This window comes from Paenibacillus camerounensis (genome assembly GCF_000723885.1).
Taxonomy (GTDB): Bacteria; Bacillota; Bacilli; order Paenibacillales; family Paenibacillaceae; genus Paenibacillus_AQ; species Paenibacillus_AQ camerounensis.
This window is the reverse complement of the sequence record NZ_CCDG010000068.1, coordinates 1-46,838: the sequence shown is the minus strand read 5'-3', so window position 1 is coordinate 46,838 and position 46,838 is coordinate 1. Positions and strand designations below refer to the sequence as shown.

At 53.5% G+C, this 46,838-nt stretch carries 44 protein-coding genes; 36 read left to right on the top strand and 8 right to left on the bottom strand.

All coding sequences use genetic code 11. The annotated features are described in order from the left end of the window. The first annotated feature begins 137 nt into the window (after positions 1–137). Positions 138–332: a hypothetical protein gene (locus BN3772_RS23835; protein WP_042202791.1), complete on the top strand. Its 195-nt coding sequence runs from the start codon at positions 138–140 to the stop codon at positions 330–332. 58 nt (positions 333–390) lie between these two features. Here the strand turns inward: BN3772_RS23835 and BN3772_RS23830 are convergent, their stop codons facing one another. Then, a complete protein-coding gene (locus BN3772_RS23830) occupies positions 391–693 on the bottom strand; it encodes a DUF2627 domain-containing protein (RefSeq protein ID WP_042202789.1) in 303 nt (100 codons plus the stop codon). Between the two features lie 168 nt (positions 694–861). Here BN3772_RS23830 and lpdA point away from each other — a divergent pair, with 168 nt between their 5' ends. The 4 genes from lpdA to BN3772_RS23810 all read left to right on the top strand — a co-directional run bounded on the left by lpdA (position 862) and on the right by BN3772_RS23810 (position 7,105). Then, positions 862–2,283, top strand: a complete 1,422-nt coding sequence (gene lpdA / locus BN3772_RS23825; protein WP_042202787.1) for a dihydrolipoyl dehydrogenase — start codon at positions 862–864, stop codon at positions 2,281–2,283. A 217-nt stretch (positions 2,284–2,500) separates the two neighbouring features. After that, the gene (locus tag BN3772_RS23820) at positions 2,501–3,535 is read left to right on the top strand and encodes a thiamine pyrophosphate-dependent dehydrogenase E1 component subunit alpha (RefSeq protein WP_042178516.1); all 1,035 of its coding nucleotides are present in this window, start codon (positions 2,501–2,503) and stop codon (positions 3,533–3,535) included. A gap of 3 nt (positions 3,536–3,538) precedes the next feature. Next, the gene (locus tag BN3772_RS23815) at positions 3,539–4,525 is read left to right on the top strand and encodes an alpha-ketoacid dehydrogenase subunit beta (RefSeq protein ID WP_042202786.1); all 987 of its coding nucleotides are present in this window, start codon (positions 3,539–3,541) and stop codon (positions 4,523–4,525) included. Positions 4,526–5,668: 1,143 nt separating this feature from the next. Then, a complete protein-coding gene (locus BN3772_RS23810; RefSeq protein ID WP_042202784.1) occupies positions 5,669–7,105 on the top strand; it encodes a dihydrolipoamide acetyltransferase family protein in 1,437 nt (478 codons plus the stop codon). Between the two features lie 73 nt (positions 7,106–7,178). Here the strand turns inward: BN3772_RS23810 and prli42 are convergent, their stop codons facing one another. Next, a complete protein-coding gene (prli42, locus tag BN3772_RS23805; RefSeq protein ID WP_086074730.1) occupies positions 7,179–7,280 on the bottom strand; it encodes a stressosome-associated protein Prli42 in 102 nt (33 codons plus the stop codon). Between the two features lie 78 nt (positions 7,281–7,358). Here prli42 and BN3772_RS23800 point away from each other — a divergent pair, with 78 nt between their 5' ends. Continuing rightward, entirely contained in the window at positions 7,359–8,486 is a 1,128-nt protein-coding gene (locus tag BN3772_RS23800) for a M20/M25/M40 family metallo-hydrolase (RefSeq protein WP_042202782.1), read from the top strand. Positions 8,487–8,587: 101 nt separating this feature from the next. On the opposite strand, the gene BN3772_RS30735 is transcribed toward BN3772_RS23800, so the two are convergent. Next, on the bottom strand, positions 8,588–8,761 hold the full coding sequence (locus tag BN3772_RS30735) for a hypothetical protein (protein ID WP_156131165.1): 174 nt from the start codon (positions 8,759–8,761) through the stop codon (positions 8,588–8,590). A gap of 77 nt (positions 8,762–8,838) precedes the next feature. On the opposite strand from BN3772_RS30735, the gene BN3772_RS23795 reads away from it, so the two are divergent. The 10 genes from BN3772_RS23795 (at position 8,839) to BN3772_RS23750 (ending at position 18,146) form a co-directional block, all read left to right on the top strand. After that, complete coding sequence (locus tag BN3772_RS23795; RefSeq protein ID WP_042202781.1) at positions 8,839–9,411, top strand: NUDIX hydrolase; 573 nt, start codon at positions 8,839–8,841, stop codon at positions 9,409–9,411. Next, entirely contained in the window at positions 9,375–10,592 is a 1,218-nt protein-coding gene (locus BN3772_RS23790; protein ID WP_042202778.1) for an endonuclease Q family protein, read from the top strand. Before BN3772_RS23795 ends, BN3772_RS23790 begins: the two co-directional genes overlap by 37 nt. Before the next feature lie 101 nt (positions 10,593–10,693). Beyond that, positions 10,694–11,323: a stage II sporulation protein M gene (spoIIM, locus tag BN3772_RS23785; RefSeq protein ID WP_039875164.1), complete on the top strand. Its 630-nt coding sequence runs from the start codon at positions 10,694–10,696 to the stop codon at positions 11,321–11,323. A gap of 615 nt (positions 11,324–11,938) precedes the next feature. Further along, positions 11,939–12,406, top strand: coding sequence for a ferric iron uptake transcriptional regulator (fur, locus tag BN3772_RS23780; protein WP_039875161.1), 468 nt, complete (start codon positions 11,939–11,941; stop codon positions 12,404–12,406). 221 nt (positions 12,407–12,627) lie between these two features. Continuing rightward, on the top strand, positions 12,628–12,861 hold the full coding sequence (locus BN3772_RS23775) for a DUF4227 family protein (protein ID WP_042178499.1): 234 nt from the start codon (positions 12,628–12,630) through the stop codon (positions 12,859–12,861). 129 nt (positions 12,862–12,990) lie between these two features. Further along, positions 12,991–13,881: a site-specific tyrosine recombinase XerD gene (gene xerD, locus BN3772_RS23770; protein ID WP_042202776.1), complete on the top strand. Its 891-nt coding sequence runs from the start codon at positions 12,991–12,993 to the stop codon at positions 13,879–13,881. A gap of 230 nt (positions 13,882–14,111) precedes the next feature. Continuing rightward, positions 14,112–15,290 (top strand): phosphopentomutase, encoded by a 1,179-nt coding sequence (gene deoB, locus BN3772_RS23765; protein ID WP_042202775.1) that lies wholly within the window; start codon positions 14,112–14,114, stop codon positions 15,288–15,290. Between the two features lie 48 nt (positions 15,291–15,338). Continuing rightward, positions 15,339–16,160, top strand: a complete 822-nt coding sequence (locus tag BN3772_RS23760; protein ID WP_039875153.1) for a purine-nucleoside phosphorylase — start codon at positions 15,339–15,341, stop codon at positions 16,158–16,160. Positions 16,161–16,247: 87 nt separating this feature from the next. After that, positions 16,248–17,579, top strand: coding sequence for a pyrimidine-nucleoside phosphorylase (locus BN3772_RS23755; RefSeq protein WP_042202774.1), 1,332 nt, complete (start codon positions 16,248–16,250; stop codon positions 17,577–17,579). 177 nt (positions 17,580–17,756) lie between these two features. Next, on the top strand, positions 17,757–18,146 hold the full coding sequence (locus BN3772_RS23750; RefSeq protein ID WP_052380668.1) for a DUF948 domain-containing protein: 390 nt from the start codon (positions 17,757–17,759) through the stop codon (positions 18,144–18,146). An 81-nt stretch (positions 18,147–18,227) separates the two neighbouring features. Here BN3772_RS23750 and BN3772_RS23745 read toward each other — a convergent pair whose 3' ends face one another. Beyond that, the gene (locus tag BN3772_RS23745; protein ID WP_042202773.1) at positions 18,228–18,899 is read right to left on the bottom strand and encodes a hypothetical protein; all 672 of its coding nucleotides are present in this window, start codon (positions 18,897–18,899) and stop codon (positions 18,228–18,230) included. A 12-nt stretch (positions 18,900–18,911) separates the two neighbouring features. Then, complete coding sequence (locus tag BN3772_RS23740) at positions 18,912–19,949, bottom strand: serine hydrolase domain-containing protein (protein WP_042202772.1); 1,038 nt, start codon at positions 19,947–19,949, stop codon at positions 18,912–18,914. Between the two features lie 286 nt (positions 19,950–20,235). Here BN3772_RS23740 and BN3772_RS23735 point away from each other — a divergent pair, with 286 nt between their 5' ends. The 11 genes from BN3772_RS23735 to BN3772_RS23685 all read left to right on the top strand — a co-directional run bounded on the left by BN3772_RS23735 (position 20,236) and on the right by BN3772_RS23685 (position 33,712). Beyond that, positions 20,236–21,186: a DUF1177 domain-containing protein gene (locus tag BN3772_RS23735; RefSeq protein WP_042178481.1), complete on the top strand. Its 951-nt coding sequence runs from the start codon at positions 20,236–20,238 to the stop codon at positions 21,184–21,186. A gap of 107 nt (positions 21,187–21,293) precedes the next feature. Further along, the gene (locus tag BN3772_RS23730) at positions 21,294–21,962 is read left to right on the top strand and encodes an AroM family protein (RefSeq protein WP_042202770.1); all 669 of its coding nucleotides are present in this window, start codon (positions 21,294–21,296) and stop codon (positions 21,960–21,962) included. A gap of 16 nt (positions 21,963–21,978) precedes the next feature. Continuing rightward, positions 21,979–22,923: an aminopeptidase gene (locus tag BN3772_RS23725; RefSeq protein ID WP_042202768.1), complete on the top strand. Its 945-nt coding sequence runs from the start codon at positions 21,979–21,981 to the stop codon at positions 22,921–22,923. A gap of 106 nt (positions 22,924–23,029) precedes the next feature. After that, a complete protein-coding gene (locus tag BN3772_RS23720; protein ID WP_042202767.1) occupies positions 23,030–23,683 on the top strand; it encodes an aspartate/glutamate racemase family protein in 654 nt (217 codons plus the stop codon). A gap of 1,117 nt (positions 23,684–24,800) precedes the next feature. Further along, complete coding sequence (locus BN3772_RS23715) at positions 24,801–26,327, top strand: PucR family transcriptional regulator (protein ID WP_052380667.1); 1,527 nt, start codon at positions 24,801–24,803, stop codon at positions 26,325–26,327. A 255-nt stretch (positions 26,328–26,582) separates the two neighbouring features. Further along, a complete protein-coding gene (locus BN3772_RS23710) occupies positions 26,583–27,593 on the top strand; it encodes an ABC transporter permease (protein WP_197071353.1) in 1,011 nt (336 codons plus the stop codon). Between the two features lie 108 nt (positions 27,594–27,701). Then, complete coding sequence (locus BN3772_RS23705; RefSeq protein WP_425280457.1) at positions 27,702–28,532, top strand: ABC transporter permease; 831 nt, start codon at positions 27,702–27,704, stop codon at positions 28,530–28,532. A 160-nt stretch (positions 28,533–28,692) separates the two neighbouring features. Then, on the top strand, positions 28,693–30,294 hold the full coding sequence (locus tag BN3772_RS23700; protein WP_209443698.1) for an ABC transporter substrate-binding protein: 1,602 nt from the start codon (positions 28,693–28,695) through the stop codon (positions 30,292–30,294). A gap of 96 nt (positions 30,295–30,390) precedes the next feature. After that, positions 30,391–31,671 carry a M20 family metallopeptidase gene (locus tag BN3772_RS23695; RefSeq protein ID WP_042202762.1) on the top strand — a complete coding sequence of 427 codons (1,281 nt, stop codon included), beginning with the start codon at positions 30,391–30,393 and terminating at the stop codon, positions 31,669–31,671. Positions 31,672–31,775: 104 nt separating this feature from the next. After that, entirely contained in the window at positions 31,776–32,753 is a 978-nt protein-coding gene (locus tag BN3772_RS23690; RefSeq protein WP_042202760.1) for an ABC transporter ATP-binding protein, read from the top strand. Further along, positions 32,750–33,712, top strand: a complete 963-nt coding sequence (locus tag BN3772_RS23685) for an ABC transporter ATP-binding protein (RefSeq protein ID WP_042202759.1) — start codon at positions 32,750–32,752, stop codon at positions 33,710–33,712. Before BN3772_RS23690 ends, BN3772_RS23685 begins: the two co-directional genes overlap by 4 nt. Positions 33,713–33,808: 96 nt before the next feature. On the opposite strand, the gene BN3772_RS23680 is transcribed toward BN3772_RS23685, so the two are convergent. Beyond that, positions 33,809–34,621, bottom strand: a complete 813-nt coding sequence (locus BN3772_RS23680) for a helix-turn-helix transcriptional regulator (protein ID WP_042202758.1) — start codon at positions 34,619–34,621, stop codon at positions 33,809–33,811. Positions 34,622–34,772: 151 nt separating this feature from the next. On the opposite strand from BN3772_RS23680, the gene BN3772_RS23675 reads away from it, so the two are divergent. Then, a complete protein-coding gene (locus BN3772_RS23675; RefSeq protein WP_042202757.1) occupies positions 34,773–38,423 on the top strand; it encodes a glycosyl hydrolase 115 family protein in 3,651 nt (1,216 codons plus the stop codon). Between the two features lie 113 nt (positions 38,424–38,536). On the opposite strand, the gene BN3772_RS23670 is transcribed toward BN3772_RS23675, so the two are convergent. Both BN3772_RS23670 and BN3772_RS23665 read right to left on the bottom strand, forming a co-directional pair. Next, positions 38,537–39,739, bottom strand: coding sequence for a DUF4179 domain-containing protein (locus tag BN3772_RS23670; protein ID WP_042202754.1), 1,203 nt, complete (start codon positions 39,737–39,739; stop codon positions 38,537–38,539). Beyond that, positions 39,705–40,298: an RNA polymerase sigma factor gene (locus BN3772_RS23665; protein ID WP_042202752.1), complete on the bottom strand. Its 594-nt coding sequence runs from the start codon at positions 40,296–40,298 to the stop codon at positions 39,705–39,707. Before BN3772_RS23665 ends, BN3772_RS23670 begins: the two co-directional genes overlap by 35 nt. 322 nt (positions 40,299–40,620) lie before the next feature. On the opposite strand from BN3772_RS23665, the gene BN3772_RS23660 reads away from it, so the two are divergent. From BN3772_RS23660 to BN3772_RS23625, 8 genes are all read left to right on the top strand, one after another. Continuing rightward, the gene (locus tag BN3772_RS23660) at positions 40,621–41,631 is read left to right on the top strand and encodes an acyltransferase family protein (RefSeq protein WP_042202750.1); all 1,011 of its coding nucleotides are present in this window, start codon (positions 40,621–40,623) and stop codon (positions 41,629–41,631) included. After that, positions 41,615–42,091, top strand: a complete 477-nt coding sequence (locus tag BN3772_RS23655) for a hypothetical protein (RefSeq protein ID WP_042202748.1) — start codon at positions 41,615–41,617, stop codon at positions 42,089–42,091. Before BN3772_RS23660 ends, BN3772_RS23655 begins: the two co-directional genes overlap by 17 nt. Before the next feature lie 191 nt (positions 42,092–42,282). After that, complete coding sequence (locus BN3772_RS23650) at positions 42,283–43,479, top strand: D-alanyl-D-alanine carboxypeptidase family protein (RefSeq protein ID WP_425280456.1); 1,197 nt, start codon at positions 42,283–42,285, stop codon at positions 43,477–43,479. Positions 43,480–43,652: 173 nt separating this feature from the next. Further along, on the top strand, positions 43,653–44,006 hold the full coding sequence (spoIIAA, locus tag BN3772_RS23645; RefSeq protein ID WP_039875119.1) for an anti-sigma F factor antagonist: 354 nt from the start codon (positions 43,653–43,655) through the stop codon (positions 44,004–44,006). Beyond that, positions 44,003–44,458: an anti-sigma F factor gene (gene spoIIAB, locus BN3772_RS23640; protein WP_039875117.1), complete on the top strand. Its 456-nt coding sequence runs from the start codon at positions 44,003–44,005 to the stop codon at positions 44,456–44,458. Before spoIIAA ends, spoIIAB begins: the two co-directional genes overlap by 4 nt. Positions 44,459–44,469: 11 nt before the next feature. Further along, on the top strand, positions 44,470–45,225 hold the full coding sequence (gene sigF / locus BN3772_RS23635) for an RNA polymerase sporulation sigma factor SigF (RefSeq protein ID WP_042202744.1): 756 nt from the start codon (positions 44,470–44,472) through the stop codon (positions 45,223–45,225). 407 nt (positions 45,226–45,632) lie between these two features. Beyond that, complete coding sequence (locus BN3772_RS23630) at positions 45,633–46,433, top strand: RHS repeat domain-containing protein (protein ID WP_042202742.1); 801 nt, start codon at positions 45,633–45,635, stop codon at positions 46,431–46,433. Between the two features lie 88 nt (positions 46,434–46,521). Further along, the coding region (locus BN3772_RS23625) for a hypothetical protein (RefSeq protein ID WP_042202740.1) at positions 46,522–46,838 on the top strand (317 nt) is incomplete at its 3' end.

Here is a 46,838-nt window from a genome sequence, read left to right as displayed (position 1 = left end):
CCGTTGAAGTCGGCGAAATGGGGCAAGTTGGCGGAATGAAGGACAATAATGCCTTTGATTTCGGCGGAATGGGGAAAGTTGGCGGAATGAAAGGTAAAAGTGCCTTTGATTTCGGAAGAATGGGCTAAGTTGGCGGAATGAAGGGCAAAAATGCCTTTGAATTCAGCGGAATGAGGCAAAGCGGCGGAATGAAGGGCAAAAATGCCTTTGATTTCGTCGGAATGGTGCAAGTTGGCGGAATGAAGGGAAAAAATGCCTTTGATTTGGGAAGAATGGGGCAAGTTGGCGGAATGAAGGGCAAAAATGCCTTTGATTTCGGGAGAATGAGCTAAGTTGGCGGAATGAAAGGCAAGAGTGCCCTTATTGTTTATGTGTAAGTAAATAACAAGCTTATAGGGTGTTCTTACCCACCGGCTGTTCAGTCTTCTGCTTCTCCCTGAACCGGGGACCGACGTAATTTTTCTTGCGGTCACGGGTGAGAATCCAGCCGCCGAGAAAACTCATGCCCGCAGCGAACAGCAGCAGACCGCCGCCGAAATGCAGCCAGGCAAAAACCGGAGTTACCCTGTCGTCGCCGTGCATGGAGAGATAATTGAACAGGTCGTCCTTCATCATCAGGAATCCCTTCATCGCCAAAAGTCCCGGAATCACGAGAATGAGGATGGCACAGAAGCGTGAAATGATCAGTTTCATACCGGCAACACTCTCCCTGCAGCCTATTGAATTCACCAATATGATAACGCTTCACATGGCAAAAGTCCATGCCTATATGACGTTTGTACGTTTTGAATTGCACCGAAAAGAGAGTACAATGTAGAGAGTTATGCAGAACTTTTGAGTATTGACTGGAGGATACATACAATGACAATTTCCTGTGACGTAGCTATTCTGGGCGGAGGAACCGGTGGATATGTGGCGGCGATCCGCGCTGCCCAGCTCGGCAAGTCTGTCGTCGTCATCGAAATGGACAAGCTGGGCGGAACCTGTCTGCACCGCGGCTGCATTCCCAGCAAGTCGCTGCTGCGCAGTGCAGAGGTATACGCTGAAATACAAGAGAGCGAAAGCTACGGAATTGAAACATTAGGCGTCAAGCTGGTATTCCCGAAGGTGCAGGCCCGCAAGGACGCTGTGGTGGAGCAGCTGCACCAGGGCGTACAGTATCTGATGCGCAAAAATAAAATCCAGGTGGTTAAAGGCAAAGGCCGTATTATCGGCCCGTCGATTTTCTCACCGCGCAGCGGTGCGGTGGCTGTTGAGCTGGAGGACGGAGAGATGGAGACAGTGGTCTCTACTAATCTCATCGTGGCTACCGGCTCACGCCCGCGTGTGCTTCCGGGACTGAAGCCTGACGGCAAGGTGATTCTGAGCAGCGAAGAAGCGCTGACACTGGAGGAGCTGCCGGCTTCCATACTTATTGTGGGCGGCGGCGTAATCGGAGTGGAGTGGGCTTCGATGCTGGCGGATTTTGGCGTTCAGGTTACCGTTGTCGAAGCTGCAGACCAGCTGCTGCCGTTTGAGGATGCAGAAATTGCCCGTGAGCTGACCAGACTGCTTAAGAAGCGCGGAGTTAAGGTGCTAACCGGCACAACTGTAGATCCGGAGACCAGTGCCATTACAGAGGACGGGATCAGTATCGAAGCCCGCAAGGGAGAGCAGAGCCAGACGCTGTCCGCAGGAAAGCTGCTTGTGTCGGTCGGCAGAGTGGCCAATATCGAGAATATCGGACTGGAAAATACAGATATCCGCTTTGATAAAGGCGTGATTGAGGTCAATGCCAATATGCAGACCGGTGAGCCGCATATCTATGCAATCGGTGACTGTATCGGCGGCCTGCAGCTGGCCCATGCAGCATCACATGAAGGCATCCGTGCCGTCAATCACCTGGCAGGGGAGCAGCTTCATCCGTATCATGCCCATCTTGTGCCGCGTTGTGTCTATACACGGCCGGAGGTGGCGAGTGTCGGTCATACCGAGAAGGAAGCGGAGAGCTTAGGGCATGATGTTGTGACCGGGAAATTCCCGTTCTCGGCGATCGGCAAGGCGATCGTTCACGGGATGAAGGACGGGTTCGTCAAGGTAGTTGCGGACCGCAGCAGCGGCGACATTCTCGGAGTGCAGATGATCGGTCCGCATGTGACTGACCTGATCGGGGAAGCGGCGCTGGCTCAGCTGCTGGACGCTACACCTTGGGAAGTCGGCGAGGCAATCCATGCCCACCCGACCCTGTCCGAAGTAATTGGTGAAGCAATGCTGGCGGTGGATGGCAGAGCCATCGGGTTCTAATATAAGCTCAGGGGAGCAAAAGGAATGCCGGAGAGAGCTGGCGGAGCGTGATGAGCGCACAACCGTTCTTTTCCGGCTTTTCCTCTCTTTTCTTTTTGCGGTGAAAGGGCTTATAATGTATTTAGTCTAGTCTTAGTACCTGGTTATAAGATCAGGTTAAAGACGGTGCTATGGCATATGCCAATAACCCAACTACATTTTTAGGAGGTACCTCTGTATGGAATCTCAAGGTACTACTGCAAACAAGACCAACAGACATAAACAGCTTGGACTGACAGACGGCCAGGTCATTGACATGTACAGATATATGCAGCTGGGACGGAAATACGATGAGCGGAGCCTGCTGCTGCAGCGGGCCGGAAAGATCAATTTCCACGTCTCGGGAATCGGCCAGGAGGCGGCGCAGGTTGCTGCGGCGTTTGCGCTGGACCGGCAGAATGATTATTTTTTACCCTATTACCGGGATTATGCCTTTGTGCTGACGGTAGGGATGACTACACGTGAGCTGATGCTGTCCGTATTCGCCAAGGCGGAGGACCCTAACAGCGGCGGCCGGCAGATGCCGGGCCATTTCGGGAGCAAGCGTCTGCGGATTGTGACCGGCTCAAGTCCGGTGACAACCCAGGTTCCTCATGCGGTCGGCTTTGCGCTGGCGGCAAAAATGCAGAAGAAGAAGTTTGTTTCGTTCGTAACCTTTGGCGAAGGCTCCAGCAATCAGGGGGATTTTCATGAGGCTTGCAACTTTGCGGGTGTGAATAAGCTTCCGGTCATTATTTTTTGCCAAAATAACCAGTATGCGATTTCTGTTCCGGTTCATAAGCAGCTTGGCGGCAAGGTCAGCGATCGTGCGCTGGGCTACGGCTTCCCGGGTGTGCGTGTAGACGGCAATGATCCGCTGGAAGTTTATCGTGTAGTGAAGGAAGCGCGGGAGCGCGCACTGGCCGGTGAAGGGCCGACCCTGATTGAAGCGATGATGTACCGTTTGTCTCCGCACTCCACCTCAGACAATGATCTGGCTTACCGGACCAAGGAAGAGGTAGACGAGAACTGGAAAAAGGACGGCATTGCCGCGTTCCGGACCTATCTCATTGAACAGGGGCTGTGGAGTGATGAGCAGGAGCGTGATCTCGTTGCTGAATACAATCTCGAATTGAAAGAGGCTATTGCGTACGCCGAAAATGCACCATTCCCGAAACCGGAAGATACGCTGCTGCATGTGTACGACGAATCCGGCCTCAAAGGAGGAGCATAAATCATGGCGATGATGGAATATATCGATGCGATCCGGCTGGCGATGAAGGAAGAAATGGAGCGCGATGAGTCCGTATTCGTGCTTGGCGAGGACGTCGGCGTTAAGGGCGGCGTGTTCACCACTACCAAAGGGCTGCAGGAGCAGTTCGGGGAAGAACGTGTCATGGATACGCCGCTGGCCGAGTCGGCAATTGCCGGTGTAGCCATCGGGGCGGCGATGTACGGCATGAAGCCGATTGCCGAAATGCAGTACTCCGATTTCATGCTGCCGGCGACCAACCAGATTATTAGCGAAGCGGCCAAAATCCGTTACCGCTCCAACAACGACTGGAGCTGTCCTGTTGTTATCCGCGCGCCGATCGGCGGCGGGATCTTCGGCGGACTGTATCATTCCCAGTGTCCGGAATCGATCTTTTTCGGTACGCCGGGGCTGAAGATCGTGGCTCCGTATTCGGCAGCCGATGCCAAAGGTCTGCTGAAGGCAGCGGTACGCGACCCTGATCCGGTGCTGTTCTTCGAGAACAAGAAATGCTACAAGCTGATCAAGGAAGACGTGCCTGAGGACGATTATATCGTGCCGATCGGCGAAGCGAACCTGCTGCGTGAGGGCAGCGACATTACGGTGATCGGTTACAGTTTGCCGCTGCATTTTGCGATGCAGGCAGCGGAGGAGCTGGAGCGCGAGCAAGGCATTACCGCGCACATCCTGGATCTGCGCACACTGCAGCCGCTCGACCGTGACGCAATTATCGCCGCAGCCCGCCAGACGGGTAAGGTGCTGATCGTCCACGAGGATAACAAGACCGGCGGCATCGGCGGCGAAGTGGCGGCGATCATCGCCGAGCACTGCCTGTTCGAGCTGGATGCGCCGATCTTCCGGCTGTGCGGCCCTGATGTGCCGGCGATGCCAATCAGCCCGCCGATGGAGAAGTTTTTCATGCTGAGCAAAGATAAGCTGAAGGCTGAGATGCTGCGGCTTGCGCAGTATTAAGAGGAGTACCTTGCTATCGTCGAGTCGCCGAATTAGGTGGATTTTCGCCAGTTAAATTTGACTTTCGGCGCCAATTATAAGAATTAGCTGGAAAATCGCCAACTAATTTCGTCTATACGGGGCTTTAACAGTGGATGTGAGCTTATAGGTGGCGTTTATCCAACTAATCTTCTGCGGCTGGCGTTTGCTGCGGATTTAGGTTGAGGATTTCCGGCTAATATATCATGCATCATCGCGTTTGCCATCCTTAGGTGGGGCGCATCAGGTGGGGGTGTGCCACTAGCTGGGCAAACACTATCCGGTGGGGGGGCGCCATCTGCTGGGTAAATACTATACTGTGGGGAAGTGCACCAGGTGGGGAAACGATATCCGGTGGGAAAGCGCCATCTGCTGGGTAAATAATTTCTGGTGGGGATGTGCTACCGGCTGGGCAAATACTATCCGGTGGGACGCACCAACTGGGCAAATACTGTCCTGGGGGAAATGCACCATCTGGGGAAACACTATTTGGTGGTAAAGTACAGCAGTTGGGTAAACACTATCCCGCGGGAGTACGCCACCTAATCCAACGCTACCGTCTTCGTATTAGGTGGATTTTCGCCAGCTAAATTTTGACTTTCGGCGCCAATTATAAGAATTAGCTGGAAAATCGCCATCTAATTTCGTCCATATGGTGCTTTAACGGTGGGATGTGAGCTTATAAGTGGCGTTTATCCAACTAATCTTCTGCATCGGGCGTTTGCTGCGGATTTAGGTGGAGGATTTCCGGCTAATGTAGGCTAACGTCCAACCAAGGTAAGTTTACGTTCAACTATAACAGGATAACGTTCAACCAAATTAGGTTAACGTTCAACTAAAGTAAGTTAACGTTCAACCAAGGTAAGCTTACGATCAAATATAACAGGATAACGTTCAACCGAAGTAAGATAACGTCCAACCAAGGTGAGTTTACGATCAACTATAACAGGATAACGTCCAACCAAGGTAAGTTTACGTTCAACTATAACAGGATAACGTCCAACCCTAACAATACTTATAGACCTTAAATTTATACTTATCTATCTAAGCCATAGCTTCCGGAGCAAGTTATGTACGAAGTATCATCAGGAAGCCTGTGCTTACCAAACATTAAGGAGTGACAATATGTCTGACAATACAAAGCTGACGGACGTGGTAATGCCGCAGCTGGCGGAATCGCTGGTGTCCGCTACAATCGGCAAATGGCTGAAGCAGCCGGGCGACCGCGTGGAGGAATATGAGCCGATCTGCGAGCTGATTACGGACAAAGTCAATGCCGAGCTGCCTTCCACCGTGGAAGGCACGCTGGTTGAGCTGCTGGCCGAGGAAGGCCAGGTCATTAGTGTGGGCGAGATCATCGCCCGCATCGCCGTGGCAGCGCCGGCGGGCGCTTCTGCCGGAAGCTCCGCACCGGCAGCAGGCACTGCCCCGCAGGCGGCCGCTGCCGCGCCTGCGCCAGGCACGCCAGCCGCGCCGGTCCGGCCGGCAGCGCCGTCTCTCTCAGCAGCGGACGCGCCTATGCGCTCCCGCTACTCACCCGCGGTGCAGACGCTTGCAGCGGAGCACCGCATTGACCTAAGCGCCGTGCCGGGCACCGGGCTCGGCGGGCGCATCACCCGCAAGGATGTGCTGGCGTACCTGGAGAACGGCGGCGCAGCCGCCGGTCAGACGGTACCTGCACATCCGGGCGCAGCCGGCGCGGGGCAAGCCGGCCGGCAGGTGCCTGAAGCGCTGCAGCAGCCTGCGCTTCAGGTCATTCAGGCGGAGGCGCAGGAGCAGCTGGAGCCGGTGCGCAATTCGGGGCTTCACCTGAGTGAATCCCCGCGCATTCCGACCATTGAAGTCGAGGGCGGACTGGGCAGCAGCTCCGAGTACCTGATCAACGTGACGCCGATCCGCAACACCATTGCGACCAGAATGCGCCAGAGCGTCTCGGAGATTCCGCATGCCTGGACGATGATTGAGGTGGATGTGACCAATCTGGTTGTCCTGCGCAACAAGCTGAAGGATGAGTTCAAGCGCAAGGAAGGCATCAACCTGACTTATCTGGCTTTTATGATGAAGGCTGTAGTCAGTGCGATCAAAGATTATCCGATCATGAATTCTGTCTGGGCCGTTGACAAAATCATCGTCAAACGCGACATCAATATCGCGCTGGCGGTCGGCACAGAGGATTCCGTCATGACCCCGGTGATCAAAAAGGCAGACCAGAAGAACATCGCCGGCCTCGCACGCGAGATCGACGAGCTGGCCCAGAAGACCCGTGAAGGCAAGCTGCGCCTCGATGATATGCAGGGCGGTACCTTTACAGTCAACAATACAGGGTCGTTCGGCTCCATCCTGTCCTATCCGATTATCAACTACCCGCAGGCGGCGATCCTGACGTTCGAATCCATTGTCAAAAAGCCGGTCGTCATCAACGACATGATTGCGGTACGCTCCATGGCCAACATCTGCCTGTCGCTGGACCACCGGATTCTGGACGGTGTCATCTGCGGACGCTTCCTGCAGCGCGTGAAGGATAATCTGGAGGGGTATACTCCGGATACCAAGCTCTATTAATCAGCGGCTGCATAAGCACCGTGACACAGCAAACAGCGTCCGGTAAGTACCGGACGCTGTTATTAAGCTTTTTTTAACCGGCCAGGAAAGGCTCGACTACCATCAGCAGGGTTGAGGCGATCATTGCGATCAGCATGATATAGATAACGATGCGGAACCATTTTTGACGATTCATGTGTGACTCCTTTAGGATTAGTGTAAGTTAACAGCATTACCACCATTGTAACGTATCTGTGAAAGAGAGGGAAGTCCAGTGATAGTAAGAGACCGATTGATTGAGGAATTCATGGAGCTTGTCCGGGTGGACAGCGAGACCGGAAATGAGCGGCAGATTGCCGATGTGCTAAAAGCAAAATTCAGCGCGCTGGGACTTACAGCCATCGAGGATGATTCCATGGAGCGTACCGGACACGGGGCAGGTAACCTGTTCGTGACCTGGGCGGCAGACAGCGGCGCTGCGGTACCGAAGCTACTGTTCACCTGCCATATGGATACTGTGGTTCCCGGACAGAATATCAAGCCTGCCCTCGGAGAAGACGGCTGGATCACCAGCGACGGAACGACCATTCTCGGAGCTGACGATAAAGCGGGTCTGGCAGCCCTGTTTGAAGCGATCCGTGTTATTCAGGAGCAGAGAATTCCGCACGGACAGCTCCAGTTTGTAATCACAGCAGGCGAGGAGTCCGGGCTGCTTGGCGCACGTGCGATGGACCCGGGCCATCTGGATGCAGATATGGGCTTTGCCCTCGATTCTAACGGCGAGATCGGCGCAATTGCTGTTGCCGCACCTACGCAAGCAAGAATTACGATGCAGATTTTTGGCAAATCCGCTCATGCCGGTGTGAATCCTGAGGATGGAATTAGCGCGATTCAAGTGGCAGGCAAGGCGATTTCCGCAATGAAGCTGGGCCGGATTGACAAGGAAACGACAGCCAATATCGGCAAATTTGCCGGCGGCGGTCCGACTAACGTCGTCTGTGACCATGTGCAGCTGGATGCTGAGGCGCGCAGTATCGTGCAGGAAAAGGTGGAGCTGCAGATTGCCTCGATGCGCGAAGCGCTGGAAACAACCGTCCGTGAATATGGTGCGGAATGCGAGTTCCGCAGTGAGATTATTTATCCGGCCTTCAGCTTTAATGAAAATGATCCTGTGGTGCAGCTGGCGGACCGGGCGATTACTTCCCTGGGTCTGACAACACGCCTGTTCCCTTCAGGGGGCGGCAGTGACGCCAATGTATTCAACGGCCTCAAGGTACCTACTGTTAACCTGGCCATCGGGTATGAGCATATTCACACCACCAAAGAACGGATCAAAGCCGATGATATCGTGAAAGCGGCTGAGCTCGTTGTAGCTATTATAAAAGAAAGCGCAAAAGCATAAGCCTGTCCGCCTCGGCAGCTGTGCAGATGTAAAAAGGAGCTGTTTCCGCAAAAAGCCGGAGCAGCTCCTTCTTATTACCGGCGGGTGGAGAAGGGATGCAGTCAGCCTGCTTTCGGCGGATTCAGCCGGTTGTCTGCCTGCAGCAGCAGAACGTAGGACAAGGGCATATCGCGCCCGTACCGTTCAATCCATTCTGCAATAACGGCTTTAATCTGCTCAGGCTTGCCAACGGCTGTAACGGCTGATCTGCTAGTACGGATAAGGATGTCATTCATGCTTGCATTCCTTCTTTCCCCTTAAGTTTGCTATAATACACCCTATGCAGAACTCAGCCAAAGGAGACCATGAATCTATGAAAAATGTTGAAAAGCACAGCAATCCTGCACTTGATGAAGAGACTTTGTCCACGCAGCCGATTTTTGAAGGTAAAATCATCAGCCTGCAGGTAGATACCGTGAAGCTGCCGGACGGCAACAGCGCTACCCGTGAGGTTGTAAAGCATCCGGGGGCAGTAGCGGTACTTGCGCTCAATAACAAAAAAATGCTGGTTGTAGAGCAGTACCGCCAGCCGATGCACCGTACAGAGGTGGAGATTCCGGCCGGAAAGCTGGACAAGGGGGAGGATCCGCTGGAAGCCGCAGGCCGTGAACTGCAGGAAGAGACGGGTTTTCATAGCGGTGAGCTGAAGCTGCTGAAATCCTTTTATACCTCGCCGGGCTTTGCGGATGAGATTATTCATCTGTATGTGACGGAGAATGCCCAGCCGGGCGATATGGCGCTGGATGAGGATGAATTCCTGGAGGTGTCCGAGCTGACGCTTGAGGAAGCGTACCAGTATATTGCGGACGGACGGATTGCCGATGCCAAAACGATGATGGCCGTCTACGCATGGCATCTCTATACACTGACAGGGCAATGGCACTAACGCCTGAGCTGCACAGCTTTTACTGCGACCTGCATGTCCACATCGGCAGAACCTCTGCAGGAAATGCTGTGAAAATCAGCGGCAGCCGTGATCTTACCTTTGCCAATATCGCCAGGGAAGCGGCAGAGCGCAAAGGAATGGAACTGATCGGGATTATCGACAGCCACTCGCCCGGCGTAATGCAGGATATCCGAGACTTGCTGATGTCCGGTGAGATGGCTGAAGCAGACGGCGGCGGGGTTACTTACCGGGGAACGACGATTCTGCTCGGCACCGAAATTGAAATCCGCGAGCCGGACCGTAAGGAATGCCATGTGCTGGCCTTTATGCCGGATCTGGCAGCGATGGAGGATTTCAGCGCCTGGATGAGCCGGCATATGCGCAATGTGAATCTCAGCTCCCAGCGGCTGTATGCCCCCTCACGCGTGCTGCAGGAGGAAATATGCGGACGGGGAGGGCTGCTGATTCCGGCGCATATCTTCACTCCGCATAAAGGGCTGTACGGCTGCTCCGCAGAGCGGATGGCCGAGCTGTTTGACCTGGAGCAGATTGCCGCCGTTGAGCTTGGGCTAAGCGCCGATTCAGCTATGGCCGGCTACATCTCCGAGCTGGACCGTTATTCGTTCCTGACCAATTCCGACGCGCATTCCCTCGGCAAAATCGGCCGCGAATACAATGTGCTTGAGCTGGCGGCTCCCTCATTTGGCGAATTCCGGCTGGCGCTTGAGCGCCGTGAAGGCCGGAGGGTGGGGGCTAACTTTGGCCTCAATCCGCGGCTCGGCAAATATCACCGCAGTTACTGTGCAGGCTGCGGCAGCATTATTGATGAAGCTGCCGCCACCTCTGAGCGCTGTCCTTATTGCGGAAGCGCCAAGCTTGTACAGGGAGTGTTTGACCGCATCCTTCATATTGCGGACCGGGAGCAGCCGCTTGTTCCGGATCACCGTCCGCCCTACCATTACCAGGTTCCGCTGGAATTTATCCCAGGGCTGGGCAAGGCGAAGATGAACGCACTGCTGGCGGCATTCGGCACCGAGATGAATATTCTGCACCGGGCCGGCGAGGCTGAACTGGCGGCGGTGACCGGGCCGGAGCTGGCTGCGCAGATTGTGCTGGCCCGCAGCGGGGAGCTTGCTCTAACTTCCGGCGGCGGCGGTACCTATGGTAAGGTGAGCCGTTGAAACAGCTGGGCAGGTAACCTCAAAGTCTCACAAAGGACAAGTCATAGAGCGGGACGTTTCCTCATATGGTGTAACATGTGACCTGAAAGGAGAACGTCCCGATGCGCAGTTTACGGCTGATGATCAAGGAACAGACGCCTCTTTATATTTTTGTAGCGGTATTATTTCTGGTCGGGGTTGTGTTCGGGGCGCTGATTGTCAGCAGCCTGACGCTCGATCAACAGCAGGAGCTGGGGGATTATCTCGGGAATTTTTTTGTGACGGTGGACCAGCAGGGGCTGCCGGCTGCACCGGATTCCTTCTGGAGCATCGCCGCACTGAACCTGAAATGGGTGGGGCTGATCTGGATTCTGGGCTTGTCGGTGATCGGGCTGCCGGGGATTCTCATTCTTGATTTTCTCAAAGGTGTGCTGATCGGCTTCACCGTCGGCTGCATGGTCAGCGAGTATTCCTGGCACGGCATGCTGTTCGCGCTTGTCTCTGTCGCTCCGCACAATCTGGTGCTGATTCCGGTGCTGCTGGTCAGCAGCGCTGCCGCTATCGCCTTCTCTCTGCTGATGATCCGCAGCCGGGTGCTTGGCGGCAGACGGACACCCGTGACCAGACCGTTCGTGACGTATACGCTGCTCTCGCTGGGCATGGCCGTACTGGTTCTCGGGGTTTCCGGGTTTGAGGCCTGGGTCACGCCTGCCATGATGCGCTGGGTGACGCCGATGCTGGTCTCGCTGTAAACTGTAATCGTGAGCATCAGGTCTGCACCTATAACAAACCAGTCTGCCGGGTAATATCCGGACAGGCTGGTTTTATTTTATACGCTGAGCTTCGTTGTCAGACCGTCTAAGAACCGTTCAGCCAGTCCTTCCGAGCCCACGGGACCTGAATAGCTAAGGTGCAGCAGATTAGGTGGAAAAACACCTGCTAATACCACCTTTTCCGCCACAAAGCTACGATTAGCTGGAAAGAATCCGCTTACATCGGACGAAAAGCAGATTTTGCTCGAAAGTGGCAGGATTAGCTGAGCTTTTTCCAACTAAGTTAGCATTCATACTAGGTATGAGTAATGTAAGTGGATACATTCGAACTAAATTCGAACTAAATACCGGGCCGTTTCAGCAAACCTTTATCTCTTATTCATCCTATCTTAAGCTTCGCGGTTTATAGTAATCCCATGACCCCCTTATAATAGAACTTGGCCCTGCCGGACGCCGGCGGGGTCCCTTTTTTTATGTGAATATATCTAATTTAAAATGATTCTAAAAGAGTTTGACTTCTCAAAGGGACTCCCCCTATAATATAGAAGTGGTTTTATGCCCGGTGCGGTAATTTTCCAAGGGGGAGGGAGACAGGTGGAAGCCCGGATAGACAAGATTAAACAACAGCTACAATCCCAAGGATATAAGCTTACGCCCCAACGGGAAGCAACCTTAAGAGTGCTGCTGGAGAACGAAGAGGATCATTTAAGCGCGGAAGATGTGTTTATGCTTGTAAAGGAAAAGGCTCCCGAGATCGGTCTCGCCACCGTATATCGTACCCTGGAATTGCTCAGCGAGCTTCATGTCGTGGAGAAAATCAATTTCGGAGACGGCGTTGCCCGTTATGATCTGCGGACGGATACGGCCAAGCATCACCATCATCATCTGATCTGCGTACAGTGCGGCTCGATGGACGAGATCCGTGAGGACTGGCTGGGACCGCTGGAAGAGCGGCTTGAGAACGAATTTAATTTTACGGTGCTTGATCATAGACTTGATTTTCACGGGATTTGCCACCGTTGTAAGGACAAAAATGCAGCGGACGGCAGCGCTCCCGAATAAAGCTTATAGATGAGGAATTACCGCACAAGCTCTCTCCGGTACGCCGGAGGGGGCTTTTTCAATCTTAAAGTATGGATAAGTATGTGATTCCCGCAAAGTATCTGAGTCAGTATCCCTGCAAGGTCCCATTTCACTGGGAGATTTCACGTCCGGAAATACATAACCCTGTAAGCCGGCGCATAAAGTGTAGGACGAGTCAAGATAAAGCGGGAGGTATGCTGATGATCGTCTCTATTCCTAAAACAGTGCGCCGGTTGTATTTTATGACCCTGCTGGTCGCTTTTAGCTGTCTGCTGTATTATGTGCTGAACTGGGTCGGCGGCTGGATCAGTCCGGTTGATCACTATGACATTCCGGAGGGCTCGGCTGTCCGGGCATTTCAGGAGGCTCCGCATGACAGCGGAAGGCTCAGCGCCGGCGAACGGCTGCGGCTCTATTACTGGTACGGTGAGTGATGCCCGGACAAGCAGGAAAATGCTAGAAGTGTGTCGAATGTAGCCATATAGCTAAAATTTTAAAAGAATCTTATGCCTAAATGCTGCATTGCCGCGAATAGCAGCCTGAGCAGACGGGAGCGTGAGTGAATGAAGTCGCATTTGCAGCCTTTTATGCAGTATCTTACCGAGGATAAGGGCTTGTCCCCCAGCACGCTTGAATCTTACGGACGGGATGTTACGCAGTTCCTTGAATTTGCAGCCGGACGGGGAATTGCTTCGCCGGATGAAATAAGAAGAACACATCTGCTTCAGTACCATGCGCAGCTGCGCGGAGCCGGACGGGCAGCGGCTACGGTTAATCGTAGTACGGTATCGCTGCGCGCCTTTTTTCATTTTTTACTGAAAACGCGGCAGATTAATCAGGACCCGACGCTGGATATGGACAAAATCAAGCCCAGCAAGAAGCCGCCGATGATTCTCAGCATCGGGGAGGTGGAGCGGCTTCTGGCTGCGCCAGGCGGGAACAGTCCGCAGGGGATGCGGGATAAAGCGATGCTGGAGCTGCTGTATGCTACCGGCATCCGGGTCTCCGAGCTGATCTCGCTGGATGTCGGTGATGTGCAGACCGGACTGAAATTTGCCCGCTGCAGCTCAGCCTCCGGCAAGGAGCGGATTATTCCGATTGGTACGATTGCTGCAGACAGTGTAGCAAGGTATACGGACGGAATGCGGGACAAGCTGCTGCGCAGCAGCCTGGATGAGCCGGCACTGTTCCTGAACAGTCTCGGCGGACGGCTGACCCGTCAGGGCTTCTGGAAAATCATAAAAAAATACGCGCGGGAAGCCCAGATTGAGCAGGATATTACCCCGCACACCTTGAGGCATTCGTTTGCCGCACATCTGCTTGAAGGAGGTGCCGATCTCCGATCCGTTCAGCAGATGCTGGGCCATGCCGATATCTCGACTACACAGATATATAGCGGAATTGCCCGCAAAAATATGAAGGAAGTCTATGAGAATCATCATCCGCGTGCTTAAAAAGATGCTTTTTATGAGTAAGATAGTTATGATGGAATCATACTGAATGAATGATCGGATCAAAACAGGTCCGGATGGTTCATTCGGCGAAAAAAACGGGTACCTGACAAGCGGGGCTGTGGAACCGCTGGCTTTCCCTGGGCGCAGCCCTGCGGAAGCAGGTAGAGCCGTTTCTTCCTGTTTTTAATACGACCTCAGGTTACGCATACTGCGAAGGAGTGAATGATGTAATGTCCTCATTTAAACGGATCGGATTTATTGTGCTTGATAGTGTAGGTATCGGTGAAGCGCCGGATGCCGAAAATTTTGGAGATAAAGGGTCCCATACGCTGGGCCATATTCTGGAGAGGGTGCCCGGCCTGAAGCTGCCTAACCTGCAAAAGCTTGGCTTGGCTAATATTGCGGCCCTGCCGCCGCTTGAACCGGTGGCCGAGCCATCTGGTTATTACGGTAAGATGCAGGAGGTATCCGTAGGCAAGGATACGATGACCGGCCACTGGGAGCTTATGGGACTGAAGATCGAGGTTCCTTTTAACGTATACCCGGACGGCTTCCCTGCAGAGCTGATTGAGAAATTTGAAGCAGCAACCGGCCGCAAGGTCATCGGCAACAAGCCGGCTTCCGGTACTGAAATTCTTGTGGAATACGGCGAAGAGCAGATGAAGACCGGGGCCTGGATTGTGTACACTTCGGCAGACAGCGTGTTCCAGCTCGCCGCCCATGAGGATGTTATTCCGCTTGAAGAGCTGTACAGCGCCTGCACAATCGCCCGGGAGCTGACGATGGCTCCGGAATTCTCGGTAGGCCGCGTTATTGCCCGCCCTTATGTCGGCGAGCCGGGAGACTTCAAGCGCACCCCTAACCGTCATGACTATGCCGTTAAGCCCCCGGAGCCGACAGTAATGAACGCCCTCCAGGATATCGGTAAGGATGTTATTGCAGTCGGTAAAATCAATGATATATTCACCGGGGAAGGGGTTACTGCCTCGTATCCGACCAAGAGCAACGAGCATGGCATCCAGATTACGATTGATGAGCTGCGTAAGCCGTTTGACGGCTTCCTGTTCACCAATCTGGTGGACTTTGATTCCCTGTACGGCCACCGCCGTGATCCGGAAGGGTACGGACGTGCGCTGGAGGTCTTTGATGAAGCTATTCCTGAGCTGCTGTCCACGCTGGGCGAAGACGATCTGCTGATTATATCCGCTGACCACGGCAATGACCCGGTCCACAGCGGAACGGATCACACCCGCGAATATGTGCCGCTGCTGGTATACAGCCCGCGGTTCAAGAATCCGGGCAGCCTGGGCATCCGCCAGACCTTCTCGGACGTAGCTGCTACGATTGCCGACAATTTCGGGGCAAAGGCGCCGCAGTACGGGACAAGCTTTTTGCCGGAACTTAAATAGAACCCAGCCCGGAGCAATCCGGGCATACCCTCAAGGAGGCAACCAACCATGGCAGTCACTCAAAACCATATTCAAGAGGCAGTAGCCTATATTAAAGATCAATGTACAGTAGCACCGGAAATCGGCCTGATTCTCGGCTCCGGGCTTGGTGTGCTGGCAGACCTGATTACAGACGAAGTAGTTATTCCATATAACGAAATTCCGCATTTCCCGGTATCGACCGTTGAAGGTCATGAAGGCGAGCTGCTGATCGGCCTGATCGAAGGACGCCGGGTCGTAATGATGAAAGGCCGCTTCCACATGTATGAAGGCTACGGTCCGGAGACAACGGCATTCCCGGTACGGGTTATGAAGGAGCTTGGTGTAACCAGCCTGCTCGTAACCAATGCCGCTGGCGGTGTGAACAAGGATTATACCCCGGGCGACCTGATGCTGATTACCGACCACCTGAACCTGACCGGCCGCAATCCGCTGATCGGACCTAACGATAACGCACTCGGCGTACGTTTCCCGGATATGTCGGCTGCTTACAGTCCGCGTCTGATTGCAGTAGCCAAGGAAGCTGCGGCAGCACAGAATTTTGAGTTCAAGGAAGGTGTCTATGCCGGTCTGCTTGGACCGAACTATGAAACGCCGGCAGAGATCGTAATGCTGCGCGTTCTGGGTGCGGATGCCGTAGGGATGTCTACCGTTTCAGAGACTATTGTAGCCCGTCACGCAGGGCTTGAGGTGCTGGGTATCTCCTGTATCACCAACATGGCTGCCGGCATCCTTGACCAGCCGCTGAACCATGCCGAGGTTATGGAGACAGCTGAGCGTGTGCGCGAGCGCTTTTTGAAGCTGGTGCTGGCCTTTATTCCTAAAATGTAGGCTGAGCTGTTACCGGCGCGTTCTGCTTTAGATGTATACTAAATTTATCGGGCTCGCAAGAGCCATCATCCGTGAGGTGCAAAACTAATGCGTGCAGTTGATCTGATTCAGAAAAAAAGAGACGGCGGCGAATTAAGCCGTGAAGAAATTGCTTTCCTGGTCCAGGGCTACAGCAAAGGTGAGATTCCGGATTACCAGATTTCCGCCTGGGCTATGGCTGTGTACTTCCGGGGAATGAATGCGCGGGAAACCGGCGATCTGACCCTTGAGATGGCAATGTCCGGGGACCAGGTGGATCTTAGCCCGATCGCCGGAATTAAGGTGGACAAGCACTCCACCGGCGGCGTCGGCGACAAGACGACCGTGGTGCTTGCACCGCTGGTGGCAGCAGCCGGAGTGCCGGTTGCCAAAATGTCCGGCCGCGGGCTCGGCCACACTGGCGGTACACTCGACAAGCTGGAGTCGATCTCCGGCTTCTCGGTGGAGATGGGCCGTGAGCAATTCTTTGCCCAGGTCGGGGAGATCGGCGCGGCCGTAATCGGCCAGTCAGGTAACATTACCCCTGCTGACAAGAAGCTGTACGCACTGCGTGACGTGACCGCGACGGTGGAATCCATTCCGCTGATTGCGAGCTCCGTTATGAGCAAAAAAATCGCCGCCGGCGCAGACGCCATCGTGCTTGACGTCAAAACCGGCAGCGGCGCCTTCATGAAAACGCTGGACGATTCCATCGCCCTGGCACAGGCCATGGTTGATATCGGTACGCATCTCGGCCGTAACACAGTGGCCGTAATCAGCGATATGGATCAGCCGCTGGGCTTCGGCATCGGCAATGCGCTGGAGATTAAGGAAGGCATCGAGACGCTGAAGGGCCAGGGGCCGAAGGATCTGCAGGAGGTCTGCCTCATTCTGGGCAGCCAGATGCTGGTGCTGGGCGGTAAGGCGAAGGATGAAGCAGAAGCTCGCTCCATTCTGCTGTCTCATATTGAGGACGGCAGCGCCCTGGAGAAGTTCAAGCAGATGGTAACCGCCCAAGGCGGGGATGCGTCGCAGGTGGAAGCACCGGACACGCTGCCGTCAGCAGGCCGCTTCATCGAGGTGAAGGCTGCTTCTGCGGGTTATGTGGAGAGTATTCAGGCTGAGGAGATTGGCGTTGCTGCCATGCTGCTCGGTGCAGGCCGCGAGACCAAGGAATCGCAGATCGACCTGGCTGTCGGCATCCAGCTGTCCCTGAAGGTCGGCGATGCGGTTGCCGCAGGCGATACGCTGGCTGTACTGCATGTGAACAACGCAGGCGTGAGCAAGGTGCAGGAAGCGGAAGCCAAGGTGCTGGAAGCTTACCGAATCTCCGCCGAGCCGGTTCCGCCGCAGCCGCTGGTATTCGCACTGGTGACCAAGGACGGCGTTACGCGGTACTAGGCTGTAATTTAATACAAATGTACGGAGCACTAACGGTCCCGTACGTCCAGACTGCCGGGCGGCTGCCCGGCAGTTTTTTATTCCAGAATTTTAATTGTGAGTCCCAGCATTTGAACTAATTTTTTTTGTCATGATGCCGACAGTTTGGACATAGAGTGGAGACACAGGAGGTGTTGAATGGTAATTAAGATTAGTATTGCTTTGGCTGCAGCTGCTTTTATCTGTTTGGTTGTTTTTCTGATTCTTACTCTGCGCAAAGGAATGACCACAATGGCAGAAACGAATAAGACGCTTGCTGAAGTAAGAAATGCTATTCATGGACTAACGGGGGAAGCTACACAACTTATTCGCACTGCAAACCAAGTCACCCGTGATGTAAAGGGTAAAATTAAGACGATTGATCCCATCTTTGAATCTGCACACAATGTTGGGGAGGTAATTCAGACAGTAACGGAGACATTTAAGAAGAATGCTTCTGAAATAGGTCATAACTTGACTCAGGAATCCCCAAAACTACCGGTGAAGCCGCAAAGCGGCCAAATACGTGTAAACACGAAATTCCAATAATATTTATAAACCGTTTTATTTGAGTAAATAAGTTATATCTGAATAAGAGATAGATTAAGAGACACTTTGACGAGTGTCTTTTTATTTTATTTTCGCAAAATCGACCTGATAGGTCACGGTCAAATGCTGTCCATCATCTACGTAGATCAGTTCGGCAGGCTGGCTGAAATCGATTCGGCTTGTATCGAAATAGGGGATCAGAACTTTGGAATAGCCAGTGCTGTATGCTCCAGCCCCGTCTTTGTCAGCTTGTTCATCTTTTCCGGTTATGCTGCCAGGCTGCATTGCTGTTGAACCCTGCCTCAGCATGATGCTGATGTGTTCAGTGAAACGGGCATTATCCCCGGAAGCTTTTATGCTAAACCCCAGCTGGCCTAAGTCTGACAATTGCTTATTAAGCTGTCTGGCCTCACTTAAGGTGTATTCACGCCCTGTGCTGAGAGCAGAGTAAGACATCATCGCGATATAGTAAAAGGGTGTATTAACGTTGACAGAAGGCTGCATGCCGGACTGGTTACTTTCGATTACAGCGGCCTGCTGCTCCGTCTGAAATGCCTTGACCGACTGCAGATCACCTTTGCCTACAGCGATAGCCTGCTTCATCTGCCGGTCGGACAGATCAAAGATAGCATTACGGATCTGCCGGTCAGCAGACCCTTGACCCTCTGCAGTCCGATAGTAGGATTGCGCAAAGGTCAATAAAGACGTGACTAGAGAAAGAATCATGATGGCCATTACCACTTTATTTTTCACAATGCAGACACCTCAGCCTTCTCTTCCGCTGTTCAGCCAATTTTCCACAGCCTGCTGCATCCGGTAAGCTCCCCGGCTCTCGTTACAGAGGACTACAGCGGTAGTACCGCTGGCCGGATAGTGGGCGGAGTGGAAGGATACACCGGGATCGTAGCCCATTACATGATATTTATACATACCGCTGTCACGCTTCGTAATCCACACGCCGTAGCCGTAGTAATCATCCTTATCTTCATGAATATGCGGGGTTAACAGCAGAGCGGTCATTTCCGGCCCCAGCAGCCTGTGCTGAAGCAGACCCTCCCACAGCAGCAGCATATCAGGAGCGGTCACGAACGCGCCGCCGTCAGCGCCCCCTTGTACCGGAATGGAATAGATGTTCGTGGTGTGCGTGCCGTCCTCCTTCACGATGTAGCCCTGGGCCGTATTACCGGGGAGTGCGTCCAGTGCAAAATAACCGGAGTCATTCATTCCGCACTTTGCAAAAATCTGCTGCTCTACATAATCGGTAAAGGTTAATCCGCTAAGCTTCTCAACCAGCAGTCCGAGCAGAATGTAACCGGCGTTATTGTAACGGAAGCTGGTGCCCGGCTCGGAAATCATCGGCAGTCCGCTGAACATCGGCACAAAATCCCGGGGCCCCCGCAGCAGATACATCGGCCGGGTTGTCCAGAGCTCGGCAAAATCCTCCATCGTCTCCTCATCAAAATAATCCGGAATTCCTGCGCTGTGGGTCAGCAGCTGATGCACGGTGAAATCTGGACTGAACTGCGGGAAAACGGTCCGGTCCAGCACATCCATGACTTTGTCTACCAGCGAGAGCCTGCCCTGCTCAACCAGCTGGCAGACAGCAATTGCAGTGAATAGCTTGCAGCCTGAGGCAATGCCGAAGCGTGTGTCAGCCCGGTTAGGGGTTAAGTCGGCTTTGTTGGCATATCTGAATGCGCCGGTGACGGCGGGTAGAGCGGTGTTTGTCACGAGAAAAGCTCCCGAGAATGCTGCTGCCTCCGCCTCGGATCTCATTACAGCAGTCAACTGCTGATGCGGCATAATATGACCTCCTGATTCCTGATCCATCCTGGATAAATATCCCTAGTCTTTCTTCATCTTAAGCTACCATATCACGGCTGTTCCTGAAAAGGTATGCCGAGTTCTTGTATAAAACGTCAGCAGCCGGTTAGAGAGCATACGCGTGACGTAAGGTTTATCTGTAAAGGACAAGAAACCGGCAATAGTTTTGGCAGGGCGGTACATTGTGGACATTTCGGCATTTAAGCTAGTATAAATTCTAACATTACTATCATAGAGAATGACATCCGGGGAGGAATTGATTGATATGGCACTTCAGCAAACGATTACGGTAATGAACACAATGGACAGCGCTTATGTGAACGGGGAGCAGGTCAAACAGCTCTTTTCTGCTTATCCGGGGATTGCCGTGGAGGTAAGAAAGGTTGAGGGTGAAAAGGGCAGCACAGAATTCGTCAAAATTACCATACCGGGCAGCAGCGGCAAGCTTGGCGGAGGCACTGCGCCTACTTTCGGCATTGTCGGGCGTCTTGGCGGTATCGGTGCCCGGCCCAGCCGGATCGGAATCGTCTCTGATGCCGACGGGGCGGTTGCGGCAGTTGCTGCGGCGCTCAAGCTGGCGGATATGCAGGCTAAGGGAGATGTTCTAAAAGGGGACGTGCTGATTACGACGCATATTTGCCCGGATGCTCCGACGCTGCCGCATGAGCCGGTGGATTTCATGGATTCTCCGGTGGATATTCTGCAGATGAACGAGCATGAGGTGCTGCCTGAGATGGAAGCGGTCCTGTCAATCGACACAACTAAAGGCAACCGCGTCGTGAACCATAAAGGGATAGCTATCTCACCTACAGTCAAGGAAGGCTACATTCTGCGGGTCAGCGAGGATCTATTGCGCATTAAGGAGATGACGACCGGCCAGTATCCGGTTACTTTTCCGGTGACAACCCAGGATATTACCCCTTACGGCAACGGCCTGTACCATATTAATTCGATCCTGCAGCCTGCAGTTGCTACCTCAGCGCCGGTTGTCGGCCTGGCTATTACAGCCCAATCCATGGTTCCGGGCTGCGGCACGGGGGCAAGCCATGAGGTGGATATTGCCCAGGCGGTGCGGTTTGCGATTGAAACAGCCAAAGAGGTGACGCAGGGTACCTGCTCCTTCTATAACGAGGAAGAGTTTGCACGCATTACGGAGCTCTACGGTCCGATGAACGTGCTGCAGACGCTGGGCAAGCCTGCGGTGGCATCCATTTAACATAACGGAAACGGTGGCGCTGAAGCAGTTCAGCGCCCTTTGCATATCAGCGTAAGAGTGCCGGGACAGAGTTCAGAAATACATAGGAAACGACAGGGGGGAGCAGCTTGAAGCAAATCGGTTTAATCACGATCGGGCAGGCGCCGAGGTCTGATGTGGCCCCGATCATCGAGCAATATTTGAAGGGACAGGCAGAGCTGGTGCAGGCGGGTGTGCTGGACGGCTTTAGCGCTGAGCAGGTAAGGGAGTTTTTTGGCCCACAGCCCGGAGAGTACGTTCTTACAACGCGTATGGCGGACGGATCAGCGGCGGTGATTTCGCGGGAACGGATCGTATCGGTGCTGCAGAGGAAAATGGATGCCATGGAGGCGGCAGGAATCACTACCATTCTGCTTGCCTGTACAGGTGTATTTCCCGGCCTGCACACGGCCCGGGCCCATTTAATAGAGCCGGACCGTATTATTCCGCCTGTAGTGCACGCTATGCTGGGCGGACGCCGGCTTGGGTTAATCGGTCCGCTGCCGGAGCAGGAGGAGAGCATGAGGGATAAATTCGCAGCATCGGCCGGGAGCATTCCCTTTGCCGCGGCTTCCCCGTATACCGGAACAGAAAGCGATTTCCGCGCTGCTGCGGAGCGGCTGCGGGGTGCAGCTGATGTCATAGTACTTGACTGTATGGGCTATGTGGAGCAGCATAGACAGTGGGCAGCCTCCGCAGGAGTGCCTGCTGTACTGTCAAATGCCCTGATGGGCAAGCTGATAGCAGAAATGGTGTAATCAGGAGGAACTTAAGATGAGTGAAGCAAGAATAGGTATAAGCATGAATGTCCTTAAGGAATGCCTGGCCCTGCGCAGCGGCGAGCTGCTGGCCGTTGTAGCCGATGATGACAAGCGGGAGCTTGCCGAATCCGTCTACGAGGCAGGCAAACGCCTTGGAGCTGAATCCATGCTGCTGATTATGCAGCCGCGCAGCAGATCCGGCGAAGAGCCGCCTGCCCCGGTTGCCGAAGCGATGGCAAAGGCGGATGCGGCGGTATGCATCACAACACATTCGATGACACATACGGCGGCCCGCAAGCAGGCGGCGGCTGCAGGAACCCGGGTGGCGACTATGCCGGGGATGACTGATGATATGTTCAGCCACGGGGCGATTACTGCCGACTATGGGCAGGTTAAGGAACTGACCGAGCAGGTAGCTGCGCTGCTGTCCGCAGGCCGGGAGGTCCGGGTGGAGAAGGACGGGCTCAGCCTCAGCTTCTCTATTGACGGCAGAGACGGTGTGCTCAGCACCGGGCTATATTTGAATCCGGGCGAATCCGGTAATCTGCCGTCCGGAGAGGCCTATATTGCGCCGCTGGAAGGCACTGCGGCAGGGCAGATCAAGGTGGACGGCTCGATTGCCGGAATCGGCGCGCTGAACAGTCCGCTGGTGCTGACGGTTGAGCAGGGCCGTCTGACTGCAGCGGAAGGCGAAGGCGGGGACAGGCTGCTGGAGATGCTCGGTGCGGGCGACGGGCGCCTGCTTGGGGAATTCGGAATCGGAACAAATAATAAGGCAAGGATTACCGGTGTGGTGCTGGAGGATGAGAAGGTCTACGGGACGATTCATGTGGCTTTTGGCAGCAATAATACCTTTGGGGGAATTGTTGCGGCGGGGGTACATATCGACGCTGTAGTGATGAAGCCGGATGTCTATATTGATAATAAGCTCATTATGCGTGCCGGGGAGCTTCTGTAGCGGTATTGCTGCCGGGTTAGAATAGCAAAGTATACGGACTGTGTGGATGTGTATATGGAAGCAGCGATTAAGATGGACTGTTGCAGTCTAATCAGGGGGGATAAGAATGCTTGGAATGATACGTGTGATTACACTGCAGGACGAGTCTGCAGTCCGGCTGCACGGGACGCTGGTAGAGCAACGGTTCGGCCTGCCGGTGCTCAGCCGCTGTATTCCGGATCAGCCCCGGGGTGTGTACAATGACGAGACGGAGGCAGAGTCGGTGCCGAAGATTATAGAGCTTGCCCGGCAGCTTGAAGCTGAGGGCTGTACGGCGATCGGCATAAGCTGTGCTGCTGACCCTGCACTGCTGGAAGCAAGGGCAGCCGTCAAGGTTCCGGTATTTGGCGCAGGCTCCTGCGCTGCCCATCTTGCACTGACCTGCAGCAGCAGGATCGGCGTCCTGACGATCCTTACGGAAGTTCCGCCGTTCATCCGCAGCATTCTGGGCGCTGCTTACATTGGCATGGACCGCCCCGACGGCGTAACGACTACGCTGGATCTCGGTACGCCTGCAGGGCGGGCCGGCGCCCTCGCCGGAGCTGCACGGCTCGTTGAGCGCGGAGCCGATGCGCTGGTACTGGCATGTACCGGCTTCGCCACCATCGGGCTTGCAGCAGAGCTGGAGGAGAAGCTCGGTATCCGCGCGTTTGACCCGATCCTGTCGCTTGGCGCAGCCGCGGCCTCAGCCGCCTCCCTGCCGGGCATTGTGCGGCGCTGATTGTGCCGTGTTCATGTTCTGTAAGATAGTGCCTAATGTGTATCTAGTGTGTGCATAGTGAGTGCCGGGGGAGTGCTAGTACGTGCTGAGTGTGTACCAAGTGAGTGCTGGGTGCATACTGGTTGCGTGTTGGGTGCGTGTTGGGTGCGTGCTGGGTGCGTGCTGGGTGCGTGCTGGGTGCGTGCCGTGTGTTTGCCAAGTGTGTGCCGTTTGCGTGCATAGTGAGTACAAAATGTGAATGCGTGCCGAGTGAGTATACTGAGTGTGTGCTGAGTGTATACCGGGTGCATGCGGAGTGAGCAGCAAGCGAGTTCGGGTGCGTGCCGAATACGTGCCAAGCGTTTGCTAATTGCATTCCTAATGCATGTTTAATGCGTACCAAATGCGTACCAAATGCGTACCAAATGCGTTCTGCGCGCATGCTCAACGCGAAGACCAAGAATACACGTTGTGTAACGTATATGAATGGTCTGGTGAAACGCTCGCTATGTAAGCATATTGGCTGCTGATGCTTTAACTGCGCAGCTTGCAGTTAAGCCGTCCCCCGGACTGATTGTCGGGGGACGCTTTTTTTTGTTGTCAGACAAATTTGAGTTTCTGTGTTGAGCAAGCTTGGGGAGCTATTAGAGTAACTTAACTTGCTATGGCGGGTGGAGGGGAAAAGGACGTTGGAGCGGGGGATAGGGTTAGGAGAGATAGCGCTGTGATCGTAATACTTAGCTTCCTGGGATGAGGGGCAGGGCAGAACGGCCGGTTACTGATAAGAATTGGAATATGAGAGCTTCAAGTAACTATTAATTTGGCAATGCTATCCGGGAGTTTCTTGGTAGCTTTAGCGTTAGAGGTGAGCTACCGGTGACTTAATACCGCCGAAATAGCCTAACCGGCTGAAATGAAAGGCAAAAATGCCCTTGAATCCGCCCAATAGCACTTCCCGTGCAGCCGCTACGTCTTCACAGACGGAAAGTGTCTGCAATTTGCTATATTTTCCTGTGGTAAACGGCAGATCTCTGGTACACTAGCGTGACGAATTGCGCAATGAGCGCTGGATGAATAGTGTGGCATATTTCAGGAAAAATCAAGAAATACTGTAGATAGTAGAGGGAGGCAGAGACGCTTGAAGACACGTGGAATTACATTAAGAGAACTAATGCAGCTGTCCGTGCTCGGCAAAGCGAGGGTAGTTAGCGGGGAGCAGGGGCTGGACCGGGTGGTCCGGTTCGTAGATATCATGGAGGTCCCTGACCTGAAGGGCTGGATCAGCGAAGGGGTTATGCTGCTGACTACCGCCTACTCCATCCGTCACGATCCCTCGCTGCTGGCGGAGCTGATCTATACGCTGGATAATCTGGGTGCGGCGGCGCTGGCGATCAAGCCTGCCCGGTTCCTGAAGGAGATTCCGCAAAGCGCGATTGACGCCAGTAATGATTGCGGTCTGCCGATTGTGGAAATTCCGCCGGAGATCCCCTATACGGATATTACCCAGCCCGTGACGGAGCTGCTGCTCGGCCGGCAGGCAATGCTCCTGCGCCGGGCGGAGGAGGTGTACCGTACACTGACGACAATGGTGCTGGAGAACAGCGGCATCCAGGCGGTAACCGACAATGTGGCGGAATTTCTAAAGGCTCCGGTGGCGCTGGTTGATCCGGAGCGGAGGATTATCGTTACGTCACCGGCGGATTATGACTGGCAGCAGGAGACGGTGCCGCTGAATTGGAGCATCCATGTGGATCGGCGTACCGTGGCTAAGCTGCTGGTGGATAAGGAACGGCTGGACGATATGGAGGAAGTCGGAATTGAACAGGCCCGGCTGGTGTTCGCGCTTGAGCTGATGCGCCGGAAGGTTGCCGAGGATACGGAATTCCGGCTGCGCGGCAATTTCATCGACGAGCTGCTGACCCCGCCCCTGCCCTCGCGCCATGAAGTGGAACGCCGGGCGAGACAGCTGGGTATGAACCCTGAGCATAAATGGGAGGTTGCAGTCATTGAGGGGGAGACAGCACCAAGCGAGGAGACGGTGAACAATCTGCTGGACCGGGAAGCGAAGAAACGCGGCGTCACCCCCCATGCCGAGTACCGTTCCAGCAGGGCGGTGCTGTTCCTGCCCACGCCGGAGGGACGTAAGCTTAGCGCCGCCGAAGATATACAGGAATCCTGGTCCAAGACGCTGGAGGGCTGGCTTCTGGATAAAAGCAACGGCCTCTCCAATTACCGTACCGGGGTCGGTACACCGGAATACCTGTGGGACATCTATACCAGCTATAACGAGGCCCGCAAGGCACTGTCTGTCTCCAGACGGCTGGGACAGGGGCCGGGAAGCGTTACCCGCTATGAGGAGATGGAAGTGTATCATCTGCTTGAGGGGCTGGGCGGACCGGGCTTTGAGCACTTGTTCGAGCGCAAGCTGGGCAAGCTGCTGCAGTATGACCAGGAGCATGACAGCAACATGCTGCTGACGTTCTATCACTATCTGGAATGCCGGGGAAGTCTGATTGATACTGCGAACAGTCTGTACATACACCGCAACTCGGTCAAATACCGGCTGGAGCGGATCCGTGACATAACCGGGTTTGATCTGAATGATCCGCGTGAGCAGTTTGTCTGCCATTTATGCCTGATCTACTACTATCTTCAGGAAAAATAGGCGGCACTGGAATTTTTATGGAATATCATGTTAGATAAAGTGACGTCTATACGTTGCAGTAGTGCACAACCGACAAACGGTTGTGCTTTTTTTTAGTCAAACGGGACGTAGAGCAGCCGTTGAATTCTATGTAGAATTAGCACAACCACTAAAGATGCTTTGAAACAGCATAGTACCTGACATGGAACCTCGGTTCCGCCACAAAGAAAAGGCTCAGAGCATCAACGCGACTGATGCCGCAAGGGGGTTGATTCATTGTTTGCTTACACATTAAAAAGACTGGTGCAAATGGTTCCCACCCTGCTCGGAATTATCGTCATCACCTTCATCCTCTCAAGAGTACTGCCTGGTGATCCTGCCATTATGCTGGCCGGAGAACAGGCCCCGGAGGAGATTGTGAACAAGATCCGCATGGATATGGGACTGGACCAGCCGCTCTACATTCAGTTCTTTTCCTACCTCGGGCAACTGCTCAAGGGAGATATCGGCTACGCGTATCATACCGGGCATTCGGTAGCAAGCGACCTGGCTACACGCTTCCCGGCCACAATTGAGCTGACACTGGCAAGCATTCTGATTGCAATTCTGGTGGCTATCCCCGTAGGGATTGTGGCAGCGACAAAAAAGGAATCGATTCTGGATCACATCTCCCGGGTGTTCTCGCTGATCGGGGCCTGTGTACCGATTTTCTGGCTGGGCCTCATGTTCATTTATATCTTTTATTCGATCCTCGGCTGGGCTCCGGCGCCGATGGGCCGCATTAGCGGTGATCTTAATCCGCCGGTGCATCTGACCGGATTGTACGTGCTGGACAGTATCCTGTCCGGAGACATCATTGCTTTAAAAAGCAGCCTGGCTCACCTGCTGCTCCCGGCGATCTGCCTTAGCACCGGCACCATGGCCATCGTGGCCCGCATGACCCGCTCGAGCATGCTGGAGGTGGTGGATCAGGATTTTGTCCGCACCGCACGGGCCAAAGGATTGCGGGAATCAGCTGTCGTATATAAGCATGCACTGGTTAATGCGCTGATCCCTACATTAACTGTACTTGGACTGCAGTTTGGCTTTCTGATGGGCGGAGCGGTTATTACGGAGACTATCTTCTCCTGGCCGGGAATCGGCGGTTATGTCACAGATTCCATTCTGGCTGCGGATTATGCGCCGATCCAAGCTTTTACCCTGGTCAGTGCCGTGCTGTATTGCGTGATTAACCTGGCTGTCGATCTGATCTACGGCTTCATTGATCCGCGGATCCGCTATGAATAGAACCGCTTGGGAGAAAGGAGGAGACTTACGTTGAGCACTGCAGCACATTCAGCGCATTCATCACAGGGCAAGCCGGCGAAGCCGCAAGCTGCTGCCAAGCCCAGAACCCTGTGGTCCCTGCTGCTGCGTAACCGGCTTGCCGCCATCGGGCTGACCTTTATTTTCATCTGGACGGTTATAGCCGTTATAGCCCCATGGATTGCCCCGTATGATCCGTATGTGACCAATATGGCGAACAAGCTTCAGGCGCCTTCGGCCAGCCACTGGTTCGGCACCGATAATTTCGGCCGCGATATTCTCAGCCGGGTGCTCTACGGAGCAAGAATCAGTATCTGGACCGGTCTGATTGCGGTAGGCATCTCCTTCGTCATCGGTGTGCCGCTTGGCGGAATTGCCGCTTACTACGGCGGCCGCACAGGAACCGTTATTATGCGCCTGATGGACATCCTGTTGTCCTTCCCGTCATTGGTGCTGTCCATGGCAATTGCCGCTTCGATCGGAGCAGGCTTAACCAGTGCGATGATCGCCGTCGGGATCGTCGGCATTCCGGAATTTGCCCGGCTGATGTTCGGCCAGACGGTCTCACTCCGCGAGAAGGAATATATCGAAGCAAGCCGGGCAATCGGCGTGAAGAATACAGTCATCCTATACCGCCACATTCTGCCTAATGCCCTTGCACCGCTGATGGTGCAGGCAACCCTCGGGATGGGCTTTGCCATCCTGACGGCTTCCAGTCTCAGCTTCCTCGGGCTTGGCGTAAAGCCGCCGATTGCCGAGTGGGGCGCAATGATCTCCGAAGGCCGGGAATACATTATTTCCGGGCAATGGTGGCTGGTTACTTTTCCGGGACTGTCCATTGCCACTTCAATATTAGGCTTTAATCTGCTAGGTGACGGATTCCGGGATGTGCTTGACCCGCGGTTGCGTTCGGGCAAATAAAGCAGAGCATGGGGAGGTACTCCCGGCTCCGCTGAATCCCGGTAAATATAGATCAGGGAAGCCAATGGCATGGTGCACTACCCGGCCGCCAGCGGCGTATGATCAGAAGCAGCACCAGTGTTATTTTGCAGGCAGGATATAGAAAAGGGAGGAATTACTGATGAAAAGATTCAAACTGATGTCCACGCTCGTTGCTTTTTCCATCATGCTCGCCGGCTGTGCAAGCAGCGCCAATCCGACGAACCCCGCTTCTACAGCGGCTACAGGGAATACAGGAACATCTGCCCCTGCTGTCAAAAGCAACCTGACGGTTGCCTATTCCGAAGGCGGCACTACGCTTGACCCGGCGGAAGCCAATGACCTTACCTCCGATACACTCGTACTTGCCGCTTATGATCAGCTGGTCACCTATGGCATCAAAACCGAAGACGGCGCTGATATCGCCAACACCGAAGATATACAGCCGATGCTGGCTGAGAGCTGGGAAGTGTCGGATGACAATACCGTGTATACCTTCAAGTTGAAGCAAGGCGTGACGTTCCAGAGCGGCAATCCGGTGGATGCCGAAGCGGTTGCGTATTCTTTTGACCGTGTAGCCAACTCCAGCTCCGGCAGCTTCCTCTATGGAATGGCCGCAATTAAGTCAGTGACTGTAGTGGATGCTTCCACAGTTGAAGTGACACTGACTAATGCCAATCATAATTTCCTGCAGATCATTGCGATGTATACCTTCTCCATCGTGGATCAGAAGGTTGTTGAAGCGCAGGGTGCAGACTATCTGAAGACAAATGCAGCAGGCTCCGGACCGTTCACCCTTGAGAAATGGGACCCGGCAACGGAAGCAATCTTTACCGCAAACGAGCAGTACTGGCAGGGTGCGCCAAGCCTCAGCAAGGTTACTATGAAATTCACTAAGGAAGCCTCCAACCGTGTGCTCCTGCTCGATAAGGGCGATGTGGACATGGCGATCGAGATCCCTCCTAAGGATGTAGCTTCCCTTGAGAGCAACACGGACCTGACGGTCGCTTCCAACGCGAGTAACCGGATTCTCTTCTTCGCAATGAATAACAATGTGAAGCCCTTTGACAACGTAAAAGTCCGCCAGGCGATCAACTATGCGATCCCATACAATGAGCTGCTGAGCGGCGTTATGTACGGACAGGCCAAACAGATGAAGAGCTCTGTTGCGAGCAACACACCGGGCTTCACTGATGCAGGCTTCGTCTATGAGCACAACCTTGATAAAGCAAAAGAGCTGCTGGCTGAAGCCGGCTATGCTGACGGATTTGCCTTTGACTTCACGCTGGGCTCCGGGTTCGATGACTGGGAGGATGATGCGGTGCTGATTCAGGCTGAGCTGGCGAAGATCGGCGTAACGATGAACATCAATAAGCTGGCCCGCGCCCAGTTCCTTGAACAGCAGAAAACGAATAATCTGACCTCTTACATCTCGAAATGGACCTCTTTTGTCAATGACCCTGGCTATCACCTTGGATTCCTGCTATACGGCAAAGGTTCTTCCAACTACATCAACTACAGCAATGCTGAAGTAGACAAGCTGTGGGAAGAAGCCAACGTTGAGACAGATGCTGCCAAGCGGACGGCGCTCTACGAGCAGGCACAGGAGATCATTACAACGGAAGCGCCTTGGGCGTACCTGTACGAATATAACCGCATTGTCGGCATGAGCAACAAGATTAGCGGTTATGCGTTCTACCCGGATGAAGTGATCCGCTTCTACCCGCTGTCGTTTGAACAATAAGAAGGCTTGCTGAAACGGTACCGTCCTCTAAAGGGCGGTACAGCCGTTTCTGCCTGCTCTATTTCACAAATTCATATTAAAGGAGCACAACAGGCAATGACAGACTGGAAAAGCAAGATACTGCAGGCGATTGACGATGAGCAGGACCAGCTCCTGGAGCTGTGCTCACAGCTGATCCGTTTTCCTTCGGAGAACCCGCCGGGCGATTCACGCGACATCAGCGCTTTTATTATCAATTATTTAAAAGAAGCCGGCATTGACACGGCCATTCACCCGGCTACCGATACCATGCTGAATCTCGTTTCTACTCTGAGTTCGGGGGCGGAGGAGCCGTCCGGCAAAAATCTGATTTTCTGCGGTCACACTGACGTTGTTCCTGCCGGTGACCTTTCCCGCTGGGACTTTGATCCGTTCTGCGGCGACATTGTTGACGGTTATCTGCTCGGCAGAGGGGCCTCCGATATGAAAGCAGGGCTGGCCGGACTTATCTATGCAACAGCACTGCTGGCCAAGCTGGGTGTTCCGCTAAAAGGCGACCTGTCACTGCTGATCGTTCCGGACGAGGAGACCGGCGGCCATCTGGGCGTGCCTTGGGTACTGGAGCGCGGTCTGATCTCTGGAACGGCGGCAGTTATCGCCGAGCCGTCCGGTCCGCTGAATCCGACCATCGGGCAGAAGGGCAGCTGCTGGTTCGAATTCACTGTAGAAGGCACGCCGGGCCACGGCAGCCTGTCGCCGGTCGTCGGGGACAGCGCAATCGTTAAGGCAGCCAAAGGGATTGAAGCCCTGCAGCGTCTATGGGACATCAAGCCGGATATTCCGGAGGAAGTCAAGGAGATCATCCGCATCTCGCAGGACTATGTGAAGCAGCGCGAAGAATACGGTGAAGTTGCTTATCAGGTGTTCGATCATGTAACGGTGAATATCGGGACCATTCAAGGCGGAACCAAGGTGAACGTTGTGGCGGACCGCTGCACAATCCAGGTCGATTCCCGTGTACCGTTCGGTGTAGATTACCGTGATGTGCTGGACCGTGCCCGGTCCCTGCTGCTTGAAGCTGGCATTGAATCGGAGGTAAAGGGCTTCGGCTTCCAGGGCAACGCCAACTGGACAGCTCCCGAGGAGCCGGTTGTCAGTGATCTGGTACAGAGCATCTGCGAAGTCAGCGGAGAGGAAGCCTACGGTGTACTGCAATGGGCTTCAAGCGATGCACGTCATTTCCGGACTCATAACATTCCGGTGCTGCAATACGGGCCGGCTGAGCTGTCAACCATTCATAACTTCAATGAAAAAGCGCCGGTCTGGCAGATCATCCAGTGTGCTAAAGTCTATGCGCTCACTGCGCTCAAATATTTAGGCGTGGAAGAAAGCAAATAATGAGCGTATAGATTGAACTTGGAAATTTAAATTAAGGGAAAAGTGTCTGGAGTCACGTTAATCCCAAAATATAAGCGGTATACAGACATAAAGGAGGGGCAATCATGGCAGAACTGCTGGAAGTATCAGGGCTATGCACCGAGTTCAAAACAGCGGCGGGTACAATCCGCGCGGTGGACGGCATCAGTCTGTCAGTGCGCAAAGGGGAGACGCTTGGGATTGTAGGTGAATCCGGCTGCGGCAAAAGCATCACCTCGCTGTCGATTATGCAGCTCCTGCCTAAGCGGATCAGCCGGATCGCCTCCGGCCATATCCGTTTTGAGGGCAAGGATATGCTGGAGATGCCGGATAAAGAGGTCCGGAATATCCGCGGCAACCGGATTGCGATGATTTTTCAGGAGCCGATGACCTCACTCAATCCGGTATTCAAGATCGGGCGGCAGATTTCCGAGTCGGCCCGTTACCATCTGAAGCTGGGGAAGAAGGAAGCGAGCGAACGGGCGATTGAAATGCTGCGCAAGGTCGGGATTCCCCGTCCGGAAAAGATTGCCGAGCAGTATGCCCACCAGCTCTCCGGCGGGATGCGCCAGCGCGTGATGATCGCGATGGCGATGGTCTGTAGTCCCCAGCTGCTGATCGCCGATGAGCCGACAACGGCGCTCGACGTAACGATTCAGGCGCAGATTCTTGATCTGATGCGCGAGCTGCAGGAGAAGGAAGGCATGTCCATCCTGATGATCACCCATGACCTCGGCGTCGTAGCCGAGATGTGCGACCGGGTTGTCATCATGTATGCCGGCCAGATCGTTGAAGAGACAGATGTCGCCACCTTATACAGTACACCGCTGCATCCGTATACCCGCGGACTGCTGGCTTCGCTGCCTCAGCTTGCCGGAGACAGCGAGCGCTTGACCTCGATTCCCGGCCAGGTGCCGAATCCGGCGAACCTGCCGGCAGGCTGCCGGTTCGCGCCGCGCTGTCCGGTGGCGGTTGACCGCTGCCTGACGGAACGTCCGGAGCTGGTAGAAATCCAGCCGGGCCATACCTGCCGGTGTCTATTGCAGGAGGAGGGAGTCCTATGAGCACATTACTTGAGGTTCGTAATCTGAAAAAGCATTACCCGGTCCGCAAGGGCTTCTTCGGAAAGCAGGTCGGTGCTGTCAAAGCTGTGGACGGGATCACTTTATCCGTCGAGCAGGGCGAAACGCTGGCTGTCGTCGGCGAGTCCGGCTGCGGCAAGTCCACGACCGGCCGGGCCATCCTGCGGCTGATTGAACCGACTGAAGGCGAGATTATGTTTGGCGGCACAGATGTGCGCAGCCTGAACACAGAGCAGCTGCGCCGCTTCCGGACCGATATGCAAATGGTATTCCAGGACCCTTATGCTTCGCTTGACCCGCGCTGGACTGTCCAGCGTATTCTGGAGGAACCGCTGCGGACCCATGGTTCCGTACCCTCCGGCGAGCTGAAAAGCCGTGTCGAGCAGCTGATGGAGGTGGTGGGCCTGTCCCCTTATCAGGCCCACCGCTTTCCCCATGAATTCTCCGGCGGCCAGCGGCAGCGGATCGGGATTGCCCGGGCGCTCGCACTGAATCCGAAATTCATTGTCTGCGACGAGCCGGTATCGGCGCTGGATGTGTCCATCCAGGCCCAGGTGCTGAATCTGATGCAGGATCTGCAGGAGCAATACGGCCTTACCTATATGTTCATTTCCCACGATCTGTCCGTCGTGAAATTTATCAGCGACCGCGTAGCCGTAATGTATCTTGGCCGGGTTGTCGAGCTGGCCCCGACCAAGGAGCTGTTCGCGAAGCCGCTGCATCCGTACACGCAGGCGCTGATGTCCGCTGTCCCTGTGCCGAATCCGGGCCAGAAAAAGCAGCGGATCGTCCTGACCGGCGACGTGCCGAACCCGGAGACGCCGCCAACCGGCTGCGCCTTCCACCCGCGATGTCCATATGCCATGGACAGATGCAAGTCGGAGGCACCGGTGCTGCGTGCGCTGGACACGGGCCATCAGGTGTCCTGCCACTTATATTAACCGGCTGTGCCATATAGCAAGCCGGTCACAACAAAGAGAGCAGCCTTTCTTCCCGTGAGGGAAAGGGCTGCTCTTTTTTATACAAATCCGCAACAGTTACTGCGCGTTCCTCCGGAATTCGCTCGGCGTTACGTTCAGCGCCTGCTTGAAGGTTTTGCAGAAATACATGGAGGAATTGAACCCGCAGGCCAGCCCGATTTCCAGGATGGAGCGGCCGGTATTAACGAGCATGTTGCAGGCATGCTGGATTCTGATGTTGTTAATATAATGGACGAGGGTAAGTCCGGTGGCTTCCTTAAAGATGTGGCACAGATAGTATTTGGAGATGTAGAATTGTCCGGCGATCTCTTCGATTTTGCGGATCGTAGCATAATTCTGGTTGATGTAAGAGAGAATCAGGTCGATCTGATCGGGAGAGGCCGTGGTCTGTGCGGTTCTTGGCGCGCTTTTGCTCTGATTCAGAATGTCCAGTATTTCAGCCAGATAGATGAAAATCCGGTTGCTGCTATCCATGACATCCTCCTTCTCAAGCAGGAGCAGCAGCTTTTTGACCCGGGGGAACAGTTCCCTGTCAATGGATATGACGCCTCTGTCGAAGCAGCCCAGCAGAGAGGTGACGGCCTTTTCCGTAAAATACATCCGCAGAAACCGGTCTGTGAAATATAGGCAGGTTCTGGCGCAGCTGTTATTCCGGTAGCTCTGGTGGAACAGATTGGGCTTGAACAGCGCCGTATCATGCACCGCCAGCGTCAGCACCGAGTCATGGATCAGCATATTATGATGACCTTCTTCCAGGATGTACAGCTCGTAGCAGTTATGGTAATGAACACCCGGCATCCGGTGCCCGGCGTCATGCTTCATGTATTCAATATAGAATAAAGGATGCGGAACGAACAGATCGGCGCCCATGGATTTAACCTCCGTCTTTTATAGCAATATAGTACAACAAACAGCGATAAAAGCAACATAATATAAGATTGTTGTTATATGTTGAGGTATAGTTAACCCACAGAAAGCAGGCAGCCCACCGTGCCGCCAGCAATTAGGAGGCTAATATACTTTGAATATAACTCATGCAGCAGACAAACGTCTGGAGCTGTTCAACAGCAGCAAGCCGGTACATATCTATGTGTCACAACAGGAAAACAGTGCCGTACAAACCGCGGCCGCGAATCTGATTACAGACATTATGCGGGTCTTCGGCTGTAAGGCAGTCCTTTCGGCAGAGTTCCATGAATGCGCCATCATTATTGCTACACTGGAGAATGCCGGGCAGCTTCCAGCTGCTCTGCAGAATGCCGGGCTGCCACTTGAACTGATTAAGGATGAGACGGGAGCCTTGCGCTGGGAAGCCTTTCTCCAGCAGGCTGTGGACGGTGTGTTCTACATTGCGGGTACGGACCGCCGGGGTACAATCTTCGGTATCTACGACCTGTGTGAGGCAATTGGTGTATCCCCTTGGCATTACTGGGCGGATGTTCCGGTGAAGACCAAGGGCTCGTATAGTGTGCCTGCAGCTTTCAGTAAGGCTGACTGGCCTTCTGTCCAGTACCGCGGCATTTTCCTGAACGATGAAGAGGAGCTGGAGGACTGGGCCAGGCTGCATACACCGGACGGCACCATCGGGCCGGTAGCCTACAGCCATATCTTCGAGCTGCTGCTCCGCCTGAAGGCGAACTATATCTGGCCGGCGATGCACGTCAATTATTTTAACGGAAATCCCGAGAACGGTGCGCTCGCGGAACGGATGGGCATTGTTGTCGGCACCTCTCATTGTGACATGCTGCTGCGCAGCAACCAGAATGAGTGGACGCCTTGGCTTGAAAGCAAGGGCTACACGGATGCCGAGTACGATTATTCGATAGAAGGGCGTAACCGGGAGATTCTGCTGGAATACTGGCGGGAAAGTATCGGGCAGAACAGGAATTACGAGGTCTGCTTCACCATGGGGATGCGGGGCATTCATGATTCCGGCTTTCATACCCGGGCTATCGATGAGGATGATACCCTGACCAAGGAGCAGAAGAAGGAGGCCAAGGTCAAGCTGCTCGGACAGGTGGTCCGGGATCAGCGGCAGCTGCTAATAGAGGTGCTTGGGGAGGAAAAGGGGCTGGCGGCCCTACAGACCTTCGTACCCTATAAAGAGGTATTGTCGCTGTATGACCAGGGGCTGGAGCTGCCGGAGGATCTGACTCTGATCTGGGCGAATGATAACTTCGGCCATATGCGCCGCTATCCTTCAGCAGCAGAACGCAGCCGCTGCGGCGGGAACGGGCTCTACTTCCACGGCTCCTACTGGGCCGCTCCGGGCACAGGAATGAGCTATCTGTTCATCAATTCCATCCCGCTGGCGCAGACAGGCAATGAGCTGAAGAAATCCTGGGAGTCGGGCATCCGTAAGGTCTGGGTGCTGAATGTCGGCGGCTTGAAGCCGGTGGAGCAGGACCTGGAGTATTTTGTGCGGTACGGCTGGGAAGCCGGTAAAGCGGAAGGGATCACAAAAGATCCGCAGGTGTTCACAGAGCACTGGATCAACGCCAATTTCACCGGCGGACACGGAGCTGAGTCAGCAGAGCTGTATACGGCCTTTGCCCAGGCGACCAATGTGCGCAAAATCGAGCATATGCAGCCGGGCGTATTCTCGCAGACGGCTTACGGGGATGAGGCAGGCCGCAGGCTGATGCTGCTGGAGAAGCTTTACAGACGGGGCAATGCCATTCTGCACAGTCTGCCGCAGGAGGAGCAGGCCGCCTTTTTCCAGCTGCTCCTGTTGAAAATCCATGCCTCTTACTACACGAACCATGAATTTTATTACGCCGACCGCAGTGTGCTGTCCTATGAGCGCGGCAACATGCAGGCGGCTGACCGCTATGCGGAGCTGTCAGCTGAGATGCTGGACAATAAGCGGCGGATGCTGCATTTCTATGACCGGAAGCTTAGCGGCGGCAAATGGGAAGGCATGCTGACTCCCGAGAGCTTCCCGCCTCCGCCGACTGCTCTGTATCCGGTACGGAAGCCGGCGCTGCGAATCTCGGGAAGCAGGCTGCGGACGGACCTCTGGAACGGGGAGGAGTCCCTGCGCTTCTCGGTCTACGGCCGCCGTGAGAAATGGATTGAGCTCGGCAACCAGGGTGCGGGAAGTATCCCTTATACGCTAGAGGTAGAGGAGGGTGGGGACTGGATCTCTCTTTCAGATACGGAAGGGACGCTGCAGACCGAGCAGCGGATTCTGGTTACGGTCCATGAGCCCTCGGCCCATGCCGGCCGGCAGGGACTTATCGTCATCCGCGATCACAGAAACGGCGCTGTCAGCTCTGTCAAGGTGGAGGTTGAAGGCGCTCCGCCTGTGCCGGACTGCTTCACCGGATATATCGAAGCGGACGGATATGTGTCTATTCCGGCTGACGGCTACCATCACCGCAGCGAAGCCGTGAATAACGCCGGAGAGGTGCAATCCGCCTGGTTAACGGTGCCGGGCATGGCCAGATATGAGGGAGCTGCACTGATGGCCTGGCATCCTGCAGGGCAGGCACCGGAAGGGGAGCTGCGGGACAATGCGTCCGTCGGGTACAACATTTACGTGGAGCAGAGCGGGGAATATATTCTGGAAGTCCACCGTTTCCTGACACTGAATTCTACGGGCAGAATCCGTTTCGGTGTAGGCTTAGATGAAGGGCAGCCGGTTCTGGTGGAGTCGGAAACAAATGATGAATGGAAGGGCAGCTGGCAGCGGAGCATTATGGATAACGGGGAAAAGCTGCTGGTAAAGCTGCCGTATGTGGAAGCCGGGACACATGTGCTTAAGCTGTATACTGCGGATAATTATGTAACGATTTCCAAGCTGGTCCTGTATACCGGTGAGAGAGCTGAATCTAATCTGGGCCCGGCAACCAGCGCTTTGGGCCAGCAGCAGGCCGCCGGTAACGGCGCGGAAAGTCCGCAGGTGGACTGGAAAGAAGTAGAGGCGCTATGCAGCGGGTTTTACAGTACGCAGAAGGAAGAAGTAACACTCCCACCGGTCCTGTACGCGGACAGAGCCTTTTTCGAGGAGAGGTTTGATCTGATCTTCGAGAAGTGCCAGCCTAAACCTCAGACGGAGCTGGGGAGGTCGCGTTATGACAGCCTGTGGAAGCGTACGGATGAAAAGAATGTTATTGAAGCTTTCGGTTCAGGCAGCTTTACCGAGCAGGACGGTGTTGTCGCCATTGAAGCTGAATACGCGCTGGAGAACTCAGAGCATGCTTATCTGACGCCGGCAGCAGCTGACAGCAGCCTCATCTGGAGTCACCTCCAGGCTGAGACGAACGGCAGAACAGGCTTCGCGATGCATGTTGCTGACGCGGGCTTGAAGTGGGAGGAGCCTGCTGCCGCGCCGGGCATGCATTACCGCATCGATGTCCATACACCTGGCAAATACCACGCCTGGCTGCTGGTCAGGCACCACAACTTTCAGTCGGATTCCTGTTACCTGGCGCTTGACGGTGCAGTTCAGCCGTTAACGGAGCAGTTTGGTGGTGGAGTGCTGCATACCTATAATACCGCTCAAGTGTATTACTGGTGCCACATCTCTGATCTGGAGATTAGCCCGGGTGAGCACACGCTGTCCATTCTAGCCTGTGAATCCCAGCTCCGGGTAGACCGCATCTACCTGACGGCAGGAGATGAGCTGCCGCCGGCAGATGCACAGTGGCAGGATTCAGCCAGACAATAATAGGCGTTACAGGACCCTTCACTTCTGTATTATGAGATAATAAATTATTCAGAAAGATGAAAAGACGGTTCTTGACCATCCCGGATGGTCAAGAACCGTCTTTGCTTACAAGCTTATTGATTAATCGGAATGGTTACTTCCAGGTCTTTCAGATATGTGCGTGTGCCCCGGTTACTTTCTTGCCCAGCCGAAAGATTACCTTTACTGTCTTCCACAAGCCCGACAACACTCCAGTCGTCGTTCTTCACCGTCAGTGTAAACGGCTTGATTGTTATTGATTTTGTTGTACTGTCAAGAGGAGGAAATAGCTCATTCACCTGATATTGGGTTTTTGGCTTTTGGTTCCAATAACCAAATCTCACCTGTTCCAGCTCATTCCCCTGATCGTCCACAATTTCATAGTAGACCATACTGGCGTGATAATCGCCGGTTTGCTCCGGAGATTGCGGAACCGGGCCCTCACTGTCCAGCACGAGGCGGGTAGTTACCGGAGAGAGATGCAACTCCTTAACTGTATAACTGAACGAACCATTATCCTTGGAGATGTTCGGATTCAGCACAACCGCACGTTGGTCCAGCTTAACCGGGACCTTGAATTCAAACGTTTCAGCCACCCGGCTAACCTTGGCCTGAACCGTCAATTCAAACTCGTCCGGCAAATTTACATCGTTCCAATCGACGGAATAATAAACATTTTTATCGCCTTTACTTACATAGTCTCCATAACTGCCGCTGGTGATAGGGGCGGCTTCTTGACCATTGACTAACAAAACCGGGTGATCCAGATAGCCCTTTGGCAGCTGATCTTCTGGTGTATCTCTTAATGCCCAAGGCAATGACAACGTTTCTGCCTCCGCAGGCGCTCCGTCACGATCAATCAGGAAGGACAGACGAGTTCCGTCGTACAGTAGGTTAATTAGCTTCAAGGTGATGCCGTCATGGGTTACGCTTTGCCCGGGCTCGGAAATGATCCCTTGTTGTATGGCTTCCTCTACAGCGGCATCGCTTGTCCCACTAAAAATTACACCAAAACCAGGTATTTTTTTCAGCGTTTCTGCCATTACCGGTGATACAAAACCTGCACCGATCGTTCCTGCGCCCAGTACCCCGGCAACAGCGGCGGCAATGGCGGTCTTCTTGAAAATACTTGGTTTGGCATTTGAACCTCTTGTTCTTGTTACTCTGCTCATTTCATTCTCCCCAATCTTATTCATAATGTAAGTGCTCAATTCCCGCTTAGGTACAGCAGCTTCACGGATTCTTTGTTCGATAGCATCCATTTCAGAATGTTTTGTTTGCCTCTGATATTGTCCCATGGACCCTCGCTCCTTGTTGGCCTGCGCGTTCAATCAGCTTTTTGCGCAGCCGTTCATATTTTTTGCGGACTGTAGCTGTTCCGATCCCCATAATCCCGCCAATCTCTTCAAAGGTGTATTGCTCTACAGCTTTTAGAAGCAGGATATGACGTTCCTCGATGGTTAGATGGATCAGCAACTTCTGAGTAATCGAGTCGGGTAAGGGCAGCTGCTCCTGCCTCTGCTGATCCTTGTAATGCTCAATCAGCCTGAGCCACCGGCCTTTTTTATGCTTCAAATTAATCAAATGATGATAGGCCAGCTTGTAAAGCCAGGCCGAAAAGGAAGTTCTGCTGCTATAGCGGTGAAGGTTAGCGTAGGCCCGGATAAAGATCTCCTGTACAGCATCTTCTGTTTCCGTATGATTCTTAAGAATATAGAAACAGTAAGTATACATCTGCCGTTCGAACTGCTTAATAATAATCTCGTAGGACTGCTTGTCTCCTGCCTTCACAGCATCCACAGCCTGTTCAAGCATTAGCTTCCTTTCGTCCGCTTCCCCGGGGACGGTTAATTGCACGTTTTTCACCTCCTATGGTTTATACCTGTATAACAAGCCCAGAGCATCGTTTCGTGACATGATTTGTTTTACAGGCAGAGAATTGATTTCTCTAGAGCCCGAAAAGTCCTGTTGCTGCACCGAAAGTAAGCCGAGAAGCAATTAACGGTGAAAGTCCCGGTTCTAGGCTCAATGTCTCATTTTTTTGTATATAACAGGTTGTTATCTGAATTTTACTTTCTGAAACAATATGAAAACATTCATTAAAATTTGAACAAGCAATTCAATCATTCTATAATTATATTAAAAATAAAACTGGATTGGGAGGAGTTGGAAGAGAAAAGTGGAAAAACGACGTGAGTTATGGATCGATGCCGCCAAGGGCTTCAGCATTATTTTTGTAGTGATGGGGCATTCCGGCGATGCCGGTGCCAATCATTATCTGTCCTGGTTCCGGATGCCGCTGTTCTTTCTGCTGAGCGGTCTGGTGTTTAAGCCGATCCTGCCTGAGCGTTACACCGGCTGGGCAGTGAAGCGGACGAAGGGGCTGATGACGCCCTATTTTGCCTACGGATTACTGATTGCCGCCGGGATGCTGCTGTATAGCTTGAATTTCACCGGATTCCTGGAAAATATCGCGAGGCTGCTCTATGGAGGCTTGACCCTGACGGGGCCTTACGGAGTGTTCTGGTTTATCACCTGTCTCCTGTTCACACAGCTGCTCTTTGGATATATCGTCAGATACAGCCGCCGCACCCAATTCCTTCTGATCGCCTCCGCGTACCTTCTATCTCATCTGATCGCACTGACGCCGCTAAAGAACTTCAACCTTCCCTGGAACATCGACGTTGCCCTGCTCGCCGTTACCTATTATGCGATCGGATATTACGGTAAAAAAGCCATTCCTGCGCTGATCAGCCGCGCTTACGTGCTCTTGCTGCTGCTGCCGCTGTGTGCACTTGTGCTATGGCTGGAACGCAGCGGATACATCAGCTACAGCCTTGATATGAAATATAAGGATTACGATGCGCTGCTGCTGGATCTGGCGGTGCCGCTGCTGATCTCGCTGACTATCTGCGCTGCTGTATACCAGCTGTCCAAAAGGCTGCCGCTCGGCTTCATGGGCAGGCTTGGACGGAACACGATCGCAATTATGTACCTGCATCTGCCGCTGAATTACAGCCTCAAGGTGCTGCTCGGTACGGATTACGGACTGATCCCTTTTACACTGGTCGGCGTAGTGCTGCCGCTGCTCGCTGCCAAATGGGCGGGGCGTTATCCGCCGGTGTCGAGGCTCTATCTGGGACGCGGCAGCAGCCGGCAGGCTATAGAATACGGTGCTGCCCGCAGGTGATTCTGCTATATTTAACATTCCGGTACCGATTTCCCCTGCAGGTGTGCAGATTGACGGAGTAGGGGTGTATATCGATCCGGCGGTACCGGCGCATTTTCCGAACAAGGTTGAGCTTAAGGAAACGATTGGTGTGAATGTGCTGCTGGATACGCCGAACCTCCTTGTGCGCATCTGGCGTGCAGGCTCGGAAATCTTTTACGCGCGCGTAGAATATGAAGATCTCTTCAATGATCACGGCATTATCTCCTTGCACATGGTAGACATCAACGTGCCGGCCGGTACGCAAAACTATCAGCTGATTGTTCAGAACCAGGACCCTAACGCACATGCGGTTGTGGTCGGACCGGTTATTTTCAGCGCATGGCAATCGGGGGCTAACGCTTCTGGACTTGCCTGGAGTGGACAGCAAAGGGGCTTTCTCTGCAGAATCCGTGAGGATGCAGGGGAGGCCCTTTTTTAAAAATATAAGAATTTATATGTTTTACGCTATCAATAATCCTTATCTTTCTCGCAGGAACGGTTACCGCCTTCTCTGAAGGACGGCATAGCCGTTTCTACTTGTACAGATAACTGGAATAATTTCCTGCCTTTCTGACCAGACTGGAATACAGTACCTGTGAGTTGAAGGTAATGTTCAGGAGGGGAACTATTTTGAGAAAAATACGTATGTTAACGCTTATGCTGTGTATTGCTGTTTCCGTACTGGGAGCGGCCGGAGGTGCTGCGGCGGAGGAAAAGGCTAAAAGCACCGGCAAAACCGCCGCTGCTGCAGATCTCGCCCCGAATGCGCGCTCTGCTATCCTGATGGATGCGGGCACCGGCACAATCATCTACGAAAAAAACAGTCACGACAAGCTGCCGCCGGCCAGCATCACCAAAATTATGACGATGCTGCTTACGGTGGAGGCGCTGGATGAAGGCCGTCTGCAATTGACTGACATGGTGCGGACCAGTGAATATGCTGCCTCGATGGGCGGTTCGCAGATTTTTCTGGAGCCCGGTGAAGAGATGACCGTTGACGAGATGCTTAAGGGCATCGCGATGGCTTCCGGTAATGATGCCTCTGTGGCGATGGCGGAGAAGATTGCCGGGTCGGAGAGCGCCTTTGTCGACATGATGAACAGCAAAGCGGAGGAGCTTGGCCTGAAGGATACCCACTTTGCCAACTGTAACGGGCTGCCTGCGGAGAACCATTATTCATCCGCTCATGACATTGCCGTCATCAGCCGGGAGCTGCTGAAGCATGAACGGATCATCAAATATACCGGCTCCTACCAGGATTATCTGCGCAAGGATACCGAGAAGCCGTTCTGGCTGGTTAACACGAACAAGCTGGTGCGGTTCTATACCGGTGCAGACGGCCTGAAGACCGGATACACCTCTGAAGCCAAGTTCTGCCTCTCCGCTACTGCGGCCAGAGACGGGCTGCGTGCCGTTGCCGTGGTGCTGGGTGAACCAAACACCAAGACGCGCAACAGTGAGGTGTCGGGCATGTTCGACTATCTCTTTTCCCAGTACAAGGTGCATACGATCTATAAACCCGGAGATGCCATTGGCACCCTGAAGGTTGAAAAAGGCGTAAAAAAGGAGCTTCCGCTTACCGCCAAGGAAACGTATAGCGTGCTGCTCAAAAAGGGCGTTACCCAGGAAGGCATCCGCAATGAGGTCGTGCTGCAGGAGGATATCAAGGCTCCTGTCGCCGCAGACCAGACCATCGGGAAGCTGGTTGTCTATCAGGGCACGAGCGTTATCAAGGAGTATGAGCTGAAAGCGGGCGAGGATGTGGCTAAGGCCGGCTGGTGGAAGCTGTTCAAGCGGACTGCAGGCTCACTGTTCACGATTGATTAATATAGCGTGTATTTTGTAGATTCCCCCTGTGACTTCTGTAGATTCATGGGGGTTTTCTTCTAGTTTTGTCGTGAGGCAGGAATCACTCTTTGCCATGTAGAAAACCTTGTCCTTGTAGGGGAAAGAAGTTGTTACAGGGCGGTTTGAAAGCAACGAAGAGGAGAGTGGCAAGTATGAATTCCCATGTGGAGATGGAGCATCACCGGGGTGTGCTGGTTGTCCGTTTGTATGGAGAGCTGGATCATCACGCAGCCGATTATGTTCGGATGGAAATGGATGAAGCCATTATGCGGGGCCAGGTCGAGCACCTGATTCTCAGCCTGAAGGAGCTGCAGTTCATGGACAGCTCGGGTCTTGGCGTCATTCTTGGAAGGTACAAGCTGATCCGCAGCAAGGGCGGGAAAATGGCAGTCTGCGATGCCACCGCACCCGTGAAGCGGCTGCTGGAAATGTCGGGCCTGTTCAAAATCATGTCCCTATATGACGACGAGAGCGCAGCGCTCTCGGATTTGGAGGTTGCGTTATGACAAAGAGTGAAGCTGGTAACTTCATGAGTGTCCAGTTTGCCGCCCTCTCGGAGAACGAATCGTTCGCGCGTGTCGTCGTAGCGGCCTTCGTCTCGCGGCTTGATCCGACGATGGATGAACTGAATGACCTGAAGACGGTTGTTTCAGAAGCGGTCACCAACTGCATTATTCACGGCTACGACAGCAACCCGGAAGGGCTTGTCAGTATCTCGGCGAGAATTGAGCATGAAACCGTTCATCTGACCATTGAGGATCAGGGCAACGGGATTGAGGATCTGGAGCTGGCACAGCAGCCGCTGTACACGTCCAAGCCGGAGCTGGAGCGGTCAGGAATGGGCTTTACCATTATGGAGAACTTCATGGATGGTTTCGAAGTGACCAGCGAGCCGGGCCGGGGCACCTCCATCTCTATGAAGAAAACAATCGTCTCCAAAAAAGCTTTATACAATTAGGGGTTGGAGCCATGGAAGCTGAATCAAAAAAAGCTCCGCCGACCTATTTGGACGATGCGGAGGTCAAACGTCTTATCGCGCTCAGTCAGGCCGGGGATAACCTGGCCCGCGACACGCTCGTAAGCTGCAACATCCGGCTCGTCTGGTCGGTGGTGCAGCGGTTTATGAACCGCGGATACGAGCCGGATGATTTGTTCCAGATCGGTTGTATCGGACTGCTGAAGTCCGTCGACAAATTCGACCTCAGCTATGAGGTCAAGTTCTCCACCTATGCCGTGCCGATGATCATCGGCGAGATTCAGCGCTTCCTGCGCGACGACGGGACCCTGAAGGTCAGCCGCTCCCTTAAGGAGATGGCCAATAAGGTGCGCAAGATGAAGGACGAGATGTCCAAAACGCTGGACCGCCTGCCGACCATCGGTGAGGTTGCCGAAGCGCTTGGTGTAACACCGGAAGAAATCGTGTTTGCCCAGGAGGCGAACAAGCCGCCGACCTCGATCCACGAGACCGTATTCGAGAACGACGGTGACCCGATCACCCTGATCGACCAGATCGCCGACGAGTCGCAGGAGCGCTGGTTCGACAAGCTGGCACTGAACGAAGCCATCGGCGCACTCACCGAACGGGAGCGCCTGATCGTCTACCTGCGCTACTACCGCGACCAGACCCAGTCCGAAGTCGCCAGCCGCCTCGGCATCTCGCAGGTGCAGGTGTCGAGGCTGGAGAAGAAGATCCTCGCGAACATCCGTGAGCAGATTGCCCAGTAGGGCTGGAGCTTAGCGGATTGGGAGCCGACAGGAGCAAGAGCGAAAACAAGTGTAGGGTAAGGGGAAGTATGTGATTAGTGAGTGTATTGCGTGTAACAACGGTAATATATCTATGGTGGAGGGGGCTGTAAGTCAAGCGCGGTATGGATCATTATTAACAAGTGATTTGGCCGATTACGTTACGCTCTCTTGGATTAGATATGAAGTAGTTTGTGACGGGTGCAGTATAAGGTATAGTTTAAACCGCCTTGAGAGAGAGGCGGTTTTTTTGTTTTTCATTATACGGTATAAGGTGATTTTTTTGACAAAAAAAGATAATATCCTCATATATTGTACCTATAGAAATTATTGGATGTAATTATTATAATCAATTCATAATTTAGCAATTATTTTGTCAGGAGGAATATATGAAAAGTCTGGTTAGAACCTTTGGAACTATCTTACTCGTTACCCCAATCTTATTTTTAAGCATGAATTTTTCCGATTCGTTTGCGTTCTCATCAACCGTTTCAGTTACTGACACCACGTATAAACCCTCGGTGGAAAAAGCTTTTCAAAAAACTGGATTAATTAGCACTTATAATCTTGTTGCACAAACGGATACTGATACCTATAGAGCATCTGCAGGATTCAGTTCACAGCAAGGTTTAAATCAATGGTTCTATCAGCAATGGAATGGCAGCACATACAGTAATATGACATGGGACTCCTCTAATGGGCGTTGGAAAGGTACTCCTACATATACTTTGGTTATGAGCAATGCCCAACATCCTGATGCACAGGATTCTGTGAGGAAATGGCTATCCCCAAAAAGCGGAAAAATTATAATTACTGGAAATGTAAAAAAGGGCGACACTTCTACCGGAGATGGAGTACAGGTTAAGGTAATGAAAAATCAACAGCAGCTATGGCCAGCCTCTGGATGGCAAATTGTCCGGTATAATGACAGTGTTGGTTACGATTTAAATTTATCTACAACAGTTAATACAGGTGATAGTGTTTATTTTATTGTAAATAAAATTGGAACAACCTATGCCGATACCACTGTATGGGATCCTGTCATTACTTATGAAAATACAACACCTGGATATCTTTATGAGTATGATGGAGCAGGCAGACTAATTAAACTAACTACTCCAACTGGTAAAGTTTATGTATTATCATATGACCGAAATGGTAATTTGATAAAAAAAATACTTCAACCCTAACAAATAGATCAAATAGTACGTTCACAAAAATATACGCTGTGTATACTTTCAGGAATAATATGGTATTAGATTATAAGAGGAGTAGGATATGAAGAATCTAGGACGTAAGCTTTTAATTATTTTATTGGTTATTTCTATTGTATTGCCTGATTTGGGTGGGCAAATGTGGTCATCTTATGCGGTGGCGGAAGGCAGTATTGCTAGAGATTCCGATAGTATTACTGCTGAACCCTTGAGCGAAGAGACCGTGTCAACCGGAACCTATGATGCCCCTGCGGTAGATTCAACTCCGGGCATTGTACAGGAGTACCCGGATTATATTTTGAAAGGCCAGGAGATTGATCCATCAGAGGCTCCAGAAATGGAAACGCAAGAGGATCGTATACAGGCCATCAAAGAGAAGTA

Coding starts and splice junctions, on each gene's coding strand:
- BN3772_RS23670 (WP_042202754.1), bottom strand. CDS start 39,739: ATGGGACAATATCAGAGGCAAACAAAACATTCTGAAATGGATGCTATC.
- spoIIM (WP_039875164.1), top strand. CDS start 10,694: ATGCGCAGTTTACGGCTGATGATCAAGGAACAGACGCCTCTTTATATT.
- BN3772_RS23630 (WP_042202742.1), top strand. CDS start 45,633: ATGAAAAGTCTGGTTAGAACCTTTGGAACTATCTTACTCGTTACCCCA.
- BN3772_RS30735 (WP_156131165.1), bottom strand. CDS start 8,761: ATGAATGACATCCTTATCCGTACTAGCAGATCAGCCGTTACAGCCGTT.
- BN3772_RS23690 (WP_042202760.1), top strand. CDS start 31,776: ATGGCAGAACTGCTGGAAGTATCAGGGCTATGCACCGAGTTCAAAACA.
- BN3772_RS23700 (WP_209443698.1), top strand. CDS start 28,693: ATGAAAAGATTCAAACTGATGTCCACGCTCGTTGCTTTTTCCATCATG.
- BN3772_RS23755 (WP_042202774.1), top strand. CDS start 16,248: ATGCGTGCAGTTGATCTGATTCAGAAAAAAAGAGACGGCGGCGAATTA.
- sigF (WP_042202744.1), top strand. CDS start 44,470: ATGGAAGCTGAATCAAAAAAAGCTCCGCCGACCTATTTGGACGATGCG.
- lpdA (WP_042202787.1), top strand. CDS start 862: ATGACAATTTCCTGTGACGTAGCTATTCTGGGCGGAGGAACCGGTGGA.
- BN3772_RS23790 (WP_042202778.1), top strand. CDS start 9,375: ATGGCATCTCTATACACTGACAGGGCAATGGCACTAACGCCTGAGCTG.
- BN3772_RS23750 (WP_052380668.1), top strand. CDS start 17,757: ATGGTAATTAAGATTAGTATTGCTTTGGCTGCAGCTGCTTTTATCTGT.
- prli42 (WP_086074730.1), bottom strand. CDS start 7,280: ATGAATCGTCAAAAATGGTTCCGCATCGTTATCTATATCATGCTGATC.
- spoIIAA (WP_039875119.1), top strand. CDS start 43,653: ATGAATTCCCATGTGGAGATGGAGCATCACCGGGGTGTGCTGGTTGTC.
- BN3772_RS23835 (WP_042202791.1), top strand. CDS start 138: ATGAAGGGCAAAAATGCCTTTGAATTCAGCGGAATGAGGCAAAGCGGC.
- deoB (WP_042202775.1), top strand. CDS start 14,112: ATGTCCTCATTTAAACGGATCGGATTTATTGTGCTTGATAGTGTAGGT.
- BN3772_RS23740 (WP_042202772.1), bottom strand. CDS start 19,949: ATGCCGCATCAGCAGTTGACTGCTGTAATGAGATCCGAGGCGGAGGCA.
- BN3772_RS23760 (WP_039875153.1), top strand. CDS start 15,339: ATGGCAGTCACTCAAAACCATATTCAAGAGGCAGTAGCCTATATTAAA.
- BN3772_RS23815 (WP_042202786.1), top strand. CDS start 3,539: ATGGCGATGATGGAATATATCGATGCGATCCGGCTGGCGATGAAGGAA.
- BN3772_RS23735 (WP_042178481.1), top strand. CDS start 20,236: ATGGCACTTCAGCAAACGATTACGGTAATGAACACAATGGACAGCGCT.
- xerD (WP_042202776.1), top strand. CDS start 12,991: ATGAAGTCGCATTTGCAGCCTTTTATGCAGTATCTTACCGAGGATAAG.
- BN3772_RS23725 (WP_042202768.1), top strand. CDS start 21,979: ATGAGTGAAGCAAGAATAGGTATAAGCATGAATGTCCTTAAGGAATGC.
- BN3772_RS23810 (WP_042202784.1), top strand. CDS start 5,669: ATGTCTGACAATACAAAGCTGACGGACGTGGTAATGCCGCAGCTGGCG.
- BN3772_RS23820 (WP_042178516.1), top strand. CDS start 2,501: ATGGAATCTCAAGGTACTACTGCAAACAAGACCAACAGACATAAACAG.
- BN3772_RS23720 (WP_042202767.1), top strand. CDS start 23,030: ATGCTTGGAATGATACGTGTGATTACACTGCAGGACGAGTCTGCAGTC.
- BN3772_RS23775 (WP_042178499.1), top strand. CDS start 12,628: ATGATCGTCTCTATTCCTAAAACAGTGCGCCGGTTGTATTTTATGACC.
- BN3772_RS23685 (WP_042202759.1), top strand. CDS start 32,750: ATGAGCACATTACTTGAGGTTCGTAATCTGAAAAAGCATTACCCGGTC.
- BN3772_RS23830 (WP_042202789.1), bottom strand. CDS start 693: ATGAAACTGATCATTTCACGCTTCTGTGCCATCCTCATTCTCGTGATT.
- BN3772_RS23795 (WP_042202781.1), top strand. CDS start 8,839: ATGAAAAATGTTGAAAAGCACAGCAATCCTGCACTTGATGAAGAGACT.
- spoIIAB (WP_039875117.1), top strand. CDS start 44,003: ATGACAAAGAGTGAAGCTGGTAACTTCATGAGTGTCCAGTTTGCCGCC.
- BN3772_RS23680 (WP_042202758.1), bottom strand. CDS start 34,621: ATGGGCGCCGATCTGTTCGTTCCGCATCCTTTATTCTATATTGAATAC.
- BN3772_RS23695 (WP_042202762.1), top strand. CDS start 30,391: ATGACAGACTGGAAAAGCAAGATACTGCAGGCGATTGACGATGAGCAG.